This is a genomic window from Psychrobacter sp. ANT_WB68, from assembly GCF_008369115.1.
GTDB lineage: Bacteria > Pseudomonadota > Gammaproteobacteria > Pseudomonadales > Moraxellaceae > Psychrobacter.
On sequence record NZ_VOAZ01000005.1, the window covers coordinates 56,586 to 114,256 of the forward strand.

Sequence of the window (57,671 nt, forward strand, 5' to 3'; positions counted from 1 at the left end):
ATTTAATATTGCGACATTTGAGATATGCAGAAAAGCTTCTTGCTTAAGAATGCCACCTTCAACGCCAGTTGCCTGATTTGGCTTCTGATGTTTAGTAACAATATTAATGCCTTCAACTTTAATACGATCATTTTTTACAGCTTGCACAGTACCTTGCTTGCCTTTGTCTTTCCCAGCAATCACGATAACTGTATCGCCTTTACGTAATTTTGACATGGATTACCTCACAATACTTCTGGTGCTAGTGATACAATTTTCATAAACTGATCACCACGTAGTTCACGAGTTACCGGTCCAAAAATACGAGTTGCAATCGGTGCTTTATTTTGGTTCAACAATACCGCAGCATTGTCGTCAAAACGCAGAACTGAACCATCAGGACGACGAACGCCTTTTTTGGTACGTACAACTACCGCATTCATCACGTCGCCTTTTTTAACACGACCACGAGGAATGGCTTCTTTAACCGTTACTTTAATAATGTCGCCAACTGATGCATAACGACGATGAGAGCCACCCAGTACTTTAATGCACTGAACTCGTCTTGCACCGCTATTATCTGCAACTTCCAGCATCGATTCAACCTGAATCATAGCGTTACTCCACACGTATGAGCAATAAAAACCAGTTGCTGCCGCTAGCACAGAATGAGTAGTCGGCATTTTAATAATAATAACCGCTGCTACTCTTAATGTGAGTGATATACGCTCGGCGCAATCAGCATCCTTAAAAAGGCGGCTATTTTAACAGCTTCTGGCTTTTAATGCAATTTACTTAGATTTTTTCTACTTTTTCAACCACTTCAACCAAAGTCCAAGACTTGGTTTTTGAGATTGGACGCGTTTCTTTGATGCGAACAAGGTCACCTTGTTGGCAAACGTTGTCTTCATCATGGGCTTTAATTTTGGTAGAACGACGAAGCTGTTTGCCATACAAAGGATGACGAACCAGACGCTCAATCAAAACCGTGATGGACTTGTCCATCTTGTCGCTGACAACTCGTCCTGTCAATACGCTAGCATTAGCTGTTTGATTGTTATCGCTCATGAGTCGCCTCGTTGTTTCTCGTTAATCAAAGTCTGAATCTGAGCAATCGTGCGACGATTGCCTCTGACTTCATGGGTATTACCCAACTGACCAGTTGCTTTAGCCATACGAATACGGAAAGCATCAAGTTGCTTTTCATCAAGTAACTGAGTCAGTTCTTCTAATGATTTATCACGTAATTCACTGATCTTCATTACATTATCGTCCGCTTAACAATGGTAGTTTTAAAGGGCAGTTTTGCTGCAGCAAGCGTTAACGCTTCGCGAGCAAGTTCTTCTGAAACCCCTTCGAGTTCATATAGCACTTTACCAGGTTTGATTTCGCATACCCAATATTCTACAGGACCTTTACCTTTACCCATACGTACTTCTAGTGGTTTATTGGTAATTGGTTTGTCTGGGAATACACGAATCCAAATCTTACCGCCACGCTTAATTTTACGAGTGATGGTACGACGTGCTGCTTCAATTTGACGGGCAGTCATACGACCACGAGTCAACGATTTTAGACCAATTTGTCCGAATGCAACGGTGCTTCCACGATGAGCTAGCCCAGTGTTACGACCTTTATGCATTTTACGAAACTTGGTACGTTTTGGCTGTAACATAGTTTAACCTCTGTCTGTGTTTCGACGGTTTCCGTTTCCACGACCACGGCGTTTTGGCGCGCGAGTCTGCTCTTCTTTGACGGGATTATATACGCTGTTCATACCGTCAAGGATTTCGCCACGGAAAATCCAAACTTTTACACCGATAGTGCCGTAAGTGGTTTCTGCACGGACTGACGCGTAGTCAATATCAGCGCGGAGTGTATGCAATGGCACACGACCTTCACGATACCATTCAGTACGAGCAATCTCAGCACCGCCAAGACGGCCAGACAACTCAACTTTAATACCTTTAGCACCAGAGCGCATGCTGTTCTGTACCGCGCGCTTCATCGCACGACGGAACATAACGCGACGCTCAAGCTGGCTGCCGATACCATCAGCGACCAAACGTGCATCAAGATCAGGTGACGTGATTTCTTCAATATTGACCTGAGCAGGTACGCCCATGATTTTGGTCAATTCTTTTTGAAGTCTTTCGATATCTTCGCCTTTCTTACCGATAACAATACCAGGACGCGCAGTGGCGATGGTAATCTTAGCAGCACCAGTAGGACGCTCAATCATGATATTGCTAATCATAGCATTATCTAGTTTTTTGCGTAGATACTCGCGAACTTGAATGTCGTTGATCAGGTATTCTGAGTATTGTTTAGGGTTAGCATACCAGTTTGCGTTATGCTTTTTGACAACACCAAGACGAATTCCGATTGGATGTACTTTTTGACCCATAACTTATTCTCCTACCTTTATAGTGATGTGACAAGTACGCTTACTGATACGATCAGCGCGACCTTTAGCACGTGGTAGGATACGTTTTAGCGTAATGCCTTCATCAACATAGATGGTTGATACTTTAAGGGTATCAATATCTAAACCGTTGTTATGTTCAGCATTGGCGATGGCTGAGTTAAGACATTTCTTAACAAACACAGCGCCTTTTTTATTACTATACGTTAGGATATCCAAAGCACGCTCGATAGATTTGCCACGAACTTCATCGGCAACGAGTCTAACTTTTTGTGCCGAAATGGCGGCACCGCGTAATTTTGCAGTTACTTCCATGGTAAGCACCTTATTTCTTAGCTTTTCTGTCAATGCCATGACCACGATACGTACGAGTCGGGGCAAATTCACCTAGTTTATGACCAACCATCTGTTCGCTCACGATAACCGGTACGTGAGTACGACCGTTGTGAACAGATAAAGTTAGGCCAACCATTTGTGGCAAAATCATCGAGCGGCGCGACCAAGTCTTAATTGGTTTGCGTGAGTTGGTGTCTAATGCATTCTCAACTTTAGCAAACAAGTGCGCGTCTATGAATGGACCTTTTTTCAATGAACGAGGCATGAAGTTCTTCCTTTATTTCTTCTTGGCGCGGCGGCGGATGATCATACTGTCAGTACGCTTATTATGACGCGTTTTAAGTCCTTTAGACTTCTGACCCCAAGGGCTGGTTGGATGGCGACCTTTGTTACGACCTTCACCACCACCATGTGGGTGATCAACCGGGTTCATAGCAACACCACGAACAGAAGGACGAACACCACGCCAACGTGAAGCACCGGCTTTACCAAGTGATTTCAAGTTGTTTTCAGTGTTAGAAACTTCACCAATAACAGCACGGCAGTTCACGTGTACACGGCGTGTTTCGCCAGAACGTAGACGTAGAATAGCATAAATACCGTCGCGACCTAGTAATTGAACGCTGGCACCCGCAGAACGAGCTAGCTGTGCACCTTTACCGATTTTAAGTTCGATATTGTGAATCACAGTACCCAATGGGATGTTTTTCAACGGTAAACAGTTACCTGGACGGATTGGAGAGTTCTCTCCTGACATTACTGTATCACCAACTGCTTGTTTTTTAGCAGCAATGATATAGCGGCGTTCACCATCAGCGTACTTAAGTAAAGCAATGTGCGCAGTACGGTTAGGATCGTATTCAATACGCTCTACCGTGGCTGGAATATTGTCTTTAGTACGTTTGAAATCGATAATACGATAATGTTGCTTATGACCACCACCGATGTGACGAGTCGTGATGCGACCATTATTGTTACGACCACCTGACTTACTTTTTGATTCGAGAAGCGCTGCAAAAGGACGACCTTTGTAAAGGTGTGGATGCACCACTTTTTCAACAAAACGACGGCCTGGTGATGTTGGCTTTGCTTTTACGATAGGCATGAGTGTAATCCTTATTCGTTGTTCGCTGTTTCACTAGTAGAAGCAGTCGTTTTTGCGACTTCTTCACCAGCATCAGCCATTTGTACATCTTGACCAGCTTTTAAGGTAACGTAGGCTTTTTTATAGTCATTACGACGGCCGATGTTCTTACCAAAACGCTTTGTCTTACCTTTAACATTCAAAGTGTTTACTTTTAAAACTTCAACGCCTTCGAACATCATCTCAACTGCTTTTTTGACTTCCAACTTAGTAGCGTTAGAGTCAATTTTAAATACCTGCACACCAAGTGAATCGCCAAGCATTTGAGATTTCTCTGAGAATACAGGTCCTCTTAGGATCTGATAAAGTCTTGCGTTATTCATGCTAGTGCTTCCTCAAATTGTTTCGCAGCTTCAACTGACATGATTACTTTATCAAAAGCAATCAAGCTCACTGGATCCACTTCGTTTGTACCAAGTACATTGACGTGTGGAATGTTGCGAGCAGCTAAGTATAAGTTTTCGTCAACTTCTTTGGTGACGATTAGTGCACGAGGTGCGCCTAAGTCATTTAACTTTGCAATCAGCTCTTTGGTCTTAGGGCCAGAAACGCTTAGCTCTTCAACCAAAATTAGACGATCTTGACGAATCAATTCGGCTAGGATGCACTGCATCGCACCGCGATACATCTTACGGTTAACTTTTTGTGACCAATCTTGTGGTTTTGCAGCGAATGCACGACCACCAGAACGCCAGATTGGGCTACGAATAGAACCTGCACGAGCGCGACCAGTGCCTTTTTGGCGCCATGGCTTAATGCCACCGCCAGAAACTTCGGCACGGGTCTTTTGAGCGCGTGTACCTTGACGAGCACCAGCAAGATATGCGGTGACGACTTGATGCACTAATGCTTCGTTGAATTCACGACCGAAAGCCGTATCAGAAAGCTCAACTGCCGCCCCTGTAACTGTTTTTAAATCCACGTTAATCCCCTTGCTTAGGCTTTGACTGACGGACGTACGATGACATCGCCACCGGTGGCACCTGGGATAGCACCCTTGATGACAAGTAACCCTTTTTCAACATCAACCGATATCACTTCTAGGCCCTGAACGGTAACACGTTTGTTACCCATCTGACCTGGCATTTTTTTGCCTTTGAAGACTTTACCTGGTGACTGGTTTTGACCAGTTGAACCAAGGGCACGGTGAGATACTGAGTTACCATGAGTGGCATCTTGCATGCTGAAGTTGTGACGCTTCACGCCGCCTTGAAAGCCTTTACCTTTACTCTGTCCTGTGACATCAACCATCTGACCTTGTTCGAACAAGTCAGCTAGGATCTCACCACCAATTTCACGACCTTCAAGATCGCTGTCATTGGCACGAAATTCCCAAACACCACGACCAGCGGCAACGCCAGCTTTAGCGAAGTGACCTTTTTGAGCTGCTGTTACGCGGCTGTCACGACGGGTACCTGTGGTAACTTGGATGGCTTGATAGCCATCTACATCAGTATTTTTTACTTGAGTAATGCGGTTAGCACTGATCTCAACCACTGTTACAGGGATAGATGCGCCTGCTTCAGTGAAGACACGGGTCATGCCGCATTTTTTACCGACTAAACCGATCGCCATTTTAGACCTCTTTATATCTTATATTAATGGGTTGGGTGTTTATGTGCATTAACCCAAAGCAATTTGAACGTCAACACCCGCCGCCAAGTCAAGCTTCATTAGCGCATCCACAGTTTTGTCGGTAGGTTGAACGATGTCAACCATACGCTTATGAGTACGGATTTCGTACTGATCACGAGCGTCTTTGTTTACGTGTGGTGAAGTTAGAACGTTGAAGCGCTCAATGCGAGTCGGCAACGGTACAGGACCACAAACTTGCGCACCGGTGCGCTTTGCAGTATCAACAATCTCTTGTGCTGATTGATCAATTAAACGATGATCAAAAGACTTAAGACGGATACGGATTCTCTGGTTAGCCATGCCAGCAAGCTCCTAATATGTGCTTTTGTCATTCTTGCTTTGCAAGGATATGAGCAAAAGCCGTTTGGTTAAATATTCACTTAAAGCGGCCTTCTGTTCTTAACCAGAATGAGTTCTTTATCGGAACTTATAGCGTGCCAAAAGCAAAATAGTTTAAAGCCCCGCCGACCCTTCCATTATAGGATGTCAGCAAAGGCATAATGAAATAGTGCTAGAAACGATGCTCTAGCTGTCATAGCGCCAGCTGTTTGATTGGCTGCGCATATATAATTCAGTGGTGTATATTATACATAGTATTTCTGTCATTGCAAGAGCAATATTGACGGTACTTCAAGATATTACGCTTTATACACAAGCCCTCTCATTGAAGAATAACCTTGTCTAAATCTAAGAACAATAATCATAATGTCAGTCTAAAACAATATCGTATTGCTCTTGTGTATAAAGGTTTTCTACATCAAAAGTAATGACTCTGCCAAGCAGATATTCTAAGTCTGCCACGGTATCTGACTCTGACGTCAATAGTAAATCGATGACCGCAGCATGGGCAACGACTGTAAACTTCTTAGGGGAGTTATAAGTACGTGCACAGCGCATAATCTCGCGGAAGATCTCAAAGCAAACCGTTTCGGCTGTCTTAACAAAACCGCGACCTTGACAGGTTGAGCATGGCTCACAAAGCTGCTGACCGAGCGACTCACGCGTGCGTTTGCGTGTCATCTCCACCAACCCGAGCTCACTGACTTGGGTAATTTTAGTTTTGGCGTAATCTTGTACCAGCTGAGACTGCAAGCTCTCAAGAATATCGTCTTTATGCTGCTGCTCCAGCATGTCGATGAAATCTAGAATGATAATACCGCCTAGATTGCGCAGACGTAGCTGCCGCGCTATCGCGTGGGTAGCTTCCAGATTGGTTTTATAAACCGTATCTTCTAACGAGCGTGCCCCAACGAAAGAGCCAGTATTGACATCAATCGTGGTCATTGCTTCGGTCTGATCAATAATCAAATAACCACCAGACTTTAAGTCCACACGGCGTTTTAGAGCATCGCGTAAATCATCTTCGACACGATGCACATCAAACAGTGATTGCTCAGCGGTATAATGGACAATACGGTCATAGACAAAAGGCACAAACTCTTTGGCGAAGTGTCTGATCTGCTCATAGATTTGCGCATTATCAATCACAACTTTTTCGGTATCGGCATGTACCAAGTCACGAATTGCGCGCAGTGGCAGGGATAACTCTTGATAGATAAGCTCAGAGCTTTGATTGGGCTTCATTTCTTGGCGACGGGCACAAATGGTTCGCCACAGCTGCAATAGATAATAAATATCTTCTTCAAGTTTATCGACAGGCACGCGCTCAGCCGCTGTACGTGCAATGAGTCCACCTTTTAGATTAACCGTCTGCATCAGGCTACTAAGCTCAGTTTTTAGCCGTGTACGCTCTTCTTCGCCATCAATGCGTTGCGAGATACCGATGTGCTCACTTGATGGCAGGTACACTAAATAGCGTGATGGCAGCGATATATTGGTGGTTAAGCGCGCCCCTTTACTGCCTAACTGATCTTTGGTCACTTGTACTAAAATGCGTTGACCTTCGTGCAGACGATGCTGGATAAGGGTTTTTGAAACGGGTACGACTTCCATACTTTGCGCACTGACAACGGGTGGCGTGATAGCTAAGTCATCAGCGGAAGCCTCTATAATAGTGCGTTCATTATTGCTAGCATCAGTTGCTTTATTTTTATTTTCAGCGACTGGACGCGGCTCACGCTGCATATCATTGACATGTAAAAACGCCGTACGCGCTTGTCCAATATCAACAAAGGCTGCTTGCATACCAGGAAGCACACGTACCACTGTACCTAGATAGATATTGCCGACCAAACCCAGTTTATGATGACGCTCAATATAAATCTCGCCTAAGACACCGTTATCTAACACGGCGACCCGAGATTCCATCGGACTAATATTAATCAGCAGCTCTTCGGACATAATATTTTCTCTTATCACTCAGCTTTCTTGTGAAGCGTTCATAGTTTGGTAGCCTCACAGTGTAGCAAATGCGCCTTACGTTTGCCCATCACCCTACCGTGTCATTATGTGCATAAACATTAACCATCTACTTTTAGCGAATTGACAATCTTCTTATCCTCTTGTATCTCTTTTACTTGCATCTCATTGATAAGTGCCAATGTCTGTGCAAGTGGTAAACCAACCACATTGGTATAGCTGCCATTGATACGGCTCACCCATGCTGCGCCCAAACCCTGAATGCCGTAACCACCAGCCTTATCCGCAGGTTCGCCACTTTCCCAATAACGACCCATCATCTCTTCGGTGAGCGGTACAAAGGTCACCTCAGTCCGCTCAGTGATCTGTCGTTGATTAACGACTTGCAATACTGGTTCATTATTTGGGCTGCTAGCATTTTCAGAGAACAATGATATATGGGTTGCTTGTACCGCTGTCCAAACTTCGTGAACATTATCAGACATCTGCTGCCACATGCGATAAGCGTCTTCACGATTAGACGGTTTAACCAATACTGTCTTGCCGTCTGCTAAGACACCGATAGTATCAGCAGTTAAAATAACGATGGATTCAGATAAATCAGCATGATTGTCTTTTAAGTTTATATTTAATGCTTTATTTAATTGTTTTAGCGCCGCATCTGCCTTGGTAGCGACCATGCGTTCAATATAATCTGTGGGTGCTTCATCAATATGAGGCGTCTCATCAATATCGACGCTCATGACAGTGAAGTCCAGTTGCGCCCTTGTGAGCAGCTCATGACGGCGCGGTGAGCCAGACGCTAGAATGAGTTCCATCGTGATTCTCTTATTTTATCGAGTTATGAGTTTTTCTTTTTGCAGGCTTAATGGCAATGACTTGGTTTGCGCTCACTCAATGCTTATCACCCAGTACCCAAGATTTGGCTAGTAAAAATCCGCTTCGATCATGTTCAGGTGGTGTTAAATGCTCGTTTTCTCGATTGGCTTAAAAGTCAGGCTTAGCATATAAAGCTAGCGCGCAAATTTGCGTAAGATAAATAGCACTAATGGCCAGCTTATGATGCTCATCAATAAAGAAAAGGCGGATTGGGCGACAAAGGTGTTTTGGATAAACATCTGTAGTACCCATAAAGTGACTTGGAAGACGACCAATCCTAGGCTTGCTATTAGCCAAGCGCTGATGGTATTTAGTTGTCTGATATAGATACTGGTCACTTTTATCACCAGTGCCACCATCACAGCGGCAAAAGCTTGCTGACCCAAATGTGTATCCATCAATAAATCAGCGATGATGCCAATAGTAAAGGCACTAAAAATTCCGACATAACGCGGCTGAAACAGTAACCAAAAAATCAGCACCATCATCATGACCATCGGGCGCAATGTTGCCATGCTAGGGCTTAACGGATAAACACTGAGCGACGAGGCGACAATAAAGCTCAAGACAATCACGGCAAGCAACAGTCCAGTTGCATTATCAGAATCAGGATATGCCATGAATACTTACCTTTATCGAGCGTTTAGCGGCTGCTATTTAACGATTTATCTAGCATTGAGAGAAATAAAGCGGCGGTTAACAATATCTTTGGATGCTATCCGTGCATGCTATCTATTATTACAAGCTCTGCACGATTACGCATAAAGTATTACTATTCATTGATGCCTGCATTGTTTTTATTGACCAGCTTATCTTGTAGTACCAGCACGTAAGCATTGTCGATAAAGTTTGCCGCTGGCGTGACTTCAATACTCCTAAAGTTATCGGCTTGCGTGTCTTCAACATGCGCAATGCGACCAACTCGATAACCTGCTGGTATACGGCCGCCCAATCCTGACGATACCAGCTCATCACCCACGCGCACATCTGAGGTTTTAAAAACATAATTAAGGCGTAAAGACGTCGGTATGCCTTCGCCCGTAACAATAGCGCGCTGTCCAGTACGCTTGACCGTCACGGCGACCGATTGTTGCTCATCGGTAATCAGTAATAAGCGGCTGGTATTGGGATAGACATTAATAATCTGACCTAAGATACCGTCTTCATCGATGACCGTCTGACCCACTTGTACGCCATCTTGCTCTCCTTTATTGAGCACCACAATTTGCCTGAGCAGATTGGTATCGGTGCCGATCACTTGCGCCAAATTTAAATCAAACTGTTCAGGGCGCGTAGTCGATAGGATGCCTTGCAGGCGGGCGTTTTGTGCCAAGATATAATCTTGCTGCTGGAGCTTGGCTTGGGCATGGATGAGTTGCGATTTGAGCTGCATATTTTCGCGGCGGAGCGCTTCTTTTGATTGCAAACTGCCACTTGACCAGTGTTTTGCATAGCTTGGCAATAATGACAGCTCATAGATAGGCTGCATAGCGGCATGAGTGGTCGTACGTATGGGATTGAACCATTCAGAATTTTTGCTATCAAACCACATCAATATCAGCGCCACTATCAATACAACAGCAGTCTTACGAAGCGCTAACGGTTGGCGAGCAAAAATACTTGGAATCATAGTTGGTCTAATCTAGAGGTTTTAATGTGAGCAATAACTGGCACTGCATAGAGCAGTATCAAATATCAAGATATAAAATATGACCCGATTAAAATTTTGTAGTTAGCATCTCATCAATAACAGTAATATATGCCAAAAACCAATGACCAAAACGACTAAGCAAGTGATATCTTGCTGCTACTGACTTTTTAGCATGGGTTTTGGCATGGGTTAATGTTATTAAAGGCAACCTGATTGGTTACCTTTAATAGAATAGAACGAATAAGAAAAAACGGTTTCTATGATAAAGCGTTCACGCAATGTTATGCTAGCATTAATAAAGCAGAGCCAATATGGCCATGCTTAATTACCAACTATACAAACAGTACTAACTATATGAACAGTGCTGATTTAGACAAAAATCATATTTAGACTTTTGTTATTGATAAAATCAAGCGCAATACCACCGCCGCGACTGACGCAGGTTAATGGGTCTTCAGCAACGGTTACAGGCAAACCCGTTTCTTTAGAGATTAACTTATCTAAATCGCGCAATAACGCGCCACCACCAGTCAAGACAATACCACGTTCAGCGATATCTGATGACAGCTCAGGCGGCGTTTGTTCAAGTGCTGCTTTTACCGCGCTCACAATGCCACTTAGCGGATCGCTCAGCGCTTTTTGTACTTCTTCTGAGTTGACCGTAAAGGTTTTTGGTACGCCTTCTGCCATGCTACGACCGCGAACTTCGACTTCTAATTGGCTGTCTTCGTTTAATGCCGAGCCAACTTCTTGTTTGATACGCTCAGCCGTGGTTTCACCAATCACGCAACCATGGGTACGGCGAACATGAGTGATAATCGCTTCATCAAACATATCACCACCGATACGAATCGATTCCGCATAAACGCAACCTGACAAAGCAATAACGGCAATCTCAGTGGTACCACCACCGATATCAACCACCATCGAACCACTGGCTTCATGGACCGGCATGCCGGCACCAATTGCTGCTGCCATCGGCTCTTCTAGCAACAATACTTTGCTTGCGCCAGCTGACGAGACCGCTTCGCGAATCGCTTTGCGCTCAACGAGTGTGGACTTACATGGTACGCAAACCACCACGTTAGGCTGGGCCATAAAACGCTTGGCTCTAACCTTAGTGATAAAATGCTTGAGCATTTTTTGCGTCACTTCAAAGTCTGCAATCACGCCGTCTTTTAACGGGCGAATCGCCGTAATATTGGCAGGCGTACGACCCAGCATCTGCTTGGCATCAATACCAACAGCGGCGACGGTAGGGTTTTGGGTACGATTACTTCGTAACGCGACCACCGTAGGCTCATCGAGCACCACGCCTTTGCCAGGAATAAAAATAAGGGTGTTCGCAGTACCGAGGTCGATTGCGATATTATTTGATAAAAATCCAAACAGGTTCATGACTAATATATCCAGCGTCTTACGAATGAGGCGAATGAGATTGACTGAGGGGTTACTCGTCAGTGTTGTGCAGGTTGTCGTTAGACATGACCTGTGGCGAGAGTTTATCATCGCAACAAGTCAAACCGAAGCCATAATGATGAAATGAAAAAACTGAGCCAAATTATACCGATTTAGCTCAAAAAAAACACAGATATTTGCATCAGTACGCTAGGATTTTGCTCTTAAGCGCTAAAAATTGTTACAAAGTTTGAAATGGCGGACGATACCACTTCATTATATGAAACACCATTTAATTCAATAACTAACAAGGCGCTACAGCCATGTGACATTTCTGCTGAGTTTTTTACTTGGTAATTTACTGAGCAGTGCGTGCATACTGTAACGTATTTCATAACGGAATAGTGAGCAATTGACAATCAATCCATAACTATCCGGTCAATTTTGCAAATATTACGATTTTATAAAGATAATAAAAAAAGCTCATTGATACTGATGGCCTATTTACAAAGACAGTCGAGCGTTTAGTAAAAGCATTGGTTAATAACACCATTGAGCCAACAATGAAGAATAGTGCAGCAATCAAAGCCCCTGCTCTGTAATCTTGGGTCAGATGCTTTATAATAAGGGCACTCTCTATAAAACATTCAAATACAGCCCTTGTTTTAGTATGTTGTAGTGGTTATCTATCTGAATACTGACCTATTTTAGTCATATCCTACTCTAATAAAAACTGTCCTTAACTGGAGAAATTATGTCACAGCCAACCCCAGCGACTGAAAATACTGTCAGTCGTCAAGAAATCTTAGAAGTTGCCCGCCTTGCTCGCCTTGGTGTTGATGAAGACACCGCCAGCAGTTACGCCGACGATATCAGTAAAGTCTTAAAACTGATGCAAACGCTTGGCAATGTAGACACTACTGACATCAAACCTTTATCAAACATTCATGAAGTTTGCCAAGATTTGCGCGCCGACGTCGCCAAACATGACATCAATCGCGAGCGCAATCAATCGATGGCGCCTGCTGTTGAAGCCGGTCTATATCTGGTGCCACAAGTGATTGAGTAATTATTCTTACCTTTATTTTATCCTATTTACTGCTATTCACATTTTGACGGACGACACCTTATGTCTGAACTTCACCTCTTAAGTACCCAGCAGCTTATTACGGGCTTGCAAGACAAAAAATTTAGCAGCCTTGAGCTGACTGAACACTATATCAAACGCATCGATGCGCTTGATAGTAAGATTAACAGCTTTATCACTCATACCTCTGAAACTGCGCGCGCGCAAGCACAAGCGGCAGACGAGATGCGTGCCCAAGGCGACAAGCGTCCACTGCTTGGTGTACCGATGGCACATAAAGACATTTTTTGTACCCAAGGCGTATTGACGACTTGCGGCTCAAAAATGCTGCATAACTTTATATCACCTTATGATGCCACTATCGTCACCAATATCGATAAAGCGGGCATGATTAGCCTTGGTAAGCTCAATATGGATGAGTTTGCGATGGGCTCAGACAATGAGAGCTCACATTATGGCGCGGTACACAATCCTTGGAATCTAGCGCACGTCCCCGGTGGCTCATCAGGTGGTAGTGCCGCTGCGGTCGCCGCAGGCTTTGTCCCAGTTGCGACCGGTAGTGATACGGGTGGCTCTATTCGTCAGCCTGCCTCATTTTGTGGTTTAACGGGTATCAAACCGACTTATGGTCGCGTCTCACGCTTTGGTATGATTGCCTACGCTTCAAGCCTTGATCAAGCGGGTAGCATGGGTCGTAGTGCCATGGACTGCGCCTACTTGTTACAACCGATGATCGGTCATGACACACGCGATGCCACCTCTATCAAGCATGATATGCCTAATTATGTACAAGACTTAAATGAGGCAGCAGCCAGCGCTGGGGATAAACCTTTTGCCGGCTTACGTATTGGTGTTGCTAAAGAATACTTTAGCAAAGGTCTTGATGCTGAAGTCGAGCAAGCGGCGCGTGCAGCGTTAAAGAAATACGAAGAGCTTGGCGCTACCATTGTAGAGGTGACCATCACTGACCCTGAGATTACCCTTGCCACTTATTATATGCTCGCACCGGCTGAAGCCTCTTCGAACTTGTCACGTTTCGATGGCGTGCGCTTTGGTTATCGCTGTGAAAACCCAACTGATCTGCTCGATTTATACACGCGTTCACGCTCAGAAGGCTTCGGCCCTGAGGTACAACGTCGTATTTTGACTGGTACTTATGCGCTATCGGCTGGTTACTTCGATGCTTATTATACCAAGGCACAAAAAGTGCGTCGTCTAATCGTGAAAGACTTCGAAGACGCTTTTGCTAACTGTGATGTCATCGCCAGTCCAACTGCGCCAACCGCTGCTTATAAGCTTGGTGAAGACCTTGACTCTGCGACGCTGTACTTAGGTGACGTTTATACCATCGGTGTCAACTTAGCCGGTCTACCTGCCCTTAGTCAGCCAGTTGGTTTGACCTCAAACGGCTTACCAATCGGTTTGCAATTGATTGGTCAATATTGGCAAGAGAGCAAGCTGCTCTCTACCGCGCACCTATTCCAGCAGCATACAGACCACCATTTACAACACTCTACCATCGCGAAGGAGACGGTATAATGAACACAGCAACTACTACTGATCATGCCGCTCACCAAGAAATCGTCCGCAAAGAGCTGTTCGTCGATGGCTATGAAGTGGTCATCGGGATTGAGATTCACTGCCAGCTAAATACCGAAAGTAAAATATTCTCAAGCGCACCAACTGACTTCGGTCATGAGCCAAATACCCAAGCCAGTATCGTTGACTTAGGTCTACCAGGCGTATTGCCTGTGTTAAACAGCGGCGTGGTCGATCGTGCCTTAAAATTCGGTATCGGCGTCAATGCTGAGCTAGGGTTATTTAATACGTTTGACCGAAAAAACTACTTCTATCCTGATTTGCCAAAAGGCTATCAAATCACCCAAATGGCCAACCCTATCGTTGGCAAGGGTTATATCGATGTCGTGGTCAATGAAGGCGAGAAAAACGAATACCCTAAACGCATGGGTATCACTCGCGCACATCTAGAAGAAGATGCCGGTAAATCAGTGCATGATGCCGTCGACGGTATGACCGGCGTCGATCTTAACCGCGCTGGTACGCCATTAATCGAAATCGTCTCTGAGCCTGATATGCGTTCAGCTTATGAAGCCCTTGCTTATATCAAAGCCATTCATCAACTGGTCACTTGGCTCGGTATCTCAGATGCCATCATGGCAGAAGGCTCATTCCGCTGCGACTGTAACGTCTCTGTGCGCAAGCCAGGTGCAGAATTGGGCACACGTACTGAGCTTAAAAACCTCAACTCGTTCCGCTTTATCGAGCGTGCCATCAATCGTGAAATCGAGCGTCAAATCGATATCATCGAAGATGGTGGTAAAGTTATCCAAGCAACGATGCTTTATGATCCAGAGCGCGATGAAACTCGCACCATGCGTACCAAAGAAGATGCCAACGATTATCGCTATTTCCCTGACCCCGACTTGCTACCTGTGCGTATCGAGCAGCATACCGTTGATAGCATTCGGGCGGCAATGCCTGAGCTGCCTGTTGCCCGTCGTGCACGTTTTGAAGAGGCGCTTGGTCTCTCAGAATATGACGCTCGTATCCTAACAGGTAGCCGCCCGCTAGCCGATTACTTTGAAGCCGTTGTCGCTGAAGTTGGGCAACAAGATGCAAAAATGGCGGCTAACTGGGTCATGGGCGATCTGCTAGGGGCGTTGAATAAAGATGATAAAGACATCATCGACTCTCCTATCAGCGCCAAGCAATTGGCTGGCATGTTGGCACGTATTAAAGACGATACCCTATCTGGCAAATTGGCTAAGAAAGTATTTAGCGCCTTATATGAGCGCGAAGGCGGCGATGCTGATGACGCAGCAGATAAAATCATCGAAGAAAAAGGTCTTAAACAAGAAACTGATACGGGCGCGATTAAAGCCATCGTTGAAGACGTCATTGCGAAAAACCAAGTGATGGTTGAAGAGTATCGCGGCGGTAAAGAAAAAGCTTTTAACGGTCTGGTTGGTCAAGTGATGAAAGCCAGTCGCGGTAGTGCCAACCCGCAGCAAGTGAACCAAATCTTAAAAGAGCTGTTGAGTTAAGGTTAACTGCTCGTTGGTTATGCTGGCTATTATAGGTAAAATGCGATTGTAGATTTTGGCTAAAACAAATAGCTCTTGCAATATACATAATTTTGCGTAAAATAGTCAGTCATTCGGGGCGTAGCGCAGTCTGGTAGCGCACTACACTGGGGGTGTAGGGGTCGCAGGTTCAAATCCTGCCGTTCCGACCAAACACAATATTAGGGCATACCGTCATTGACCGTATGCCCTTTATTTTGGGCATTTTTCAGGTTTTCACCACCTTATAGGTGTATGGCGTTCCATATAGAATGTTGGTATTATTGTTGGTATTGAGCAGCACCAACATGGACAATACCAACAAAGGATAGACCCATGCCCCTAACCCATACAGGTATCAACAAGCTACAGCCTAGCCCCACCTCTATTGACACAAAACGACCTGATAAACACAGTGATGGTAACGGGCTGCAATTATGGGTGCGTTATACAGGCGTTAAGTCATGGATCAGTGCCTACAGGTGGCAAGGCAAACAGCAAACCCTCACTATTGGCACTTATCCAGTAATGAGCCTCCAAAATGCACGCCAGCGCAATATTGAGATTAAACGCTTGATAGCTGATGGTGTGAACCCTAAAGACGATAAGAAAAAGACACAAGCAGACAATGATGGATCAAGGGCGTTCGATACGATAGCCCAGCGTTGGCATGATGACCGCAAGGCACATATTGCTGCTACTACCTATAGCCGTGATTACTCACAGTACCAACGCGATATTAAGCCCGTCATTGGTCACATGAATATAGAAGACATAACCGCGCCTGATATTTTGGCTATCGGTAAAGCTATCGAAGCGAGGGGCGCGAGTGACATGGCAAGGCGTGCAATGCGTCAAACAGGGCAAATCTTTAAACAAGCCATACGTGAGGGCTTAACAAACATCAACCCAGCCAACGACCTAACCGAAGCTTTAAAACCGCATAAGGTGAAGCACCATAGCCGTATCACCAGCCAGCAATTACCAAAGCTACTACAAGACATTGATGCCTATGAGGGTGATCTACTGGTGAAGCTAGGCTTATGGTTTATGTGCTATACGTTTGTAAGAACGCAAGAATTACGCTTTATGGAATGGAGCGAGATAGACTATAAAGCCAAGATATGGCGCATACCAGCCGACAAAATGAAAATGGATAGACCGCACTTAGTACCGCTTGCCCCTCAAACAATGGCAATCTTAGAACAGATCAAGGCGCTAGGGTTTTCGGATCAATACGTTTTCTTTAATACCTCAACCCGTAAGCCATACAGTACAAACGCTTTTATCACTGCCCTATGGCGCATGGGTTATAAGGGCAGAATGACGGGGCACGGTTTCCGTGGACTTGCCAGCACTACCCTACACGAACAGGAATACATGCACGAAGCGATAGAGCTACAGCTGGCACATGAGAAAGAAAACAAAATCAGTAAAGCCTATAACGGGGCGCAGCATTTACCCTACAGAACTAAGATGATGAATGAGTGGGCAAACTTCATTGATGATGCTTACGCTGGCAAGATAGATAACTTGATCCGTGCAGACTTCAAACAACAAGCACAAAAGCATGGCTAATATCATGCTGTAATGACCATACAAGGCTAGGACTAATTACCCGAAAGCCAGCCGTTCACACACCTTTAGGCTGGCACTGCCTTGCACCTACTTTGATTTAAAGGTGTGTAAAGGTGTGAATTATGCAAGATAGTCCATCATTTACAGAACTTCATAACATCATAGAATATGCCGAAAGTAATGTTGATACCATTTTAAAGATAGATGAAAGGTTAAGTTTCTATTTAAGGGCGCTTGAAGTTAGTACTAAAATCAATATGCTTGGAATGCACCAAATATCTACGGGCTATCCAAATGAGATAAAAAACTTATTAGCAAAGGCGGTACAGGTAGAAGCAGCGATATTTTATACCTGTATAGCGTGTGATTATGGGTTCACATATTCTCAACCACGAGTAATAGATTTTCATGAGGCAAGGTTGTTTGTCACAAGGTTTTTTATAGAGAACTACAAAACAATGGATAGGTTTTCACTATGCGAACAATTATATTTTACCAATCAAGATAAGAATTTTTTAGCCGTGTTAGCTGAAAATAAAAATACTGTTTTTCACCCTGTTATTATATTCAAAGCTTTATATACCTCAATATTAGCCCAGCTTTATGCTTTAGCTGATAGGGAAGATGACGCTCTTAGCAGTTTAATGAATGCATCATTCTTCTATGGTGCAGAAATACAATCCAGTATGCCAATAACAGAACAGCAGGCACAAAACCTAATTGATTTTGATATTAGTAAAAGAACCCAAAAAGCTAATGAAGCAAGATGGCAGGGTCATGTAGAGCGCCTAAGACGTAAATACTTAGAATTAGACGAAAGTCGTCAAGGTAGTGCAGATAAAAAACCAACTATCAAAGCAGTAGCGCAATGGATATATGAGCATCATAATGAACAAGAATTAGAGCTTGAAACTATTAGAGATCATCTTAGCAAAGCCCGTAGGGGAATTTTTACTAACGATTAATAAATAGTATCTGCAATGCAAACACTACTATTTACATCGTAAGCAATACTAGTTGCAGCGTAAGCAATGACGGTTACGCTGCATAACTATTCTACACTCTACTACCACCCCATAAGATAGCCCATGTAAGCCGTAGAACACCTTTACGGCTCAACAAACTACATGGAGCTAGAACATGGCACACCCAACCCAAAACACCCCAGTAATTCCTTTTACTGATGATACCTCGCACGATACCGAACCAACCACCGAAAACTATCAAGCTATGCAAATGCCTACTACTGGTATGGGCAGGGCTAAAGATATTCTGCCGTTCCTACCTTTTAGTAAAACCACCCTTTTTGAATGGTCAAAAGATGGACGTTTCCCAGCTGGCAAAAAGCTAAGCCCTACTATGACCGCATGGAATTATTCAGACATTCACGAATGGCTTAATTCTCACACCTCAACCACTAGCGAGGTGTAACCCATGAACACACGGCAAACAAAGCAAAAATACAAACAAATCATTCTTAATCACATGCTGGCAGGCAAAAGCCTATCCACTTATGAAGCGTACGACCTCTATAACATAACGTGCTTTTTACAGCGTATCAGTGAGCTAAGAGATCAAGGCGTAACTATTCAAGATGAATGGGTAAAGAATAACGACAAACGCTTTAAACGCTACTGGATAGATCAACCAATACCGCAAACCGTAGAGGGGGTGTAATCATGCTTACTATCTCAAACAGCACCATAAATATGAAAGACGGGCTTTATTCACTCAATGACCTACATAAAGTAAGTGGTAGAAGCCAAAAACATAAGCCAGCAAACTTCATGCGATTAGAAAACACAAAAGCCTTGATTGACGAAATAGAGCGTTGCTCAGATATGAGCAACGGAACAAATTCAACAGCTTACAAGGTTATTCAAGGTGGTGACTCAGAACAGCAAGGCACATTTGTATGCCGTGAGCTTGTCTATAGTTATGCAATGTGGATTAGCCCACGTTTTCAACTACTCGTTATACGTGCCTTTGACTCAATAGCTAATCAGCAAAAGCAACTTAGCCAGCGACTCAACGATTTATGCCATGACTTAAAGGTGGTTGATGATGGACTCACTAGCGCAGGGCGTTTCCTTTGCGTTGGTGGTAAGCAGATCAAGCCACAAATACAGAAAGATATTGATAGTACCCTAAAGCAGATGCAGCCAAGTCTTTTCAACGTGGAGGAGATAAGAAATGAGCAAAGATAACAGAACCAATCTAACAGCCAACCACGGGGCATACGGTCGCAAACAGACAGGCAAACGTGGCTTACTACTTAGCTTTATTATATTCATGTCATGGGTAGCAGGTATCGGCTTGCTACTCTCACTAATCGCTTGCCAGTCAGTCAACGCAAAATTAATTGCAACCGATGATAGCAGCGGTTACTATATAGACCTCTCAAAAAAACACGCAAGCGGACAGCCAATCCGTAAACTTTTGGCTTTTTTTGTGCCTGTCATTGGTATGGACTCTCAATCCTCAATCAAACAGACAGACACTGCCTCACAAGCGCACCTGAGCGCGACAAGGGGGCAAACCATCATATCTATAGCAAATCACTTGCTAACCGACTATGACGGGTTGACGCTGCAAAATAAAATAGCCTTTGGGCGAATATGCAGGGCGGTTGCTTGCGTGACCGAGAGTAAGACCCGTCACCCTATACTTTTACCGTATAGCGTGACACATACTCAAAAAACAACGCAAGGAGGGCATTATCATGCCTAATTCAATCCGTAAAACCTCAAACAACCAAACCACTACTAACAGCCCCCAAGCGATTGACGCGCAATCACGCCAGCGCAAAGTAATTGACGTTACATTTGCAGACGATGACGAAGTAATTTTAATGCCGTCTATCATGCTGTCCGATATTGCATGTGACCTGACAGGCGCTATCACTGTATTAAATGATATTGGCGCACTCCTACACCTTATCTACAAGCAAGAAATAACACCCAGCCAAGCTATGTCTATGGCGCGTCTATCACATGATGCAGCCGATACATGGGCTAATCTGCTATGCAGTCAATTAAATATCATCAATGAACCACTAGCCATGACAGGTTACGGCAAGGAGGGCAGCCAATGAAACGCTACCCACCAAAGCAAAGCCGTAAGCATGCCAAGCGCAAAAGCTACTATAAAAAATATAGAGCCACGCGCCAGCCGAACCAGTCGCAAGCAAGGGGGAACAGATGACTACCACACAACAAACAGACAGCCATCAAAAAGCCCATGCATTTAGCACAGGCTTTGAAATGGTAAATCGATTTAATGCAGCCACACGGCAAGGGCTGGCAGATGACAATACGCTACTAAACTTCTACAACCTATGTGAGCAGTTAGGCATACAAGATAAGCTATTGCTCATTGATGATAATATTACCATAACCACAGGCTTTGATACAGGAACGATAGCGCCCACAGCTGGCACGATAGGGCTAGTATTAAGCAGCAATCAAGATCAACCCGTTACCATTGGCAGCATAACGCCTAATGGCAGTCAAAAACCGTTAATCATTGACCGTATGCAGCCGTCTGCCTTAATCATTGGGACGTTAGATAGCACCCGTGAGCTGATAGCCGTTGATAACTTAGACGATGCAGTAATGCTTGCTCAATGCTTAATAAATGACAATGTTACGGTATTAACAAGCCTTGATAGTCTGTTATTTAATGGCATGGTAAAGCATTTTGCCGAAGCCTACCCCGTAACTATTTTTACCACCATAGATAAAAAAGATAAGGCATGTAAGCCGCTGGCAGGTTGCAATGTCAAAGCGGTTATTACTGTTTTTGATGTGCTGCTACAGTTAGATAACCATTCTACCTATGCCGACATACTAGCGGACAGTGATACAACCATACTCGATCTACAGGCTGAAATATGGGGCGAACCTGAACCATTAGCCAATAATCCAAACAAGCCCACGCCCTACCCTATAGATGCGTTCACAGGCTTACTACAGCACGTTGTTAAAGCAGTGGCACACTACACGCAAGCACCGACTGCAATCGCAGGACAATGCGTTTTAGGGGCATTGGCACACATGGGGCAGCGGTTTATTGATGCGCCAATGGGGCACGGTTATATGCCAACCAGTCTAATATTAATCACAGAGGGCGAAAGTGGTAGCGGCAAGTCACAAGCAATGGGCTTAACTCACTTCAAAATACGTGAGTATGAAAAGCAGCTATATGCTGATTATCTTATTGAGCTGTCATCATGGGAAAATGACAGGGTAAGCCTAAAAGGTAAGGAGTTAGCCGACTTCTTAGAGTCCAACCCAAAGCCCCAAAACCCTAAGACCATGTTTAAAGAAGCAACCATTGAGCCGATACTCGATAAGTTTATTGATGGCAGTATTAGTAACGCTTCATGGACAACAGACGAAGCCGCCCAATTCTTTAATGGTCACACCATGAAAGGTGATACCGCAGGCAATGCCCTATCATCATTGACGACCCTTTATAGTGATGGTGAGGTGTCCCGTTTACGCTCGCAAAAGTCTGCCTATGCTACACCACATACAGACGCTTACAACGTGCGTATGACGCTATTACTACAAGGACAGCGCGTTATCTTAGAGCCAGCACTAGCCGACCCCGTGATGAATGGACAAGGCTTTTTAGCCCGTGCCTTGATTGCTTGTCCCGAAGACTTGCGAGGTCAAAGAGTATGGAACGATGAACAGCGCAATAACGAAAGCCCTTATGATAATCCGCACTTAATAGAATACTGGTCACGCTGCCAGAGCTTACTTGATCCATTGCCAGCCAATCTACCCAATGACAGCACAGGCGCACCACAGCGCATTAAAATGCAATGGGCAGACAAGCAGACTAGGCAAGTCTTTAGCGACTTCAAACAGGCAATAGAAGACAGACAGGCACAGGGGCAGCCGTTAGAGTATCTAAAAGCGTATGCCTCACGCATGGCAGAAAATGCGAGCCGTATTGCGTCATTAATGGCGTTCTTTGATGGGCGCAAGGCAATCACTACTGATGATATTAAACGGGCTTTTATGTTGGTTGAGTATTCAACAGCCGAACGCTTACGCTACCTTGATGCAACGCCAACAGGTGAGCAGAACGACAGTGAGAAGTTAAGCAGCTGGCTAGTGGATAAAGCGAGGGGTAAAAATCCACCTATCTTGAATAAGTCGTTTGTATCGCAAAATGCACCTAATGCGATTAGAGGTAAGAAACTTAATAGCTTACTTGATGACTTAGAAAGCATGGGGCACGTTCGGTTAGAAAATGAGGGGCGCAGGCGTTTAGTGTGTATTAATCCAAAGCTAATTAATGAATAGCTAACCTTAGCTACCCTTAAAAAGCTGCTAAACTTGCTAAACTTCATATAGCCCTTGCCAGTCAAGGGCTTAGCTTTAGGTAAGCCACTGCTAAGCATTGCTATACTTGCTAAACACGGCTAACATTTAGCGGAACTATAGCAACTTTAGCAGGACGTTAGCAGCTGCTAACTAAGCTACAAGCTATAATTGGTAAGGCTTAGATGAAATTTAGCAAGTTTAGCGACTTTTTGTATGTATAAAACTATATTGGCAGGCGTTTATCGCCTGCCTTTTTTATAGTGTAAAGAAACTGAACTATAATCGTGTTAATCTATAGCTTATTGAATAAATATTAACAGGCAGACAAATGAAAAAATTAGCTTTTATATTCTTAATATCACTCACAGCTTGCCGACCCTTTGATGATATAGACAGTGATACTGATGATTATATAGGAGTTAGTGAGGTGCATTGGTCATCATATGGCAATGTTAAGCCATACCCATTTACTACTAGCTATGGCAATATTGCTTGCAGTTTGAACGAAGTATCGTTCTATCCTGACGATACTGCAAATGATGAGTTAACAATAGGCTTTCCATTAAATAAGTTAGCTCAGATCAGACAAAAAACCAGCGGTGTGACAGCAAACGTGAAAAATACTATCAAGCGTGATGCCGATTTGTCCGAGGCTATTAGAATGGGGCTAGATAGGTGTAAACAAACAGAGGAACGATTAGAGAAGTTCAAAGCGCAAAATAGTAAATAGTAAAAACTAACTAATGATTTAGATATAAAAAAGGTAGGCATTTATGCAGTACCAGCCCTTTTTATAGTGTAAAGAAACCCTAAGGTTTCCCTAAGGTTATGGATCAACAGACATCGCCGCGCATGTTGTGAAATGTTGTTATTGGCAGCACTCACTACCCCAAGATAACCACAAGGTTAGAACCTTATAAAACCTTACATTCAGCAAGCCGCCGACTTGTTAAAACCTGTTATTCAAACGCGATTTAATCAATGCCAGAACCTGAGAAAACCTGAACCCAAAACATGACAAAACATGACATTTTGCACCGCCGCCAACCTGTCAAAACCCGTCATTTTAAGCCGATACGCTTAACGCAAGAACCTTACAAAACCATACATTCAAAACCAAATTACACACCACGCAATGTTAACAAATGCTAACATTTTGCACGCTCAACAGCGCATGACTGCCATTATCACAAAGCCATATAGCATAAGGGCTTAGATAGTTTCTTAACAAGTATCGCACGCGCACGCGAGGCAGGCAGCAATTAAAGGGGTTCTCATACCGTATAAAAAGGTTTTCGGAGTCCATAAAGGGGCTAATTTTTCGGACTGTTTTAAAAGGACTTGGATAGGTTTTTGGACATCTTAGAGGGGACTTTTTATAGTCCATAAAAAGAGCGACTTTTGCAAATAGTACGCACAAGCGCAAGTGAGGTTTCCCCTAGTTTTGCTAGTCCATAAAAAGGGGTAATTTTCGGACATCGTAAGAGGGGTTAAAAGTGAATTGTTGGACACGTTAGAGCGAGTTTATGGAACAGTACGCGCACGGGGCATATTTTGCCAATGATTTATAGTTTCGCGACAAGTATCGTAGTAACTATTTATAGCTACCTAACCGCCTTAGTGGAATGTTCTATAATAATGACGATGGAAGCAGGCATTGATTCACATTGCATATTATTTTCATTTATTGCTGTCTGTGTAAATTTAAAAAGCCGTAAAATACAGTTAAGTATTTTACGACTAGAAAAGCGTTTCATTCAATTTCGTGTCATTAAATCGAAATCATATAGATTAATATTTAATGACAGTGATAAGTTCCTCTCTTAGTATCGTTATGGCAACCTGCTGAGTTAGTACCACCACCATGAGCGAATGCAGTAGAAACAAATGTCATTGTGACAAGTACAAGCATTAACTTTTTCATAAATTAATTCCACTATAGTTGATTGTTAAAACTTAATTATACAAGCAAAAGTTTATTAGTTATATTTTGTAAAATATTCTAATAACAGAAAATAACTGCATTTTATCAATCAAAGTTATTGTCATAATATAAAAATTTGTTCAATGATTATATAAAAATCAACTATGCCTACTGCCGCCAATACTCATAGCCTTAGCGACTAACTACAGTTAGGCATTACACCCTACCGTAAGCAGCTACAAGGTAAAGAAGCCTACAGCGTAGCAATGAGCTATCAATACAAGGGCAATACATACCGCTATAACATCAAACTGCTAAAGACGCGCTGCAATTATGGCGGCTATCGGTACTGGTGGGCGTGTCCATCATGTAGTAAGCGCATAGGCATGCTGTATTGTTCTGGGCTTTACGTGTGTAGGCATCTCGAAAAGAATGGGCGCAAGCAAAGTTTTTACGTCAAGACTGGATAAAGAATGGTTTATCCAAGTTTTTTTATGATATTTGACCCAGTCATAACACTTTTATTTTGAAACGACTATACAAGACATTTCAGAACTCTTTAGAAATTAAGTATGCTGTGAAGATAGTTAAAATACTGATATATATTACTTCTAAAAATAAAAAATTTCCTAAACTATTACTTATGAAGTTTTGCCAAAATTCTTTTAGAGGTAAATCCCTAAATAGTAAGAATGGAATCGCTAGATAGACAAAAAACAACAATAATCCCATCGGTCTTCTTAAACTTTGAAGTTCCATTGAAGAAACACTAAACTCTCCTGTTTGAGCCCATTTTTTGCCATCTCGTATTTTATTTTTGGTATGATTATTTAGACCTTTAAAGACGGTAAAAGAAGATAATGCTATAATCGTAAATATTATAAAAAATGTGAAACTATCATTAATTACGTAATTTGTCTTAGAAAGATTATTGTTCTTTGATAAAAATGTAATTTTTGTATTTAAGTTAAATATGTTAAAAGCAAAATAATAGAAAATGACAAATAAAAAATTTCCCCACCAGTAAAAGTATGGTAAGGGTGAGAAATCATTTAAAACTTGGAAAAAAAAATAATCTGAGTTGGGATGTGTTTGTGAGTTTTTTTTATTATAAAGTTGTCCAAAAATTCTATTCATAATAAACCACACAAAGTAGAAGCTAAACTCATTATTTAAAATAATATCACGAAAATATAAAAAAGCAAACAAAAATCCGTTAAAAATATAATTTTTCTATACTATAACCAAGCCCATTTAAAAGTGTTATAAACTAATTATCAAACCCAATTGTTATCATAAAGACCATGACTTACTCACTAGATTTTCGCCGCGCTATTATGGACTTCAATCAATTAGATTTAAAAAAGTCCTATCAACACGGCTAAAAGCTATAGCCGTTATAAACTTTCGGATGTTTACTAGCTTAAATAATATTAATTAGCTTGCGGTTTATAAGTTGAAATACATGATATTTGCGCGAATTGTATGCGATATTGCACGACCCCAAATAGCTATTTCAATCGCGCATATTAAGTTCTGATCAAATAACACTCTTATAATCATGTTGAACTGACAGACAGTGCAAACAATTACAAGATAATATTTAGTTGATGGGGTGAACATTGAATAACAGCAAAATCAAAAAACGATTGTTGGTATTATTGTTGGTATCGTCAATATTTAATATTATAAAACCTATATAATACAATGCGTACAGACTCTACTTTACTTCCTGCCGTTCCGACCAAACATAGTAGTAATACAGAAAAGCCAATCATTGTTTTCAATGGTTGGCTTTTTTATATTTAATTATTCTTCATTCAGTATTACAAAGACGCTTTGGTAATCGCACTTAGTGCTTCATTAATGATAAATACTTTAGATTTAATGTCTTTGAAACCAAATGAAGTCAGTCTTTTGGTATGCTTCTCTAAATATCTATTAGCATCCTCTAAATTGTCAAACACATAAATACCGCCCGCTTCTTGCGTCTCTTCGTTTTCTGTCCATAGTTTATAGACCAGACCATTTTCAGTGGCGATGTCTTCAGCAAGCTCTTTCATGGCGTCAAAGAACGCACTGCTAAAAGGTCCGCTATAAGGAAAGTCTATTTGCAAAAGATATTTCATTTTTTAACCCTCATTGTTATTGAATAGTCGGCAAAATACATACTGCCAGATAATTACAATCTTAACATATTACGATTGCCTATAGACTTTCAGCCAGTGAAACGCTAGGGTAAATACTGTATGTTTACTTTGGTTTGACCTATGTCTGAGCTTAAGACTCCACGCACCGAAACTCTCGCAACTCATGCACCTTGGGAAACTTACCGGCGACCTTACGTACGTGATTTGGCCTACGTACTTGCCTGCCCTAACGTCTTGACAGAGTGGTTAGATGTTGCACCGCACCAAAACACCCATACAGTGTCGGTACATAGTGCAAGCTTTTGGCAACAGCAATTTGAGGGATATCAGCAGCGTTTAAAAGAGCTGGATACCACCAATGACTATCAGGCGCTGACCCGCTACTTATTAAAGCGCCCTAGCCCTAATCGCTTAGGTTTTCACTTTGAAGGTTTATTGTCATTTTGGCTAGAGGATGGCTTTGCACGCAAGTTGCATCCGTATGAGATACTGGCTAATAACGTGCAGTTATACAATGGCAAGCAGACGATTGGTGAGCTAGATTTGATTTTATACAATCATAAAGAACACCTAATGGAACATTGGGAATTGGCGATTAAGTTTTTTATGGGTTCCCCACCTTTTGAGCCGATCAATTGGGTTGGTATCAATTCCAATGACAATCTACAGCGCAAAATGACCCACATGCAAACCAAGCAGTTTTGTAGCGTTTGGGTGGATACTAAAAATCATGGAAAGGTGAAAATTGATAAGCGCTATGGCGTGATAAAAGGGCGGTTTTTCTTACCAATGAGCATCACTTGCTTCGTCTCTCCTCATTGGTTAACATCCAGCTTCCCCATGCACGAATGGTGTGATAAGACCGATAGCGCAACGCTTGCGACGATTGATATAGCCGCATTGCGCGCCGCTCACTATATAGAATGGTTTAGCAAGCGCGACTTCTATGATGGTCGCCAGTTACCACTTGTAACGTCTGAAAATGGTATCTTAAAAACAGGACTATACTTTGAAGGTAATAGACCAATCGTCATTTATCCTAAAAAACCCGACCAAGCAGAAGATTAACTTTAAGCTTTTATTATAATCTTAATAACTCTCAATCACCTGCATCAGCTCATATCGCAGCATATCGGCACTCGGCATACGCTCGGCGTGAAAGCGAACGATGGCAATGCCCGCACTGGCAAGCGCTTTATCTTTTTTATCATCGGCCTTTTGACGCGCTTTACTACTATGTGTCCAATCATCAAGCTCGATGGCAATCAAGGTTGTCTGTGCATCGACATCAACGATGACATAGTCGACGCTTTGGCGACAAATGCGATTAAACCAAAAACTGCGTTCGGAGGTTTCATTGCTATTGGCTTCGATGATGCGTGACAGCTGAACTTGGACAAAAACATGATATTCTGGCAAGGCATTTTTCAATTTTTTGAAAAATATTACTTCAGTGTCCGTCATGATAGGCATGGGTGCGAATGGCCAAATAGCCAGCTCATCACCGCGCACAGGTGGCGGCTCAGGTTCAGTGACTTGTTTGTCAGAAAACAGTTTTGGCAGGGTAATCAGCCCTACAAACCCAACCGCCAGTATTAAAAATATAACGCCAAATGACATGGTTTTACCTTATACATAATGAAAGCAGTCAGCTATGTGTCATGGTATCATTAACTTAAATGACGACACATATCCGACCGCGACAGGGCAGCCTTTATAGGCTGACAGGTTATACAAAGAGAAGCAGGAAAGAGCGGCGCTCATCGTAACTAAGTATGAGCAAATGGACAAACATTAAAACAAAAAACACGACAATAGATGTCGTGTTTGAATAAAGTCAGCTAGAACCAGAAAATACAAAGAATCCTAATTAAGCTTGTGCTGTTTATTTAGCCATAATAGTAATTTGGTTGTCGCAATATAGGTACTATTTTAACGCCAGTATAAGACCCAAGCACTCGTGGTATTAACTTTGGGATCGCTATTAATCTTATCTTTTAACGCCAATGCCGCCACTTTACCACGTTCAGGACCAACGATGACGCGCACACCGCGACTGGTCGGACTGGTCTTGACTTGATAGCCTGCAGATTGTAACTTCTTTGCTAATTCATCCGCTTTAGCTTGGTCATTTGCCAAGGCCACTTGCACGCCAAAGCTACCTTTAGCATCCGTTTCTTTTACTTCCTTACGGGCTTCGCTGAGTTTCTGCTGCGCTTCACGCTTCGCATCCGCTGACTTCTTAGCTAAAGCTTCTTCTTTTTGACGCTTGTCTTCGCGCGCCTGCTCAGCGGCGGCTGCTTCACGTGCCAAACGCTCCACCTGCTTACGCGATGGAATGGTAATACTTTGACCCAGTTGTAGCGCTGTCGACGGTGAAAGGTTATTCGCTTGTGCCAAGACTTCCACTGGCATATTGTATTGCCGCGCCAGTTTAATCAGCCCATCTCCTCTTTTGACTTGATAATCAGAGGGCGACTTAGGCGGCTCACTTTTAGCCGCTTCTGCTGCCTCTCGTTTTTTCTCAGCCGCAGCTTGCTCTTGTTTCTTAGCATCAACCTGCTTTTTTGCCTCAGCTTCCTTTTTACTGTCTGCTAACTTCTTAGCGGCAGCCTGCTCTTTAATCGCCGCTTGCCTTTGAGCCTCTTTTTGCGCTTGGGCAGCTTTTTGCTGGTCGCCAGTGTTTGTCTCGCTTTCAGCTGACGCAGCAGCGCTAGTCTTTTTTATTGGCGTTGTAGCCTCATTTTTTTCCGCGTCGAATTTATCACTCTCTTCAGTAGCTGGTGCGCTACTGGCCATATACTGCTGGCTTTCCGCACGGGCTTTTGCCAATGCTTGGGCCTCAGCAGCTTCTTGTTCGGTTAAGAACTGCTGGGCGCGCTTTTCTTGTTCGGCAACACGAGCAGCGCGCTCTTTTTGTTTTTGTGCCAAGATCCGCTTTTCAGTCTCGATATCCGTCGTTAATGGCTGAGGAGATTCTTGTGCGGGGCTTGGCTTATCTATCATCGCTGACGCTGGTTGTGGTTTATTGCTATCACCAATTTGTTGCACCATGGCGTATAGCATCACGCTACCGCCAATAATCATCCCAATGCCCAATAAGGCTTGTCTCGAAAAGTTCATCCGTTTACGTCTCTTAGTTGGTAATAAGGTTGATTGAGCGGCACAACTGTCGCCTCAAAACTATACTTAGCTAGCTTTAATAAATAGTCTTGATAGTTGCCATTGCCGCCGGTTACGTCCATACATTTTTAAATATTATGCCGAGCTGTTCATAGCATTGTGTAGCAATGTGCTAAATCACTTTGATTATAAAGTATATTCTTCATACTGTCTGCCATCATGCCACTACTAAGATTAACATTAAATAAGTAGGATTTTAACTTAAATTATCAGTATCAAGTGCCGCTAGTGCCTCACCGATCGTATGAAAAGAGCCACATACCACGATTAAATCCTCTGGCTGGCTGGCGTTTATCACAGCATCAGTCGCTTCTGATAAACGTTCAAACTCGTGTATTTGCGCACTATCAACATAGCTTGATAAGATACTTTTCAAATGCTCAGTGCTCGCCGCCCGTGGATAATCAATCTCAGCGATATACCAATCACTAATGGGCAAGCCCGCTTCGGTCAAACGCTGCACGACTTTATTGATATCTTTATCGCCCAACATGGAAAATAGCATTTTAATACTGGCAGGTTTACTAGTTACTTGTTCGGAACTATTTTGCTTCACTAAATGCTGCTGCCAAAGCGGTAATAATTGCGCCAATAAAAACTCGACACCTTGTTCATTGTGGGCTACATCGAACAACCAATGGCGATTATGCGTCTCACGATAATCAAAACGACCGGCGAGCTTGACCGTCTGTAATGCCTGCCTAATAGCATTGCTGTCGACATTTAATGAACTTGCCAGTACCGCAGATAAGGCATTAGCAGTATTGGTCAATGACAGCGCTGGGCGTGGTAGCTCCATGGTGACAGCCGCATTACTATATTGCCAAACGTCCGTATCCACTTCACAATAGTCAAAGTCTTTTCCAGCTTGATAACAGGTTGCCCGATGCATATCGATAACTTGCTGCACACTAGCTGGCATCGCTTTAGCGCCATAAATTAAGCTGATACCTTCTCGTAAGATACCTGCTTTCTCACGCCCAATATCTTCGACATTATCCCCCAGCCAATCGACATGATCGATGGCAATATTGGTAATCACCGCCATATCAGGATCGATGATATTGACCACATCCAAGCGCCCGCCTAGCCCAACTTCTAATACCCAGACATCACAATCCGCTTCGGCAAATATCAACAATGCGGCAAGTGTCGTCATCTCAAAAAAAGATAAGGTTAGACCACACTGTAATCGCGCTACTTCTACTTTGCTAAACGCATTGATTAAAGTCTCATCGCTGACCATCTCGCCATTGATGCGCACCCGCTCGTTAAATACACTCAGATGCGGTGATTGATACAAGGCGGTCTTATAACCTGCCGCTTGACACATCTGCGCAATGACAGCGGTTGTCGAACCTTTACCATTAGTACCTGCCACAGTAAAGACATAAGCATCATCTTTAGCTGACTGTACCACACCTAACGCCTCAGCAACCGGCAATACTCGTGACAATCCCATATCTATCGCCGAGACATGAATCTGCTGCATATAATCGAGCCATTCGCTCAAACTAGAATGTGTAGTGGGAGTATTAGGCTTAGAAACTAAAGAGTCAGACATGGAAAGAACCTATATTAAAATAGTCAATTAGAAAATATTCATTTAAAAAATAAGGACAGTATATAACTACCTGACCAAAAAGCAAAAATAGCATTTACCGTCATTGACGATAAATGCTATTCGTTAGCTTTATATAATTGGCAGAATTTAGCATGCTACTAAATAGTACGCAGTGATAAATTCAATCACCTATTTGTCGAGTAGCTCAGTATATTAAGCATCAACATTAGGTACGCGGCATAGCTTTGCTAGCAAGCGATAGATGGTATCAATCAACTGATGACGATGGACTACCTCATCAACCACGCCGTGCTCTAACAAGAATTCAGCGCGCTGGAATGGCTCTTCTAGTGTTTCACGGACGGTTTGTTCAATCACGCGCTTGCCAGCAAAGCCAATCATGGCTTTTGGTTCTGCTAAATGGATATCACCTAGCATAGCAAGCGATGCCGTCACTCCGCCATAGACAGGATTGGTCAATACCACAATATACGGTATGCCAGCAATTCTCAAACGTTCAATCGCTGCGGCAGTTCGTGCCATTTGCATCAATGATAGCAGACCCTCTTGCATACGCGCACCGCCTGAGGCAGCAAAACAAACCAAGGGTACTTTATCTTCAAGGGCTTTTTCGGCCGCTTGCACAAAACGGTCACCAACCACTGACCCCATAGAGCCACCCATAAAGCGGAAGTCAAACGCACAGGTTACGATGTCGAGATTGCGCAGTTTGCCGTACATCACAATCAGCGCCTCAGACTCACCTGTCTTTTCTTGTGCTTCCGTCATGCGCTGCGGATACGGCTTACTATCGACAAAGCTCAATGGATCTTTGGCAATAAACTCTTGTCCTAGCTCACCATCTACTTGATCGAGCAACCATTTTAAGCGCTCACGAGCACTCATCGGTAAATGATGATCACAATGCGGGCAGACGTAACAATTAAAAATCAGCGCCGTATTGGTAATCATAGAGTGACAGCTACTACACTTGGTTGACGGTTCGGTCTCTACCGCTGTCAAAGGCGCAGTCAGTTGTTGCTTAATGCCCGGTATCGGACGATTAAACCATGATTGCCCAGCAGTATTAGCATTGTTAGGAGTAGTCATATCAGGTTTTATTATCGTATCAGTCATAGTATTCGCCATTATCAAAGGCTTATCGACAAGTTGGCTCGTTTACTTGTCCCTAAGAGTCGTTTTATAAGAATCAGTCTAAAAGTTACATACCTTCATAACATGAGCAGCTATAAAGCACGCTTACGCGCAACTGTAACAATTTATATGTGATGTTAGTTTACACACGTAAACTAACTTTAGCAAAGTCATTTGACGGTGTCTTTATAAACATTGTTATAAAAGTTGTGATAAACCTTACTATAAAACCGCTATCGACCCTCTTACGAATAATAAGACAATGACGTTGCTAAGCCATTCACACTTTGATGCCAATACCTTCGATATAATATTAGACCGTCAAACTATCGAGTGCGCCGCGTAGCTCGTCCATTTTCGCCATGATTTTTTGCTGAGCACCCGCCACCGCAGAGGCGTCGCTTGCATCTATATCAGCGAAGTTCTGCACCAGCGCACTACCAACAATAATACCATCGGCATGCTTACCAATCGCTTTGGCGGACGCTGCATCACGAATACCAAAACCCACACATACTGGCAAATCTGTCTCCGCTTTAATTGCCTGCACTTGGGTGGCAACATCATCAGTATCTAGCGTTGCTGAGCCAGTGACACCTTTTAAAGACACATAATAAATATAGCCACCACAATGAGTCAGCACTTGCTCACGGCGCTCAGGCAAAGTAGTTGGCGATAATAAGAAAATCTCATTCATCGCATGCTCAGTTAAATGCTGAGTAAAGCTACCCGCTTCTGCTGGCGGCAAATCAACCATCAAAATGCCATCAACGCCTGATTGCTCACATAAGGCGACAAAGCTATCATAACCAATGATTTCAACGGGATTAAGATAACCCATGAGGATAATCGGCGTCTGCGTGTCTTGCTGACGGAACTCTGCGACCATTTTTAATGCATCACGCGTACTGGTACCTGCTGCTAATGCTCGCTCTCCAGCCAATGCGACCGTTGGACCATCTGCCATTGGGTCAGAAAACGGCAAGCCAACCTCAATCATATCCGCGCCATGTTTGACTAAGTCGTGTAACAAACCAACAAAGCTATTAGGTGTTGGATCGCCTGCCATCACATAAGGAATCAGGGCTTTTTTATTTTGGGCTTTCAAAGTCTCAAAAGTGCTTTCAATTCGGGTCATAGTGGTCTCTTAATTATTATTAGCTGAACTTTCGACTCTTTATTTGATAAATAACATTCATTAGAAAATTCTTACAAAATAAAGAGTACTAAGTCATTTTTCTTATAAGGAGTCATTCAATTACTACTAAAACAATAGCAGCTACAACTCAATCCCTTCCGCCTTCATCACTGAATGCAAATCCTTATCACCACGACCTGACATATTGACGATAATGGTCTGATCAGGGGTCATGGTTTTAGCCAGTTTAAGCGCATAGGCGACTGCATGAGCAGACTCGAGCGCAGGGATAATACCTTCTTTACGGGTGGCTTCATGGAAAGCTTCTAATGACTCTTTATCGGTACAACCCACATATTCAACGCGCTTCATATCTTTTAAGAAGCTATGCTCAGGACCAACACCAGGATAATCAAGACCTGCCGAGATAGAATGCGTCTCTTGAATTTGACCTTCATCATCCGCCATCAAATACGTACGGTTACCATGTAGCACGCCGATACGACCAGCAGCTAATGGTGCGGAATGACGACCGGTTTCAATACCGTCGCCTGTCGCTTCAACACCATACATTTTGACTTCAGTGTCGTTTAAGAAATCAAAGAACAGACCAATAGCGTTTGAGCCACCACCGACACAAGCGACTAGGGCATCTGGTAATTTGCCAGTCATTTGCAAATGCTGAATGCGCGCTTCTTTACCAATAATCGCTTGGAAATCACGTACCAATAGCGGATAAGGATGCGGGCCTGCAACAGTGCCGATGATGTAATAAGTACTATCCACATTGGTGACCCAGTCGCGCATGGCTTCATTCATCGCGTCTTTAAGCGTACGCGAACCCGAGGTAACAGGCACGACAGTTGCACCTAGCAAACGCATACGGTAGACGTTCATCTTTTGGCGCTCGACATCATCAGCGCCCATATAAACGATACATTCTAACCCTAAGCGCGCAGCAATCGTCGCCGTCGCAACACCATGTTGCCCTGCTCCAGTTTCCGCAATAATACGTTTTTTACCACTCATTTTGGCAAGTAGCGCCTGCCCGATGGTGTTATTCACCTTATGGGCGCCCGTATGGTTTAGATCTTCACGTTTAAAATAAATCTGCGCACCGCCTATCTCATCACTCAAACGCTTGGCATGATAAAGCGGTGTTGGACGACCGACATAATTAACCAAATCGTTATGATACTCTTCCCAAAACGCCGGATCGGCTTTTACCTTGGTATACAGCGCCTCTAGCTCCTCTAATGCTGCCATCAGCGTTTCAGAAACAAAACGACCGCCATGAACGCCGAAATGTCCACGCGCATCAGGATATTGGTTAAAGTCTTGTACGTTTTCTGGGTTGGTAAAGGTATTGATGGCTTTAGCAGCGGTAGATACATCTTTGCTCGCGACATGACTCATGATAATTCCTACTATAATAAGTGGTATTTTTTAGAATAAATATGGGGGATAATTTTTCAAGTAATGAGCTAGTTGATCGATATCAAACTAGCTACTGATATTCGAAGGTTCGCCAAGCGTCTCATTTTGCCATCGGTCACGTTTTACCGCTTTCATAAAGGCGCGCATTTTGGCAGCGTCTTTTTTGCCTTTGTCAGACTCAATCCCGCCGCTAACGTCAACGGCATAAATAGGCAGCTCTAAAGTAGCAGCGACATTATCGGCGTCAAGCCCACCCGCTAAGATAATAGGTAACGAGCTGTCTTGCGGTAATAGATTCCAATCAAATCGTGCCCCAGTACCGCCATACTTATTCGGATGGTAAGCATCTAACAATATACTGTTCGCTCCAGCTGCGGCAAACTCATTAATTTCGGCGCTTACGCTAGCAGCGGTGTGCTGTTCCGTATTGATACGCAACGCTTTTATCCAGCGCTTATTGACCGCACTTGCCAGCTGCTGACACTGCTCGGGCGTTTCATCACCGTGGAATTGAATGATATCAAAAGAGACACGGTTTGCCAGTTCAATCAGTTCTGCTCGCGGCATATTTACCACCAATGCCACGACACTTATAAAAGCTGGCAAAGAAGCACTTAGCAATTGCGCCTGCTCGATAGTAACAGCGCGCGGACTCGGTGGATAAAACACCAAGCCAACGGCATCGACACCCAACTGAGCAGCAATTTTAATATCACTAGGCTGGGTAAAACCACAAAACTTAACCTGCATAATGTGACCTTATATATAACACTAAATATGACGTTGATAAATTGGCTTGACTAACATAGCGGACAATAAATACTCATTACCAACGCTAAAAAGCAAATATGATGATTTGTTAATTGAATGGCAAATCCATTGCATCCAAAAACTTATCCTAGCATACTTTTATTCACAGTTTTGTTTATGATTGCGATTGATTAATATAGGAATAGTAGAATGTCTAAAACGGTCGCGGAAACGCCTCATCACACTGCTAGCAATAATACGACGAGCATAAACCCAGCTCATTATTTAATGTGGTTCCGTCGTGACCTGCGAGTTCATGATAATACGGCATTGGCAGCGCTTTGCGAGCGTGCAAATGAGAATAACGCATTAGTAAGTGCTATTTTCTTTATGACGCCTGAGCAATGGCACGCACATGATATGTCGCTCACACAGCTTGATCATATCGCCCGCACCTTACCTATCCTCGCAAAAAATCTGCACCAACAATTAAACATCACCTTAAACGTGCAGGTCTGCGCAAGATTTTCTGACTGCGTAGAGTCGTTAGACGCGCTATGTGCCGCAAATAATATCAGCACCATCATGGCCAATCACGAGTATGAAGGCAATGAGATTGACCGCGATAAGCAGCTAACCAAGCAACTGGCGAAAAATAATATTGCGTTTGTGCGCTGGCATGACCAATGTATCTTACCGCCGCAAAGCATTACCACCAACGATGGCGATAGCATGTATCAAGTATTTACGCCATTTTACAAGAAATGGCGGCATACCTTAGATGTTAGTAGCATGCAAATGCATGAGGCAGCAGCCATCCATCACAATAATGCCAATATAGAAAGCTCAAAACAGACGGTCAATACGATAGAAGCATTAAGCCAAAAAGTGGTTAAGGATTATCAGCAGTTATTAGCAAACAACGCCCAACTCAGTCATATTGATAGTAAGGCACAGCTTGACCATGCTCGGACTGCTTACCCTGCTGGTGAAGATGCTGCTTGCCAGCGTTTAAAGGAATTTATTGCTGATGATATCGATAACTACGATATAAGCCGCGATGTGCCAAGTTTACAAGCCACCAGTCAGCTATCAGCCTATCTTACCATTGGAGCGATTAGTCCGAGACTTTGTTATCTACAAGCGAGCGAAGCAGCAGAAAAACGACACGGTAATGATAGAGACACTCTTAATAACTCTGACAATAACGATATCAATCATTGGATAAGCGAGTTGGCTTGGCGAGATTTTTATCGTCATGTGCTAGTAGATAAGCCCGCACTTATCCGTCACAAAGCTTATAAAGAAGAGACTGATAGCAAGATTAATTGGTCGTATGATAATGATGATTTTCATGCATGGTGTACTGGTATGACTGGCGTGCCATTAGTGGATGCGGCAATGCGATGTCTGAATACGACCGGCTTTATGCACAATCGCTTGCGGATGGTCACAGCGATGTTTTTAAGCAAGGACTTACTGCTTGATTGGCGCTTAGGCGAGCGCTACTTTATACAGCAGTTGATAGATGGAGATTTTGCTTCCAATAACGGTGGTTGGCAATGGAGCGCATCTACAGGCACGGATTCTGCTCCCTACTTCCGTATTATGAATCCCTTTAGCCAAGCAAAGACCCATGATAGCGATGGCGAATTTATCAAGGCATGGCTGCCTGAGCTGAAGGAAGTACCTGCCAGCATCTTGCACAGCGAGGATAAGATGCGACAGGCATTAACAAAAGGTGGAAAGTTTGCTGACATTGATTACCCAGTACCGATGGTCGAACATAAAGCAGCACGCCAGTTAGTGATTGCTGAATTTAAAAGATAGCGTTGAGTTTAAAAACTGTAGTAAATTTAAAAAACAGTGCTGCTCAAACAGGGCCGCTGATAGTTTTGATAAAAAATACTAGCTGTCTATTTTCAACAAACGGATTTCCAACTCATTTTGCGTCACATTGCCAGTTTGCATTAAGCTACTTTGTGGCACCCTAGCCGCTCTATCCATATCTGAATTCGATATTCGCGTTTTAATCGTGTAGATGGCATAGATTAATAAGCTAAAGCTGATGATCAACAATACCCAAGTCGCAAACGACAGTGACTCTTTTGCTTTGGGTCGTTTGGTTAATTTGTGCTTCTCATGAGCAGAGGGCTGATTATTAGGAGTTGTCATATACGCCACCTCTTATATTATATGAGCTTATTTTATCGACAGTATTCATAAGGCTGTCGATAATCATAAATAAGTCCTGCTATATAATATAATAACCTTAATACCCGTCATTTCAAGCAACATTTATTAACTGACCAGCTATGCTTTAGGCTGCTTTCAGTAATGCTCTTAATTTCTCTCCTAATATTAAGCTTTAACCATTAGTCGTTGGCATCTGACACGCCCCTGCGCCTTGCGTAGTCACCGTAACCACGGCGCCAGTCAAAGCAAATAACTGCTGCAATTGTGTTTGTGCATTTTGGAGCGCCATATTCATCACATCACCGCGGCAAGCACGCTCAAGGACTTCTTTTTTCGCCATACTTTGCGCTTGTTGCAAAATCTTTGGATCGACTTGCATCATACCAAAAGCGCCCGTTTGCCAATCATAGATTTCAATATCATCTAGATAAACCGAAAATATCTCTGATGGTGGCAAAGTGATATGAATCTGAGGCATGATAGAAATGGGATTGTTGGCATCCGCGCTTTCAGCATTTTTTATAGCAGTCTCTATGGGCTCTATCACTTGCACCATCTCAGGCGTCAATGCACTCAAGTCAATCCCCGCTTCTACGCGCCCACGGGCGATGAACAAGCCTTTTTGCTCGTCTTGCCATAGCTTCATCCAACTACCAGCGCGCTGGCTAGTAATAACCGTATCGACACTAAATGCCACCGTCTCCAAACGATTCAATTTCTGAATTTGCATCACCACGCCTTCACGGGTGATGGTTTCTATCGGTTTCTCCTTAGTACTGTTTTGCAAACTATAAATCGCAAAAACAAGCGCGGCGAGACCGATAAGTAAAACTATCCATGACATCATCGCGATAGGTTTTCTCGCTTGCGGATGACTGCCATTGTTATTGCCCACGGGTGAGCGGTTATCAGAGTTGGTCATGTACACTACCTCAAGGTTTTATTATTTATTTTGATAAGTATATAATCGGTAAATATTACGCCCTTAATGCTATTTCTTTATAATGATTTCAAGAAGTTACTACCAATCCTCTACATAACTGACTTTTATTTATGACAAGACTATTTATATATTGAGTGATACCTAAAGATTTACAAATAACGCCATTGCATTAAATAACGTCGTGGTATGAAGTAAGCATTACTTTAGCGGTAATATTGTAAAGAGCAGCTTAATTTAGCAGCTTTATAGACGGCCTATTTTTCATGATATTGACGGGTTTATAGAGTGTTTGAGAGGAAAAAACAAAAAATCATTGCGTCTTAGGCGAACTTTACCTAACATAGCCAGATTGTATAAGCAAAATGTTGGCGCACCCCTATTTTTCTGGCTTATATGTCCAAAATATGACGTTGCCAACACGGACGTTTACGACAAAATGAAAAGTTTCAACCTTTTTACAAGGCGTTTTATGAACGCACTTTCTACTAACGTACTGTTTGTCGCAGTACTTTTTAGCTAGGTCTGTCCTAGACTATTACCAAGTGATAAAAGGTAAGCTGGCGTCGGCCATCAAAGCACACGCTTAATATCCTACTATTTCTTATTTATTTTATCGTTGATAAGGTTATGCTTTATTTATGAAAGCCAGTCAATTTTTGTTTGCCACGCTAAAAGAAACTCCCAGCGATGCTGATATCGCCTCAAGCCAATTAATGGTAAGAGCAGGTCTGATTCGTAAAATCGCCTCTGGATTATATATCTGGTTGCCGATGGGTTTGCGCGTGTTGCAAAAAGTCGAACGCATCGTTCGCGAAGAGATGCAAAATATCGGCGCTCAAGAAGTGCTTATGCCAATGACGCAGCCAGCTGAGCTGTGGCAGACGACCGGTCGTTTTGACGATTATGGTCCTGAGCTATTACGCTTTAAAGACCGTCATGATCGTGATTTCGTACTTGGTCCAACGCACGAAGAAGTGATCACCAATCTTGCCCAAGGTGAGCTGCGCAGTTATAAGCAATTGCCGATTACCTTTTTCCAAATCCAAGGTAAGTTCCGTGATGAGATTCGTCCACGTTTTGGCGTGATGCGTGCGCGTGAATTCACCATGAAAGACGCCTACTCATTCCACGTTGATCAAGCGTCATTGGCAAAGACTTACGATGATATGTATGACGCTTATACGCGCATCTTCACCCGTTTGGGTTTAGATTTCCGTGCGGTACAAGCGGATACCGGTTCTATTGGCGGTTTTGCTTCGCATGAGTTCCATGTATTGGCAGACAGCGGTGAAGATGATATTGCTTTCTCTGATTCTTCTGAGTATGCCGCCAACGTTGAGCTGGCGGAAGCGGTGAGCACTGCAGAACGTCAGCCTGCGACGATGCCTCGCGAGAATGTCGATACCATCGATATGCCAACCTGTGAGGCAGTCGCTGAATATTTAAATGTTCCGCTTGCCACAACGGTAAAAACTTTGATTGTGCAAGGTCATACTGCAGAAGGCGAGCCGCAGCTTATCGCTGTGGTATTGCGCGGCGACCATACGCTAAACACCATCAAAGCTGAAAAAATCGAAGAAGCCAATGTCCCTTTAACCATGGCAACGGAAGAAGAGCTAAAAGCAGCGGGTCTACATAAAGGTTATATTGGCGTTGAGCTTGATATTCCCGTCTTTGTTGATCGTGCAGCAGCGGCGCTATCGGACTTTGTCTCTGGGGCTAACGAAGTTAACAAGCATACCATTGGTATGAATTGGGAACGCGACGCTCATATCACCCGTATTGTTGATATTCGCAATGTTCATGAAGGTGATCCTTCTCCTGATGGTAAAGGCACGCTACAAATCAAACGTGGTATCGAAGTCGGTCATATCTTCCAGCTGGGTGATAAATACTCACAAGCGATGAATGCTACCGTATCTGGTGAAGATGGCAAGCCTGTCACCCTTATGATGGGTTGCTACGGTATTGGCGTAAGCCGTATCATCGCTGCTGCTATCGAGCAGAACAACGATGAAAATGGCATCATGTGGCCATCAACGCCAAATGTTAGTGATTCTTTAGCACCGTTTGAAGTCGCTATCGTGCCAATGAAGTCGAAAGAAGAAACGGTCATGCAAACCGCTACGGCATTGTACGAAGAGCTAAAAGCCCTTGGTGTCAATGTATTGCTTGATGATCGTAACGAGCGTCCAGGCGTTAAATTCGCTGACCTTGAGCTGATTGGTATTCCGCATCGTATCGTAGTATCTGATCGCAACTTGGCAGAAGACAAGTACGAATACGTCAATCGCCGTGATAGCGAAAAGCAATTACTCAGCCGTGATGAAGTACTAGCAAAAGTAAGCGGTAAATAGTTTTTCAATAAAAACTATGCCATAAAAAGCGCCTATCTTAGTGAATAAGATAGGCGCTTTTTTTTGGCTATAATTCGCTAAATATGATTAATCATTATTCACGCTTATATCTACTGACGAATCAAGCGACTAGGCACAGGCAATAATGCAATATCACTCACACGGCATGGATTGATATCAATACCACCTCGTCTTGTATACCAAGCACGAACCATGAGCGCACTTGGCTCATAATATTGGCTCAAATCAGCAAATATTTGCTCAACACATTGCTCATGAAAGCCATTATGCTGACGAAAACTTAAAATATAACGTAGCATTCCAGCCTCATCGACTGTTTTATTACTGCTAATAGAAACCGCCAATGTACCCCAGTCTGGCTGATTGGTCACCGGACAATTACTACGCAGCAGGTTAGAATAAAAGCTAAAAATTTTACCAGCTTCTTTTTCAGAACCTACTGAATCAGTTGCTAATAACGACGCATCAGGATGCAGCGTTAACGCGACTTTCTCGCTGCTATTCGCCAGTGCAGCATCAATACAAATGCCTTCAGGTTTTGCAATTAACAGACTTGACGTGTCATTCTCTAAACCAAACAACTCAACCTGCACCTCTGCCTGTACGCATGCTGATAAGTCTGTGGCAATCAGTGCTTGTACATCTTCCCAGCTAGAAAATTCAGTAAAATTAATACTGTTTAAATATAACTTTAGTGATTTTGACTCAACGATAAATGGCGAGCTGGCCGGCACACCGAAACGTGCAATGGCGACTTGCGAGAGTCCTTGCGGATTCAGCCAAGACATCTCAAAAGCCTGCCACCAGTCCACGCCCACTGCCAACTTGTCATCATGCCAGCCGATCGCATCGCGCCCCATGCTTCTTGCAATAGGATAAAGCGTCTCTGGACTATATTCAGTCGGATAGTCAGTGGTTTGCTCACCCAAGATACCATGAATACTCATTTGTCTTCCTAATATTAAACCATTAAAATTTTACCAAAATATTAAACTACCAATCGGGTACAGCAGGTCGTAAAAGCACTATCTTGTTAAATAGCAAGTACTACAAACGCACGCGTGAGCCATTGCTCAGTAGGCGATAGGCAATAGTATAGAATATCGCACAGAATACAAAAATAGCAGCCATCGAATACCAAACATTCACATCAGAATACCCTAGGATACCGTAACGGAACGAGTTTACCATGTAGACAATAGGATTCAACAACGAGATGTTTTGCCAAAATGGTGATAGATTTTCCATCGAGTAAAACACCCCACCAAGATAAGTAAGTGGCGTTAATACAAAGCTTGGAATAATAGAGATATCATCAAATGAGCGGGCAAATACAGCGTTAATAAAACCGCCGAGTGAAAATAAGATAGACGTACCCAGCACCGTAAATATCGTCACAAATAAATGCTCAATACCAAGCTCGGTAAAGAATAGCGCCACTATCGAGACAATAATACCAATCGCCAGTCCACGAAAGATACCACCACTAATATAACCCATCAAAATAGCATGCTTGGAGACTGGCGAAACCAACAGCTCCTCGATACTGGCGGTAAATTTGGCACTAAAGAAGCTTGAGACGACGTTAGAGTAGCTGTTGGTAATAATCGCCATCATAATCAAACCGGGCACGATAAACTGCATGTATGGCACGCCACCCATCTCACCGACACGTGAGCCAATCATCTTCCCGAAGATGACAAAATATAAGCTCATGGTAATGACTGGCGGCAATAAGGTCTGTGGCCAAATACGTAGAATCCGGCGAACCTCTTTTAGCAAGATAGTACGAAAAGAGATCCACTTCTTATTCCATGACATTGTTTTATTATGATCAATCATTTCCTGACTCATAATCCCGCCTCCTTCATACTGTCTGCACTCTGAATATTTTTGTCTACCAAGCGCATAAAAAGCTCTTCTAATCGATTGGCCTTATTACGCATACTTGCCACCGTGATACCTTGCTCTGATAACTGGTCAAAAACACCATTTAACGACTCGCCTTCTGTCAATGTCACTTCAAGCGTCTGGTCATCTGGTTGCGACAGTTCCGTCACTCCTGTCAGATCCAGTTGACGCGTAAGCGGCGTATTTAAATCAAAGACGAAGGTCTCAACCGATAGCTGCGCCAATAAGTCTTTCATTTCAGTATTAATACGAATCTCACCATGATCCAAAATTGCAATGCGCTTACACAGCTGCTCCGCTTCCTCTAAATAGTGAGTGGTCAAAATAATCGTGGTATTTTCTTCGATATTAATCTGCTGCATAAATTCCCACATAGAGCGGCGCAGCTCGATATCGACCCCAGCCGTTGGCTCATCAAGGATTAGCAATTTTGGTTTATGAATCAAGGCGCGGGCAATCATCAGACGACGTTTCATACCGCCTGATAGCTCGCGTGATTTACTGTCGCGTTTATCCCATAAACCAAGTGCCATCAGCAGCCTTTTTGCCCTTGGGCGTGCTTCTTTGGCAGGAATACCAAAGTAACCCGCTTGGGTAATCAAGATATCTTCAACTTTTTCAAACTGATTAAAATTAAATTCTTGCGGCACTACCCCAAGGTATTGCTTGGCAATCGAAGGATTTTCTAACAAATCTGTGCCAAAAATCTTGACGCTACCGGTCGTAGGCTTAAATAACGAGCTAATAATGCCAATCATCGTTGATTTACCAGCACCATTTGGCCCAAGTAGCGCAAAAAAACCACCCTGTGGGACGGTTAAACTGACATCTTTAAGTGCCGAAAACCCATTAGCGTAGGTTTTGGATAAATTCTGGATAGCAAGTGCTGGTACCTCAGACATGAATACCTCTTTATTGGTTATAAATTTATATGAACAGCGATTTTTAAAGTATGTTTTTTAGAATACTAGTATCTAGAAGAGACAATGTAATGTCATCAAATGAGGCTGCTAATGATAAATTTCAACTGCACCACACTAGAAGCATCATATTGATAATACTCATCATTAAAAAAGCGCCTACCTCATTAAATGAAATAGGCGCTTTATCCATGCGTGCGGTAAAGTGCTAGATAAAATCTTTATCAAAAATCATGCGGGAACATTTAAACTGGGCGGCTATCAAACCATTTACCTAACCTAAACCAGCAGCAATGCCAATGAATCCAAAAACAGACGATTATCTAACGACCAATAAAAGCTAGCTCGCTTGCTCAACCATATAGTCAACCGCGTTTTGCACTTCTTCATCAGGAATATCTGCACCACCTTTAGCAGGCATGGCGTTGAAGCCATTGATGGCATGCGTATATAAGGTATCTTTGCCTTTTGAGATACGTGGTCCCCAAGCACCAGCATCACCTAACATAGGCGAGCCAAGTAAGCCTGAAGCATGACAAGTTTGACATACAGCACTATAAACTGCTTTACCATCACGAGGGCCATCGCCCGCTGCTGGACCAGCAGAACGCGCCGTCACGTCACACACTTCGTCATCTTCAAAGCATACTTTGGCAACAGGCTGAATACGAGCAATCAAGTTAGGATACAAAGCAATCAGCTTTTGTACTTGCGGCGTATCTTGTGGAATGGGCTCTTCAACTGCGGCAGGTGCTGCTGCCGTTGCTTCAGCAGGCGCATCGGCGTTGGCTGCGTCTGCAGTGGCATCAGTAGCTGCCGCATCGGTAGTATCTGCAGCGGCTTGGGTATCGTCACCCAACTTTTGAGGCGCGTTTTCGACAACGGCTTGCCCTTCTGCGACATCAGATACGGTTACGGGAGTGTCTACAACACTTTCAGCTTGGCTCACAGCGATACTAGCGATTCCTAGAATGGCAGCTGCCGATAACATAACTACTTTTCTCATTCGTCACGTTCTCTTATTGCGTATACAAGGGCCGACATGGCTTAGACATTCTGTCTGTCCTCCTTTGACAACCAAACAGCTATCAATAGCAAACAGCCATCCCGCATGCAGGCGCGCTTGTAATCGGTGATTATAAATATGAATTCTCCCTGACATTATAAGGGAAAAGACAGGTAGATTGCCATGCCTGTTTGCTGACTATGGTGTTTTTTCTTAAAAAACCTCGATAGCCACCTTCATTCGTTGGCTTTATGGCTTTTATTTGTTAGACTAAGCGGTCTTAATTTTTAGACGCCACGTAGTTCTAACTGTGGCTAATTACCCTTGTTCATACACGGTGTTAGTTAGTACAGTTTTAGTCAGTAAATTATGCGCTCGTAGCTCAGTTGGATAGAGTATCGGTCTCCGAAGCCGAGGGTCGTGGGTTCGATTCCCGCCGAGCGCACCAATCATCATGAATGATATTTTACCTTTGCCTAGTGTTCATTCTATAACTTAAATTTTCATATTATTCACTATATACCTATATAAATAAATACCCTACATTAGGAGATAGTCTTGAATATTTTGTACATAGTTGCATTATTTTTTGCATCTGTGTTTTGGGTAGCAGTGATCTTCTGGCTTTTATTAAAACGATAAGCAATCAAATCAATGTTATAAAGCCTCGCTTAACCTATCCTACTCTGCATCTTGTAAATTAGCGGTAAGCTGAGCACGGCTGGGTACACGGTGATAATTAATCACGGGTACGTCGCCCAAACGGCGCTGACCGACAGCAACTTTTTTATCTATCGTAATCATGGCAAGTTTTTTATGGTGCTTGCTGATTAGCAAATGATTGCTCTTACGGCTTACACGATAGTCAGGAAAATACTGCTGTACCAGCTCTGAGGTTTTGTGCAGCGCATCATTCATCGATGTTTTTTCGCCTTGTGACTTTACACTGTCGTTATCAGCGCCTTTAGGGGTGCGCGATTTTGCTAGTAACCATAGTCCAACCACGACTGCTAGTAATATGACAAGCCACCACATTCCATCTATCATAGAAGTCTCTATCCATTCTTCATAAGGGTTAGGTCATGTTAGCAGAATTATCATCAGCGTTAATAGCAGAAGTCGAACGTGCTGCCAAACTACTGGGCGCAAAACAGCATATTTGTATTTTAACAGGCGCAGGAATTTCCGCCGAAAGCGGTATCCCCACTTTTCGAGATAAGCAGACAGGCCTATGGGAAAACTATGGTGCTGAAGACTTGGCGACACCAGAGGCTTTTACGCGCGACCCAAAGCTGGTTTGGTCATGGTATCAGTGGCGCAGACGAGTGGTTGCGGATAAAAAACCGAACCCTGCCCATGATGCCTTAGCACAGTGGCAGTACCATACTCAATCATCTGGTCAGAAAGTAACGCTTATTACCCAAAATGTCGATGATTTACATGAGCAGGCTGGCAGTACCGTTACCCATCTACATGGACACTTATGGCGCAATCGCTGTAGCCAATGCGAGATACCCTATCAGAACAAGTCTAAGGGATCATATAGCAGCGCAGACAGCATGGATTATAGCGAGGCACTGATTAGTTGCCCGCATTGCGATGGCTATATCAGACCAGATATTGTTTGGTTTGGCGAAGCGTTGCCTGTAGAGGCATGGGAGACGGCAGAAGAAGCGGCTGCTAACTGCGAAGTCTTTATCAGTATTGGTACATCCAGTCTCGTCTACCCTGCTGCTGGACTGGCACAGCTAGCAAAAGAAAATGGTGCCGAAATTATCGAGATAAACACAAATCCGACACCCAATACTATCGTGGATATCACCTTAGCGGAAAAAGCGGGGATGGTAATGCCGTTATTAATCCAAAGAATCACTGCGCTGTAGTCGATTGACCCTAAAAGAATGGCAGTTGAAAAAAGAAAAGGCTTGACGATTTATACCAACCGTTAAGCCTTTACGATTAAGTTTTTATGCCATCAGTGCTTATCGCAGAGCGAGATCAACTTTCGCTAAGTATTCCTGTTTTAACGCATCGCTGATAAATGATGAGTGAAAAGAGTTCCTAACCAAAGTAATGATATCGTTTTCCGTTAGCGGCAGGTTTTCACATAGATTGATAAAGTTTTGATTGATATAGCCCTTAAAATAGGCAGGATCATCGGAATTGACACTAACATTGAGACCATAATCTAACAGCGCTTTGATATTATGCGCTTGATAGCTGTCAAAAACTTTGAGTTCGATATTGGAGTTTGGGCAAACCGTCAGCGGCATTTGCTCTTCTTTTAGGCGTTGCATCAACGCTGCACTTTTTATCGATTGCACCCCATGGTCAATTCTGTTGATATCTAATAAGTCTAATGCCTCATAAATATACGAAAAGTCCGCTTCTTCGCCAGCATGAGCAACCAACTTAAAGCCCGCTTCTTTGGCTTTTTTAAAGACCTCTTTAAACTTAGCAGGTGGATTACCCAATTCCGAAGAATCAAGACCGACACCGATAATATCATCCTTAAACGCCAGCGCTTCTTCTAATGTTTCAAACGCGTCTTCTTGCGATAAATGCCTTAAAAAACACATGATAATGCAAGAGGTAATGCCATATTGTGCTTTAGCATCAGCGAGTGCCTCTTTGATACCCGTAATAACGGCTTCAAAAGGTACGCCTCTTGTGGTGTGCGTTTGCGGGTCAAAAAATATCTCAGTATGAATGACATTGTCTTCTACACACTTAAGGATATATTCCCACGTCAAATCATAAAAATCGTCTTTGGTCATCAGGACATTGGCGCCCGCATAATAAATGTCTAAAAAGGTTTGTAGATTGGTAAAGTTATAGGCGCGGCGTACATCTTCGATGTCATTATAAGGGATGTCTATATTATTCTTTTTCGCCAATCTGAACATGAGCTCCGGTTCTAATGAGCCTTCAATATGCAAATGCAGTTCTGCTTTTGGTAATTTCTTTATTAATTCAATCATAGTGTTCCAGTAATGGCTTTTACAAGCGCTGCTTTTGTCAGCGTTGTTTATCTTTAGAAGCTGTATTATATTTCAATTAGCCATAAAACCCTATAGACAAACACCGAACCATTGCATTCAGCTGTGAATACCACTTTATAAAGGTTACTTGATAAAAGCCAATTCAAAAACACTGTGTTAAAAACACTATTCCAAAAACGTTACTTTAAAAATACCACGGTATCAGACAGCTCATTACCAGCGGGATCATTCCCAAGATGATAATACTGACGCAATAACTGACCTACCTCATCTAACAGCTGTGCTAAGCTTTCTTCGGTTTTTTGATTGGCAATACTTGAGACCGCTTTTTCGCACATAGCACTCCACACGGTCGGACTCACGTGCGTGCTGATACCGCGATCAGCGACGATTTCTAGCTTATGCTCGCAGATATTGACGTAGATTAAAACGCCGGTATTTTCTTCCGTATCCCAAACGCGATATTCGCTAAACAAATCAATCGCACGGTCACGACAATCCATATGATAAGCATCTTGGATAGGTAAGTGATTTTCAATAATTAAAAACACCTCCCCGCGATGGCCACGCTCAGCCAGCCGCACCTGCTCTGTTAGCCGAGCTTTAGCGGCTGGGGTCAGCCATTTGCTATGCAGCATAGGGACAAACAGTACTTGACGCCACCAACGAGCAAAACTTGCCTGCGACGAATTGCTTTTTACCATTATATTATTTCCTCAAGTACGCCATTACTGGCAGTCATCTAATGTCTGAACCCAACAAGCTGTTACCAAGAGCCGCCTGCACCACCGCCGCCAAAGCCACCACCACCGCCGCCGAAGCCGCCACCGCCAAAACCACCGCCGCCGAAGCCGCCACTACCGCCACCCATACCCGGTAAGAACACCATGCCACCGCCACCGCGTCCTCCACGACCGCCGCGCCCGCCACCTGAACCGCGAGAAATTAAAAACAGCCATAGAAATATCGCCATAATTAATGTCATAAAGAAACCGCCGCCCAATGCCAGTGAGCCTGCAAAGAAACCGCCCGCGGTCAGAATAGAGCCAAATATGCGCCCAAAGATACTGGTAATAAAGCTTCCAAATATCATTGCCATCACGAATAAAAATACTGGCGATGGGTTTTCACCAATATCACTTTGGCTTTGGCTGCGTTCAGCCGCTTGCGCATCAGCGCGCGCTAACACTTCAGGGTCAGCAGTCAGACGCGTTTGCAGAGCACCAACGCCGGCCAATATCCCAGCGCCATAGTCATTTTGCTTAAATAGCGGTGTGATATCTTCACGGATAATACGGTTGACCGCAGAATCGGGCAACACCCCCTCTAATCCATAACCAGTTAAAATATACATATCGCGGTCATTGACGGCAACGACCATCAGCAAACCATCATCAATGTCTTTATTACCAAGCTGCCATTTTTCTGCAACCTGTAACGCATAATCAAATATTGGTATGCCATTGGTCGTCGGGACGATGACAACCGCTGCTTGCGCCAAACCTTGCTGATAAATGCTTCTAAGCTGCGCCTCTAAGCGTTGTTTTTCTTGCGGGTTTAAGATATTGGCTTGATCAACAACGGGTGAATTCAGTATCAGCTTATTGGCATCGACACCTTTAGCGCTTGACTGTACAGGCGGCTTAGCGGATGTTCCCGCTCGTGTCCCTGCTGCATTTTCGCTACTGCCCTTAGTAGCGTTTGCCGCATTGGGGTTAATAGCATCATTACCAAGAATGGCCTCATTAATCGCTTCGTTACCTAAGACCGCATCATTGATGGCTTCATTAGACTCTGCAGCTTTTGCAATAGCCACCAATTCCTCGACACTACGATTTTGCATATCCGAGGCACTATCGGTAGCGACAGCAATATTATTATTAACATCGGCATTGGAAGCAGCATGCAACACAGAGCCACTAGCAATGCCTAATGTGAATAATAATGCGGATAAGAGTGCTTTTGAATTATTCATCTAATCTATACCACCTCAAATAACATCTGTACTAAATCAATGGCTGCGAAACCAAACTAACTACTGCAAAGCAGCGGATAAAGATTCGTTTGATAGATAAAATCAAAGAAAACTCCTCTTTATCCACCCTAACTTTACCTTACTGAGCCGTCTTCGCATTGTCATTACCGAAGTTAACACTTGGCGCAGTCGATATTTCTGTCTCATTAGCCACGCTAAAGTTTGGCTTTGGACCCATACCGAATACTTTGGCGGTAATGTTGGTTGGGAACTGGCGCACAGTGGTGTTATAGCCCTGAACTTCTTGGATATAACGGTTGCGAGCAACGGCAATACGATTTTCCGTACCTTCAAGCTGAGCCTGTAAATCTTGGAACAAGGCATCTGACTTTAGCTCAGGATAACGCTCAGAAACTGCCATTAGGCGTGATAGCGCCCCAGTCATCTGGTCTTGGGCGGCGGCATAACGTTCCATCGCTGCAGGGTCATTGAGCAGCTCTGGCGTAATAGTAATACCACCAGCTTGTGAGCGCGCAGCAGCAACCTGAGTAAATACTTCTTGTTCTTGCTTAGCATATTGCTGCACAACTTTGACTAAGTTTGGCACCAAGTCCGAACGGCGCTGATATTGGTTGACGACTTCCGACCATGAAGCGGTGACTTGCTCGTCTTGCGCTTGCAGATTGTTATAACCACAACCTGTCAAACCAATGGTAGAGGTGGCTAATACAGCTGATAGCAACATAGGTTTTACAATAGATTTACGTGTCATCGTTGACTCTCCTAAGAATGATAAATAACAAACAAGACGTTTTTTAAGCGCTTTTTTAATCATACACATTTCTATAGACTTATATGTCGTCCTCTACAAATGTGTCGCCTATAATATATTGTGCTAATAATGGCGCTATCATGTTACTTTTACAATTCATCGTTACCAAAACACAACCGCAAAAGCACAGCGCCTAGCAAGAGCCTTTGCGCATTTTCAAGGATTTCTTGTTCCATTAATCCTTACTATATTTTTAGCAATATTCAAAAAATGGTTAAAAAACCATGACAAACAAAGGATTCTATCAAGCTCTATCATGAACTAAGGATGAATAAACGCTATATATGAACGTTCTTATAAAGAAAATTCTAGTAATTAACTGAAAAATATGGCAAATTGCAGTTACGTAGCCGTACGGTTTGAATACATTTGGTAGTGGACTTATTATCTTTTTGATACTAGCAAGTTGCTAATACCTTCTTAAAAAGGATTAGTAGGTAGACAGAAGCCTGCTATTTCATACTACTATACAGATGTGGCCTACCAATATGGCTCATAGCAAGTTGATTGCCATCACCTCGATGATGGATATTTAATATTATAACCGCCTGTCTTATCCGCTGCTCTACTTATAACGGCTCCAATATCTATGATGTGATGACAGACTATCGTCATCAGTCAGCAACAAGATAGAGAAAAAATAGCAACCGTTAATCATTTATTACCATATATAAGCAAATCGCTTTGGTGAATAGTTAACACTGATAAACGTTTGCCTATGGTTAATAGTAATAATAATCCAAGCGGATAAAGACAGACAACTACAGTCCATTCTTGGTGGCTATGCACATATGAAGCTTAAAAGATAATTTTAAGTCTATGCAAACAATTTAAGTGGTTAGCATTAATAAGGATATTAAATCGCTAGCTCACTCTTTGTATCTTCATATCTAGTCATTTTGAGACAGTTGAAGGAATAGATATATGGAAGGTTTAGTCAATTTAGTAAACGGAATTATCTGGAGCCCCGCATTAATTTACTTATGCTTGGGCGCCGGTCTATTTTATTCCATCATGACGCGCTTTGTACAAGTACGTTTATTCGGTGAAATGATCAAATTGCTATTTACTGGTAAATCTAGTGAACAAGGCATTTCATCGTTTCAGGCACTTGCCGTCTCGCTTGCTGGTCGTGTGGGTATGGGTAACATCGCAGGGGTAGCAGCTGCTATCGGCTTCGGTGGTCCTGGTGCTGTATTTTGGATGTGGGTTGTAGCCTTCTTAGGCGCTTCTACTGCCTATGTTGAATCTACACTGGCACAGATTTATAAAGAAAAAGATGTGATTACTGGCGAATATCGTGGTGGCCCTGCCTATTACTTTGAACGTGCGCTTGGCCAAAAATGGTACGGTATCCTTTTCGCAATCGCTTCTATTTTATCATGTGGTATGTTCTTACCTGGTGTACAGGCGAATGGCGTTATTAGTGCTTTTGCCCAAGTCATGGGTGAAGGAACTATCATGAATGTGGCAGGATTAGAAGTCGGCTCTATGCGTCTGGTCGGTCTCGCTATCATTTTGGTAATCCTAGGTATCATCATCTTCGGTGGTATTAAACGCATTGCAACCTTTACTGAGTACGCCGTTCCGTTTATGGCAATCGGTTATATTTTGTTAGCCTTAATTATCATGTTCAGTAATTTCAGTTTGATACCAGATGTATTTGGTTTGATTATCGGTGATGCATTTACTGCACAAGCGGGTTTTGGTGCGGCAATTGGTTGGGGTGTAAAACGTGGTATTTACTCTAATGAAGCCGGTCAAGGTACAGGTCCTCACGCTGCTGCTGCTGCTGAAGTCCAGCATCCATCACAGCAAGGTTTAGTACAAGCATTCTCAGTTTACGTTGATACGTTACTGGTTTGTTCTGCTACCGCATTTATGATTCTGTCTACTGGCATGTATAACATTCAAGGTACGTTACCAGATGGTCAGTTCATTCTACAAAATGTAGCTGCTGCTACTGAAATTAATTCACCAGCCTTCACACAAATGGCAATGCAATCAGTATACGGTACTTTTGGTAATGTGTTTATCGCAATCGCTGTATTTTTCTTTGCCTTTACAACCATCTTGGCTTACTACTATATTGCGGAAGTTAACGTTACTTATTTAACACGCTTTATCGGTCGCGGTGCTCATAAAACAGGTCTTTTCTTAGCTAAAGTCTTAATCATGGTGATGGTTGCCTACGGTGGTCTTAACTCAGCAGGCTATGTTTGGGCTATTGGTGATATCGGTGTTGGTCTTATGGCTTGGCTGAATATCGTTGGTATCTTGATTATCTTCTTTGTGGCTCGCCCAACGCTTACTATGCTTAGAGACTATGAGTCGCAACTTAAAGCTGGCGTGACAGAATATACTTTTGATCCAGCAAAATTTGGTATCAAAAACGCCCCTTATTGGGAAGAGCGTCATTTGAAACAGCAACAAAAAATGGCAGCACAAGACCCACTACATAAAGAGCATCGTTAATCCTCTTTAAAGTGTGTGCTTACTCGCCAATGTATGAAAAAGCCCGAGACCATCGTCTCGGGCTTCTTTGTTCGCATGATTTTGACATGAAGATATTTAAATATAAAGTATTGAAGTATTTTGCGATAAGTCAGTAGATACAAAGAAGCCTAGCTCTGCGGCTAGGCTTCTTAGAGACTATCTAATATTAGTTACATGGATAAAATAAGCTTATTTAGGCAATAATACAGTATCGATTACATGTACTACACCGTTGGTTGCCATCATGTCAGTTCCAGTGATGTTTGCTGTATTACCGCTTGCATCAGTAATAACATTGGCATCGCTAATCATGATGGTTTGACCATTGACCGTTTCAATAGCGGTGTTATAAGGAATGTCAGCGGCTTTTACGACCATAGGAACAACATGGTACGGTAGTACACTTTTTAGCAAATCAGTATTAGCCAATAACTCTTCTTTAGTCACATTCAACTTGGTCAATACCGCAGCAAATGCTTCGTCAGTAGGTGCAAAGACAGTATATGTGCCTGCGTCCATCATCATCGTATCAAGACCAGCAGCTTTCAATGCAGCAGTTAGTATTGATAAATCTGGGTTGGCGGCAGCAATTTCAGCAATACTTTGTGTCGCTGCTGCTTCAGGCATAGACGCTGCATCAGCTTCTGCGACTGCTTCAGGAGCGACTTCTGGTTCTACGGCCACATCAGTGGTTGCTTCTGGCTCAACCGGCTCCGTTACTGCTTTTTTATCATCACAGGCTGCTAGTGACAGTGCAGCAGTAACAACGGCAATAGATAGTAGGCTTTTCTTTAACATAGTACATTCCTTTGAGGTAGATAACTATTAAATACGGGATAACTTAAAATATAAACGATGAAAAGATGGCTTATAAACGATATTCTCAAGATAATTTAAGGCTCTTCTAACTCAGCTACGCTTATAGTTAGCTAACATCTTAACTGATTTATTTTTAATTCATATATTCTTAGGTAGTAACACTGTGGCAATAACGTATATAACACGCGTATTTCGTATTTTGTTTTATAACTAAATATAAAGCTGCTTACGACAGCTTCATATCTAGTTGTTCGACAATCAAACCATGCTTTATTCAAAACGGTAATAACATAGCTTTAAAATTTTCTTCTACTATATTATTTAGGCAACAATACTCTATCAATTACATGTACGACGCCATTACTAGCAGCGATGTCTGTTTTTAGGATATTGGTTGTGCGCCCATTCTCATCCATCAATTTACCTTGCGCAGTCACCATCAGCGTATCTTTGCTTAGCATCATCACATTGCCTGGCTTAACATCTTTTGCGTACACTGGAGCAGCACCGTTAATCACGTGATAGCCTAAAATTTTGGTCAATAAGGGCTTATTGGCAAAAAGTTGTGCTTTGGTCATGCCAGTTTCTTGTAGCACTTGCAAGAATGCAGCATTAGTTGGAGCAAAAATTGTATAGTGAGCATTAGGGTTAGACAGCGCGCCCGCTAAATCAGCGGCGACAACGGCTTCTACCAGTAGAGAAAAATCAGGATTACTTTGAGCGATTTGTACCACATTCACTTTTGCCATTGGCTGACTGTGCATTGGCGCTTTCATGGCAGAGGTTTTAGTGGGCATCATATTATTACAGGCGCTAAGACCCGCGATAGAGAGTGCCAGTGTGCCAAGGGTAGCGATTTTGAGAATTTTCATAATATTATCCTTAATGATTGAATATCTATAACTTATTGAATTTTACGACGGTCTTACGGGTTAGATTGTCTTTCCTTAGAACCACTGTGTATAGCTCTCGCTAACTTTTAGCCTTTAGACACTCGTATTTAATAACCTGTTGTTAATGACGACTCCTTACAATCTGTTGTCATTAACTATTCTCAATAACGCTCAAGTTGTCAATCACGCGCGTATAAAAACCATTAGCATTAACTAATAAGTATTGCTTACGAAACATCAATCCTTCTGAAATTAAATTAACATATAGCCAAGCGTTATGAATTTATGTTTAGTCTATTTTTTGTGCTATGAATGTAAGTTTTGTCAGTGTTTTAGGTGAACAATTAGAGCTTTACGATAGAAAGCAAAGCTTTATGTAATCATCGAGTAAAAGGATATTCATTTGTGCCAAGTAACGTTGTGCAATAGAATTTAAAACTATCACGATACATTAAATAATAAAGCCAGTAATGATAAAATCAGCAACGACAAAACCAGCAATGAAATGCCAAACTCCTCATATTTTCAAATACTATAACTGCAATGGTTTTGCCAAAGTGGAATAAAGACAATTCCGCGAGCCATAGGTATTTCATGCTAGAATAATCCAGATTTGCTTATTGGTTTTTAAGCCATTATTTTATTAAACGTAGTATTTTAGACGCTCTACCCTATTACAAAGCCAAAATTGAAAAACTCTGAACGACTTCTCTTTCTTCCTTTTATTATATTGACTCTATAAGCAGCGCTCCTATGACTCAACAGACCACAACATCATCGACTTCCTCTTCCTCTTCCGCTGATAGCAATGCCGATTTATCGAATATGGCTGATGACTTTATCCTCACGCCACCTGCTATGTTTCCTTATAAGGCGCAGCAGCAAAACGCACGCGCTCGTATTACCGAGCAAATAGCGTCACGGATTATGATGTTAGATGGCGCGATGGGCACGCACATTCAGAATTATAAGTTGGAAGAGGCGGATTATCGCGGCGAGCGTTTTGCTGACATTGAACAAGATGTACGCGGTAATAATGATTTGCTGGTACTCACGCAGCCGCATATGATCAAAGAGATTCATATCGCCCATCTTGAGGCAGGTGCGGATATTATTGAGACCAACAGCTTCAATGGTACGCGCCTATCGATGGCCGATTATAATATGCAACATCTGGTGCCAGAGCTGAATAAAACGGCTGCCAAGATTGCTCGCGAAGCTGCTGATGAATTTACCGCCAAGACCCCAGAGAAGCCACGCTTCGTGGCTGGGGTCATAGGACCGACATCGCGTACTTGTTCGCTGTCACCTGATGTCAATGATCCGGCCTTTCGTAATATTACCTTTGATGAATTGGTGCTTAATTATCGTGAAGCGACGCTGGCATTAATAGAAGGCGGCGTTGATATTCTGTTAATCGAGACCATCTTTGATACGCTAAATGCCAAGGCAGCAATCTTTGCGGTAACGGGCGTTTTTGAGGATATTGGTTTTGAATTACCGATTATGATTTCGGGTACGATTACCGATGCGTCAGGTCGAACTTTATCAGGTCAAACGGCTGAAGCCTTTTATAACTCGATTCGCCATGCCAAACCGCTATCGGTTGGCTTTAACTGTGCATTAGGTGCTGATGCGCTACGTCCGCATATCCAAACATTATCTAATATTGCCAATACTTATGTGTCAGCGCATCCAAATGCTGGTCTGCCCAATGAGTTTGGTGAGTACGATGAAGGTGCTAGAGAAACCACAGCATTGCTTGAAGGCTTTGCCAAAGCCGGTATCTTAAACATCGTCGGCGGCTGCTGTGGTACGACGCCTGAGCACATTCGCCAAATCGCTAATATGGTGGCCAATTATCCACCACGCGTGATTCCTGAGATCCCACCTGCCTGCCGCTTATCAGGACTTGAACCTTTTACCATCAATAAAGACAGTCTATTCGTCAACGTCGGTGAACGTACCAACGTGACGGGTTCAAAGAAATTCTTACGTTTAATCAAAACAGAAGCCTATACCGAAGCACTCGATGTCGCCCGTGACCAAGTCGAAGGGGGCGCGCAAATCGTCGATATCAATATGGATGAAGGCATGCTTGACTCCAAGCAAGCGATGATTCACTTCGTTAATCTGGTCTCGGGCG

Annotated in this window: 58 protein-coding genes, 2 tRNA genes and 1 pseudogene (2 of these 61 cut by a window edge); 20 read left to right on the forward strand and 41 right to left on the reverse strand. The window is 43.1% G+C overall.

The annotated features are described in order from the left end of the window. The 18 genes and pseudogenes from rplX to FQ084_RS12415 form a co-directional block, all read right to left on the reverse strand. Positions 1 to 216, reverse strand: partial view of a 50S ribosomal protein L24 gene (rplX, locus tag FQ084_RS12330; RefSeq protein ID WP_011279796.1) — the 5' portion only. 102 nt of this gene lie to the left of the window's left edge; 216 of the gene's 318 nt are visible here — the first part of the coding sequence; it begins with the start codon at positions 214 to 216; its stop codon lies off the left edge, out of view. Positions 217 to 224: 8 nt separating this feature from the next. Next, positions 225 to 593 carry a 50S ribosomal protein L14 gene (gene rplN / locus FQ084_RS12335; RefSeq protein WP_010196702.1) on the reverse strand — a complete coding sequence of 123 codons (369 nt, stop codon included), beginning with the start codon at positions 591 to 593 and terminating at the stop codon, positions 225 to 227. A 181-nt stretch (positions 594 to 774) separates the two neighbouring features. After that, on the reverse strand, positions 775 to 1,047 hold the full coding sequence (gene rpsQ / locus FQ084_RS12340; protein WP_068408467.1) for a 30S ribosomal protein S17: 273 nt from the start codon (positions 1,045 to 1,047) through the stop codon (positions 775 to 777). After that, positions 1,044 to 1,241 carry a 50S ribosomal protein L29 gene (rpmC, locus tag FQ084_RS12345; protein ID WP_010196696.1) on the reverse strand — a complete coding sequence of 66 codons (198 nt, stop codon included), beginning with the start codon at positions 1,239 to 1,241 and terminating at the stop codon, positions 1,044 to 1,046. The genes rpsQ and rpmC overlap by 4 nt, the downstream gene beginning before the upstream one ends. Then, positions 1,241 to 1,654, reverse strand: coding sequence for a 50S ribosomal protein L16 (gene rplP, locus FQ084_RS12350; protein WP_068034608.1), 414 nt, complete (start codon positions 1,652 to 1,654; stop codon positions 1,241 to 1,243). The genes rpmC and rplP overlap by 1 nt, the downstream gene beginning before the upstream one ends. Next, positions 1,594 to 2,386, reverse strand: a pseudogene (gene rpsC / locus FQ084_RS12355) (30S ribosomal protein S3). Before rpsC ends, rplP begins: the two are co-directional and overlap by 61 nt. Positions 2,387 to 2,389: 3 nt before the next feature. Continuing rightward, positions 2,390 to 2,719: a 50S ribosomal protein L22 gene (gene rplV, locus FQ084_RS12360; RefSeq protein WP_045446615.1), complete on the reverse strand. Its 330-nt coding sequence runs from the start codon at positions 2,717 to 2,719 to the stop codon at positions 2,390 to 2,392. 10 nt (positions 2,720 to 2,729) lie between these two features. Next, on the reverse strand, positions 2,730 to 3,005 hold the full coding sequence (gene rpsS / locus FQ084_RS12365; protein WP_021813372.1) for a 30S ribosomal protein S19: 276 nt from the start codon (positions 3,003 to 3,005) through the stop codon (positions 2,730 to 2,732). Between the two features lie 12 nt (positions 3,006 to 3,017). Next, positions 3,018 to 3,845: a 50S ribosomal protein L2 gene (rplB, locus tag FQ084_RS12370; RefSeq protein ID WP_149490928.1), complete on the reverse strand. Its 828-nt coding sequence runs from the start codon at positions 3,843 to 3,845 to the stop codon at positions 3,018 to 3,020. An 11-nt stretch (positions 3,846 to 3,856) separates the two neighbouring features. Continuing rightward, positions 3,857 to 4,207 (reverse strand): 50S ribosomal protein L23, encoded by a 351-nt coding sequence (gene rplW / locus FQ084_RS12375; RefSeq protein WP_149490929.1) that lies wholly within the window; start codon positions 4,205 to 4,207, stop codon positions 3,857 to 3,859. After that, positions 4,204 to 4,806 (reverse strand): 50S ribosomal protein L4, encoded by a 603-nt coding sequence (gene rplD / locus FQ084_RS12380; protein WP_149490930.1) that lies wholly within the window; start codon positions 4,804 to 4,806, stop codon positions 4,204 to 4,206. The genes rplW and rplD overlap by 4 nt, the downstream gene beginning before the upstream one ends. A gap of 14 nt (positions 4,807 to 4,820) precedes the next feature. Then, a complete protein-coding gene (gene rplC, locus FQ084_RS12385) occupies positions 4,821 to 5,459 on the reverse strand; it encodes a 50S ribosomal protein L3 (RefSeq protein WP_149490931.1) in 639 nt (212 codons plus the stop codon). Positions 5,460 to 5,507: 48 nt separating this feature from the next. Next, positions 5,508 to 5,819: a 30S ribosomal protein S10 gene (rpsJ, locus tag FQ084_RS12390; protein ID WP_010196670.1), complete on the reverse strand. Its 312-nt coding sequence runs from the start codon at positions 5,817 to 5,819 to the stop codon at positions 5,508 to 5,510. Between the two features lie 408 nt (positions 5,820 to 6,227). Further along, positions 6,228 to 7,820, reverse strand: coding sequence for a ribonuclease E/G (locus FQ084_RS12395; RefSeq protein WP_149490932.1), 1,593 nt, complete (start codon positions 7,818 to 7,820; stop codon positions 6,228 to 6,230). A 119-nt stretch (positions 7,821 to 7,939) separates the two neighbouring features. Further along, positions 7,940 to 8,656, reverse strand: coding sequence for a Maf family protein (locus FQ084_RS12400; RefSeq protein ID WP_149490933.1), 717 nt, complete (start codon positions 8,654 to 8,656; stop codon positions 7,940 to 7,942). A gap of 195 nt (positions 8,657 to 8,851) precedes the next feature. Next, complete coding sequence (gene mreD, locus FQ084_RS12405; protein WP_149490934.1) at positions 8,852 to 9,337, reverse strand: rod shape-determining protein MreD; 486 nt, start codon at positions 9,335 to 9,337, stop codon at positions 8,852 to 8,854. Between the two features lie 152 nt (positions 9,338 to 9,489). Next, positions 9,490 to 10,347: a rod shape-determining protein MreC gene (gene mreC / locus FQ084_RS12410; RefSeq protein WP_149490935.1), complete on the reverse strand. Its 858-nt coding sequence runs from the start codon at positions 10,345 to 10,347 to the stop codon at positions 9,490 to 9,492. Positions 10,348 to 10,737: 390 nt separating this feature from the next. Next, complete coding sequence (locus FQ084_RS12415) at positions 10,738 to 11,766, reverse strand: rod shape-determining protein (RefSeq protein ID WP_149490936.1); 1,029 nt, start codon at positions 11,764 to 11,766, stop codon at positions 10,738 to 10,740. Positions 11,767 to 12,520: 754 nt separating this feature from the next. Here FQ084_RS12415 and gatC point away from each other — a divergent pair. From gatC to FQ084_RS12480, 13 genes are all read left to right on the forward strand, one after another. Further along, positions 12,521 to 12,835, forward strand: a complete 315-nt coding sequence (gene gatC / locus FQ084_RS12420; protein WP_149490937.1) for an Asp-tRNA(Asn)/Glu-tRNA(Gln) amidotransferase subunit GatC — start codon at positions 12,521 to 12,523, stop codon at positions 12,833 to 12,835. A 60-nt stretch (positions 12,836 to 12,895) separates the two neighbouring features. Further along, on the forward strand, positions 12,896 to 14,392 hold the full coding sequence (gatA, locus tag FQ084_RS12425) for an Asp-tRNA(Asn)/Glu-tRNA(Gln) amidotransferase subunit GatA (protein ID WP_149490938.1): 1,497 nt from the start codon (positions 12,896 to 12,898) through the stop codon (positions 14,390 to 14,392). Continuing rightward, positions 14,392 to 15,918 (forward strand): Asp-tRNA(Asn)/Glu-tRNA(Gln) amidotransferase subunit GatB, encoded by a 1,527-nt coding sequence (gene gatB / locus FQ084_RS12430; RefSeq protein WP_149490939.1) that lies wholly within the window; start codon positions 14,392 to 14,394, stop codon positions 15,916 to 15,918. Before gatA ends, gatB begins: the two co-directional genes overlap by 1 nt. Positions 15,919 to 16,032: 114 nt before the next feature. Continuing rightward, positions 16,033 to 16,109: transfer RNA gene (locus FQ084_RS12435), tRNA-Pro, on the forward strand. A 163-nt stretch (positions 16,110 to 16,272) separates the two neighbouring features. After that, entirely contained in the window at positions 16,273 to 17,514 is a 1,242-nt protein-coding gene (locus FQ084_RS12440) for a tyrosine-type recombinase/integrase (protein ID WP_149490940.1), read from the forward strand. 122 nt (positions 17,515 to 17,636) lie between these two features. Further along, on the forward strand, positions 17,637 to 18,479 hold the full coding sequence (locus FQ084_RS12445) for a hypothetical protein (RefSeq protein WP_149490941.1): 843 nt from the start codon (positions 17,637 to 17,639) through the stop codon (positions 18,477 to 18,479). 175 nt (positions 18,480 to 18,654) lie between these two features. Next, the gene (locus tag FQ084_RS12450) at positions 18,655 to 18,945 is read left to right on the forward strand and encodes a helix-turn-helix transcriptional regulator (RefSeq protein WP_262880783.1); all 291 of its coding nucleotides are present in this window, start codon (positions 18,655 to 18,657) and stop codon (positions 18,943 to 18,945) included. Between the two features lie 3 nt (positions 18,946 to 18,948). Further along, positions 18,949 to 19,191 carry a helix-turn-helix domain-containing protein gene (locus FQ084_RS12455; protein ID WP_149490942.1) on the forward strand — a complete coding sequence of 81 codons (243 nt, stop codon included), beginning with the start codon at positions 18,949 to 18,951 and terminating at the stop codon, positions 19,189 to 19,191. 2 nt (positions 19,192 to 19,193) lie between these two features. Continuing rightward, on the forward strand, positions 19,194 to 19,721 hold the full coding sequence (locus FQ084_RS12460) for a KilA-N domain-containing protein (RefSeq protein ID WP_149490943.1): 528 nt from the start codon (positions 19,194 to 19,196) through the stop codon (positions 19,719 to 19,721). Continuing rightward, a complete protein-coding gene (locus FQ084_RS12465; RefSeq protein ID WP_149490944.1) occupies positions 19,708 to 20,244 on the forward strand; it encodes a hypothetical protein in 537 nt (178 codons plus the stop codon). Before FQ084_RS12460 ends, FQ084_RS12465 begins: the two co-directional genes overlap by 14 nt. Beyond that, positions 20,237 to 20,608, forward strand: a complete 372-nt coding sequence (locus tag FQ084_RS12470; protein WP_149490945.1) for a hypothetical protein — start codon at positions 20,237 to 20,239, stop codon at positions 20,606 to 20,608. Before FQ084_RS12465 ends, FQ084_RS12470 begins: the two co-directional genes overlap by 8 nt. A 106-nt stretch (positions 20,609 to 20,714) precedes the next feature. Beyond that, positions 20,715 to 22,832, forward strand: a complete 2,118-nt coding sequence (locus tag FQ084_RS12475; protein WP_149490946.1) for a DUF3987 domain-containing protein — start codon at positions 20,715 to 20,717, stop codon at positions 22,830 to 22,832. A 349-nt stretch (positions 22,833 to 23,181) separates the two neighbouring features. Continuing rightward, positions 23,182 to 23,583, forward strand: coding sequence for a hypothetical protein (locus tag FQ084_RS12480; protein ID WP_149490947.1), 402 nt, complete (start codon positions 23,182 to 23,184; stop codon positions 23,581 to 23,583). A 1,068-nt stretch (positions 23,584 to 24,651) separates the two neighbouring features. Here the strand turns inward: FQ084_RS12480 and FQ084_RS13465 are convergent. From FQ084_RS13465 to FQ084_RS12495, 3 genes are all read right to left on the reverse strand, one after another. Next, positions 24,652 to 24,777 carry a YHYH domain-containing protein gene (locus tag FQ084_RS13465; protein ID WP_149490948.1) on the reverse strand — a complete coding sequence of 42 codons (126 nt, stop codon included), beginning with the start codon at positions 24,775 to 24,777 and terminating at the stop codon, positions 24,652 to 24,654. A 549-nt stretch (positions 24,778 to 25,326) separates the two neighbouring features. Beyond that, positions 25,327 to 25,914, reverse strand: coding sequence for a hypothetical protein (locus FQ084_RS12490; RefSeq protein ID WP_149490949.1), 588 nt, complete (start codon positions 25,912 to 25,914; stop codon positions 25,327 to 25,329). A 689-nt stretch (positions 25,915 to 26,603) separates the two neighbouring features. Continuing rightward, positions 26,604 to 26,906: a monooxygenase gene (locus tag FQ084_RS12495; RefSeq protein WP_149490950.1), complete on the reverse strand. Its 303-nt coding sequence runs from the start codon at positions 26,904 to 26,906 to the stop codon at positions 26,604 to 26,606. Positions 26,907 to 27,047: 141 nt separating this feature from the next. Between FQ084_RS12495 and FQ084_RS12500 the strand changes: the two genes are divergently transcribed. Next, positions 27,048 to 27,995, forward strand: coding sequence for a DUF1853 family protein (locus FQ084_RS12500; RefSeq protein WP_149490951.1), 948 nt, complete (start codon positions 27,048 to 27,050; stop codon positions 27,993 to 27,995). A 21-nt stretch (positions 27,996 to 28,016) separates the two neighbouring features. Here FQ084_RS12500 and FQ084_RS12505 read toward each other — a convergent pair whose 3' ends face one another. The 7 genes from FQ084_RS12505 to FQ084_RS12535 form a co-directional block, all read right to left on the reverse strand. Continuing rightward, a complete protein-coding gene (locus FQ084_RS12505; protein WP_149490952.1) occupies positions 28,017 to 28,547 on the reverse strand; it encodes a DUF2726 domain-containing protein in 531 nt (176 codons plus the stop codon). Positions 28,548 to 28,859: 312 nt separating this feature from the next. After that, complete coding sequence (locus tag FQ084_RS12510) at positions 28,860 to 30,050, reverse strand: LysM peptidoglycan-binding domain-containing protein (RefSeq protein WP_149490953.1); 1,191 nt, start codon at positions 30,048 to 30,050, stop codon at positions 28,860 to 28,862. 256 nt (positions 30,051 to 30,306) lie between these two features. Then, complete coding sequence (gene folC / locus FQ084_RS12515) at positions 30,307 to 31,674, reverse strand: bifunctional tetrahydrofolate synthase/dihydrofolate synthase (protein ID WP_149490954.1); 1,368 nt, start codon at positions 31,672 to 31,674, stop codon at positions 30,307 to 30,309. Between the two features lie 213 nt (positions 31,675 to 31,887). Further along, a complete protein-coding gene (gene accD, locus FQ084_RS12520) occupies positions 31,888 to 32,784 on the reverse strand; it encodes an acetyl-CoA carboxylase, carboxyltransferase subunit beta (RefSeq protein WP_149491003.1) in 897 nt (298 codons plus the stop codon). Positions 32,785 to 33,142: 358 nt separating this feature from the next. Then, positions 33,143 to 33,967, reverse strand: coding sequence for a tryptophan synthase subunit alpha (trpA, locus tag FQ084_RS12525; protein WP_149490955.1), 825 nt, complete (start codon positions 33,965 to 33,967; stop codon positions 33,143 to 33,145). Positions 33,968 to 34,108: 141 nt separating this feature from the next. After that, positions 34,109 to 35,383 (reverse strand): tryptophan synthase subunit beta, encoded by a 1,275-nt coding sequence (gene trpB, locus FQ084_RS12530; RefSeq protein WP_262880786.1) that lies wholly within the window; start codon positions 35,381 to 35,383, stop codon positions 34,109 to 34,111. A gap of 87 nt (positions 35,384 to 35,470) precedes the next feature. Next, complete coding sequence (locus tag FQ084_RS12535; RefSeq protein ID WP_188032968.1) at positions 35,471 to 36,154, reverse strand: phosphoribosylanthranilate isomerase; 684 nt, start codon at positions 36,152 to 36,154, stop codon at positions 35,471 to 35,473. A gap of 210 nt (positions 36,155 to 36,364) precedes the next feature. Here FQ084_RS12535 and FQ084_RS12540 point away from each other — a divergent pair, with 210 nt between their 5' ends. Beyond that, entirely contained in the window at positions 36,365 to 37,984 is a 1,620-nt protein-coding gene (locus tag FQ084_RS12540) for a cryptochrome/photolyase family protein (protein ID WP_149490957.1), read from the forward strand. A gap of 78 nt (positions 37,985 to 38,062) precedes the next feature. Here FQ084_RS12540 and FQ084_RS12545 read toward each other — a convergent pair whose 3' ends face one another. Together FQ084_RS12545 and FQ084_RS12550 are read right to left on the reverse strand one after the other, a co-directional pair. After that, positions 38,063 to 38,329: a hypothetical protein gene (locus FQ084_RS12545; protein WP_149490958.1), complete on the reverse strand. Its 267-nt coding sequence runs from the start codon at positions 38,327 to 38,329 to the stop codon at positions 38,063 to 38,065. A gap of 193 nt (positions 38,330 to 38,522) precedes the next feature. Then, entirely contained in the window at positions 38,523 to 39,272 is a 750-nt protein-coding gene (locus FQ084_RS12550; protein ID WP_149490959.1) for a DUF4230 domain-containing protein, read from the reverse strand. A gap of 659 nt (positions 39,273 to 39,931) precedes the next feature. On the opposite strand from FQ084_RS12550, the gene FQ084_RS12555 reads away from it, so the two are divergent. Further along, positions 39,932 to 41,650: a proline--tRNA ligase gene (locus FQ084_RS12555; protein ID WP_149490960.1), complete on the forward strand. Its 1,719-nt coding sequence runs from the start codon at positions 39,932 to 39,934 to the stop codon at positions 41,648 to 41,650. 110 nt (positions 41,651 to 41,760) lie between these two features. On the opposite strand, the gene queF is transcribed toward FQ084_RS12555, so the two are convergent. From queF to FQ084_RS12575, 4 genes are all read right to left on the reverse strand, one after another. After that, on the reverse strand, positions 41,761 to 42,618 hold the full coding sequence (gene queF / locus FQ084_RS12560; RefSeq protein WP_149490961.1) for an NADPH-dependent 7-cyano-7-deazaguanine reductase QueF: 858 nt from the start codon (positions 42,616 to 42,618) through the stop codon (positions 41,761 to 41,763). A 100-nt stretch (positions 42,619 to 42,718) separates the two neighbouring features. Next, positions 42,719 to 43,492, reverse strand: coding sequence for an ABC transporter permease (locus FQ084_RS12565; RefSeq protein WP_149491005.1), 774 nt, complete (start codon positions 43,490 to 43,492; stop codon positions 42,719 to 42,721). Between the two features lie 29 nt (positions 43,493 to 43,521). Further along, positions 43,522 to 44,484, reverse strand: a complete 963-nt coding sequence (locus FQ084_RS12570; protein ID WP_149490962.1) for an ABC transporter ATP-binding protein — start codon at positions 44,482 to 44,484, stop codon at positions 43,522 to 43,524. A 358-nt stretch (positions 44,485 to 44,842) separates the two neighbouring features. After that, complete coding sequence (locus FQ084_RS12575; protein WP_149490963.1) at positions 44,843 to 45,508, reverse strand: c-type cytochrome; 666 nt, start codon at positions 45,506 to 45,508, stop codon at positions 44,843 to 44,845. A gap of 371 nt (positions 45,509 to 45,879) precedes the next feature. On the opposite strand from FQ084_RS12575, the gene FQ084_RS12580 reads away from it, so the two are divergent. Continuing rightward, positions 45,880 to 45,956 (forward strand) — tRNA-Arg (locus FQ084_RS12580). A gap of 233 nt (positions 45,957 to 46,189) precedes the next feature. On the opposite strand, the gene FQ084_RS12585 is transcribed toward FQ084_RS12580, so the two are convergent. Next, positions 46,190 to 46,555, reverse strand: coding sequence for a hypothetical protein (locus tag FQ084_RS12585; RefSeq protein WP_149490964.1), 366 nt, complete (start codon positions 46,553 to 46,555; stop codon positions 46,190 to 46,192). Between the two features lie 35 nt (positions 46,556 to 46,590). Here FQ084_RS12585 and FQ084_RS12590 point away from each other — a divergent pair, with 35 nt between their 5' ends. After that, a complete protein-coding gene (locus FQ084_RS12590) occupies positions 46,591 to 47,391 on the forward strand; it encodes an SIR2 family NAD-dependent protein deacylase (RefSeq protein WP_149490965.1) in 801 nt (266 codons plus the stop codon). Between the two features lie 99 nt (positions 47,392 to 47,490). Here FQ084_RS12590 and FQ084_RS12595 read toward each other — a convergent pair whose 3' ends face one another. From FQ084_RS12595 to FQ084_RS12610, 4 genes are all read right to left on the reverse strand, one after another. Further along, a complete protein-coding gene (locus FQ084_RS12595; RefSeq protein ID WP_149490966.1) occupies positions 47,491 to 48,489 on the reverse strand; it encodes an adenosine deaminase in 999 nt (332 codons plus the stop codon). 200 nt (positions 48,490 to 48,689) lie between these two features. Continuing rightward, on the reverse strand, positions 48,690 to 49,214 hold the full coding sequence (locus FQ084_RS12600; protein ID WP_149490967.1) for a TPM domain-containing protein: 525 nt from the start codon (positions 49,212 to 49,214) through the stop codon (positions 48,690 to 48,692). A 62-nt stretch (positions 49,215 to 49,276) separates the two neighbouring features. Continuing rightward, positions 49,277 to 50,485, reverse strand: coding sequence for a TPM domain-containing protein (locus FQ084_RS12605; protein WP_149490968.1), 1,209 nt, complete (start codon positions 50,483 to 50,485; stop codon positions 49,277 to 49,279). Positions 50,486 to 50,624: 139 nt separating this feature from the next. Beyond that, positions 50,625 to 51,257, reverse strand: a complete 633-nt coding sequence (locus FQ084_RS12610) for a LemA family protein (protein WP_149490969.1) — start codon at positions 51,255 to 51,257, stop codon at positions 50,625 to 50,627. Between the two features lie 984 nt (positions 51,258 to 52,241). Between FQ084_RS12610 and FQ084_RS12615 the strand changes: the two genes are divergently transcribed. Beyond that, the gene (locus FQ084_RS12615; protein ID WP_149490970.1) at positions 52,242 to 53,792 is read left to right on the forward strand and encodes an alanine/glycine:cation symporter family protein; all 1,551 of its coding nucleotides are present in this window, start codon (positions 52,242 to 52,244) and stop codon (positions 53,790 to 53,792) included. Positions 53,793 to 54,002: 210 nt separating this feature from the next. On the opposite strand, the gene FQ084_RS12620 is transcribed toward FQ084_RS12615, so the two are convergent. Continuing rightward, positions 54,003 to 54,611 carry a fasciclin domain-containing protein gene (locus FQ084_RS12620; RefSeq protein WP_149490971.1) on the reverse strand — a complete coding sequence of 203 codons (609 nt, stop codon included), beginning with the start codon at positions 54,609 to 54,611 and terminating at the stop codon, positions 54,003 to 54,005. A gap of 338 nt (positions 54,612 to 54,949) precedes the next feature. Beyond that, a complete protein-coding gene (locus tag FQ084_RS12625; protein WP_149490972.1) occupies positions 54,950 to 55,504 on the reverse strand; it encodes a fasciclin domain-containing protein in 555 nt (184 codons plus the stop codon). A gap of 774 nt (positions 55,505 to 56,278) precedes the next feature. Between FQ084_RS12625 and metH the strand changes: the two genes are divergently transcribed. Then, positions 56,279 to 57,671: the 5' portion of a methionine synthase gene (gene metH / locus FQ084_RS12630; RefSeq protein ID WP_149490973.1), read on the forward strand. It continues 2,423 nt past the right edge of the window; the window shows 1,393 of its 3,816 coding nt (coding positions 1-1,393); the start codon lies at positions 56,279 to 56,281; the stop codon falls past the right edge of the window.

What these genes read in the sequence shown, in the direction of transcription:
- FQ084_RS12505 (WP_149490952.1), bottom strand. Translation starts at nt 28,547, where the DNA reads ATGTCATTTGGCGTTATATTTTTAATACTGGCGGTTGGGTTTGTAGGG.
- FQ084_RS13465 (WP_149490948.1), bottom strand. Translation starts at nt 24,777, where the DNA reads ATGAAAAAGTTAATGCTTGTACTTGTCACAATGACATTTGTTTCTACT.
- FQ084_RS12440 (WP_149490940.1), top strand. Translation starts at nt 16,273, where the DNA reads ATGCCCCTAACCCATACAGGTATCAACAAGCTACAGCCTAGCCCCACC.
- FQ084_RS12480 (WP_149490947.1), top strand. Translation starts at nt 23,182, where the DNA reads ATGAAAAAATTAGCTTTTATATTCTTAATATCACTCACAGCTTGCCGA.
- gatC (WP_149490937.1), top strand. Translation starts at nt 12,521, where the DNA reads ATGTCACAGCCAACCCCAGCGACTGAAAATACTGTCAGTCGTCAAGAA.
- trpB (WP_262880786.1), bottom strand. Translation starts at nt 35,383, where the DNA reads ATGAGTCATGTCGCGAGCAAAGATGTATCTACCGCTGCTAAAGCCATC.
- rpsJ (WP_010196670.1), bottom strand. Translation starts at nt 5,819, where the DNA reads ATGGCTAACCAGAGAATCCGTATCCGTCTTAAGTCTTTTGATCATCGT.
- FQ084_RS12615 (WP_149490970.1), top strand. Translation starts at nt 52,242, where the DNA reads ATGGAAGGTTTAGTCAATTTAGTAAACGGAATTATCTGGAGCCCCGCA.
- FQ084_RS12400 (WP_149490933.1), bottom strand. Translation starts at nt 8,656, where the DNA reads ATGGAACTCATTCTAGCGTCTGGCTCACCGCGCCGTCATGAGCTGCTC.
- mreC (WP_149490935.1), bottom strand. Translation starts at nt 10,347, where the DNA reads ATGATTCCAAGTATTTTTGCTCGCCAACCGTTAGCGCTTCGTAAGACT.
- FQ084_RS12510 (WP_149490953.1), bottom strand. Translation starts at nt 30,050, where the DNA reads ATGAACTTTTCGAGACAAGCCTTATTGGGCATTGGGATGATTATTGGC.
- rpsQ (WP_068408467.1), bottom strand. Translation starts at nt 1,047, where the DNA reads ATGAGCGATAACAATCAAACAGCTAATGCTAGCGTATTGACAGGACGA.
- folC (WP_149490954.1), bottom strand. Translation starts at nt 31,674, where the DNA reads ATGTCTGACTCTTTAGTTTCTAAGCCTAATACTCCCACTACACATTCT.
- FQ084_RS12590 (WP_149490965.1), top strand. Translation starts at nt 46,591, where the DNA reads ATGTTAGCAGAATTATCATCAGCGTTAATAGCAGAAGTCGAACGTGCT.
- rpsS (WP_021813372.1), bottom strand. Translation starts at nt 3,005, where the DNA reads ATGCCTCGTTCATTGAAAAAAGGTCCATTCATAGACGCGCACTTGTTT.
- rplB (WP_149490928.1), bottom strand. Translation starts at nt 3,845, where the DNA reads ATGCCTATCGTAAAAGCAAAGCCAACATCACCAGGCCGTCGTTTTGTT.
- trpA (WP_149490955.1), bottom strand. Translation starts at nt 33,967, where the DNA reads ATGACCCGAATTGAAAGCACTTTTGAGACTTTGAAAGCCCAAAATAAA.
- FQ084_RS12455 (WP_149490942.1), top strand. Translation starts at nt 18,949, where the DNA reads ATGAACACACGGCAAACAAAGCAAAAATACAAACAAATCATTCTTAAT.
- rplP (WP_068034608.1), bottom strand. Translation starts at nt 1,654, where the DNA reads ATGTTACAGCCAAAACGTACCAAGTTTCGTAAAATGCATAAAGGTCGT.
- accD (WP_149491003.1), bottom strand. Translation starts at nt 32,784, where the DNA reads ATGACTACTCCTAACAATGCTAATACTGCTGGGCAATCATGGTTTAAT.
- mreD (WP_149490934.1), bottom strand. Translation starts at nt 9,337, where the DNA reads ATGGCATATCCTGATTCTGATAATGCAACTGGACTGTTGCTTGCCGTG.
- FQ084_RS12470 (WP_149490945.1), top strand. Translation starts at nt 20,237, where the DNA reads ATGCCTAATTCAATCCGTAAAACCTCAAACAACCAAACCACTACTAAC.
- rplW (WP_149490929.1), bottom strand. Translation starts at nt 4,207, where the DNA reads ATGAATAACGCAAGACTTTATCAGATCCTAAGAGGACCTGTATTCTCA.
- rpmC (WP_010196696.1), bottom strand. Translation starts at nt 1,241, where the DNA reads ATGAAGATCAGTGAATTACGTGATAAATCATTAGAAGAACTGACTCAG.
- FQ084_RS12395 (WP_149490932.1), bottom strand. Translation starts at nt 7,820, where the DNA reads ATGTCCGAAGAGCTGCTGATTAATATTAGTCCGATGGAATCTCGGGTC.
- FQ084_RS12495 (WP_149490950.1), bottom strand. Translation starts at nt 26,906, where the DNA reads ATGAAATATCTTTTGCAAATAGACTTTCCTTATAGCGGACCTTTTAGC.
- FQ084_RS12570 (WP_149490962.1), bottom strand. Translation starts at nt 44,484, where the DNA reads ATGTCTGAGGTACCAGCACTTGCTATCCAGAATTTATCCAAAACCTAC.
- queF (WP_149490961.1), bottom strand. Translation starts at nt 42,618, where the DNA reads ATGAGTATTCATGGTATCTTGGGTGAGCAAACCACTGACTATCCGACT.
- FQ084_RS12555 (WP_149490960.1), top strand. Translation starts at nt 39,932, where the DNA reads ATGAAAGCCAGTCAATTTTTGTTTGCCACGCTAAAAGAAACTCCCAGC.
- FQ084_RS12585 (WP_149490964.1), bottom strand. Translation starts at nt 46,555, where the DNA reads ATGATAGATGGAATGTGGTGGCTTGTCATATTACTAGCAGTCGTGGTT.
- gatB (WP_149490939.1), top strand. Translation starts at nt 14,392, where the DNA reads ATGAACACAGCAACTACTACTGATCATGCCGCTCACCAAGAAATCGTC.
- FQ084_RS12605 (WP_149490968.1), bottom strand. Translation starts at nt 50,485, where the DNA reads ATGAATAATTCAAAAGCACTCTTATCCGCATTATTATTCACATTAGGC.
- FQ084_RS12490 (WP_149490949.1), bottom strand. Translation starts at nt 25,914, where the DNA reads ATGAATAGAATTTTTGGACAACTTTATAATAAAAAAAACTCACAAACA.
- FQ084_RS12595 (WP_149490966.1), bottom strand. Translation starts at nt 48,489, where the DNA reads ATGATTGAATTAATAAAGAAATTACCAAAAGCAGAACTGCATTTGCAT.
- FQ084_RS12575 (WP_149490963.1), bottom strand. Translation starts at nt 45,508, where the DNA reads ATGAGAAAAGTAGTTATGTTATCGGCAGCTGCCATTCTAGGAATCGCT.
- FQ084_RS12535 (WP_188032968.1), bottom strand. Translation starts at nt 36,154, where the DNA reads ATGCAGGTTAAGTTTTGTGGTTTTACCCAGCCTAGTGATATTAAAATT.
- FQ084_RS12450 (WP_262880783.1), top strand. Translation starts at nt 18,655, where the DNA reads ATGGCACACCCAACCCAAAACACCCCAGTAATTCCTTTTACTGATGAT.
- rplV (WP_045446615.1), bottom strand. Translation starts at nt 2,719, where the DNA reads ATGGAAGTAACTGCAAAATTACGCGGTGCCGCCATTTCGGCACAAAAA.
- rplC (WP_149490931.1), bottom strand. Translation starts at nt 5,459, where the DNA reads ATGGCGATCGGTTTAGTCGGTAAAAAATGCGGCATGACCCGTGTCTTC.
- FQ084_RS12415 (WP_149490936.1), bottom strand. Translation starts at nt 11,766, where the DNA reads ATGAACCTGTTTGGATTTTTATCAAATAATATCGCAATCGACCTCGGT.
- FQ084_RS12600 (WP_149490967.1), bottom strand. Translation starts at nt 49,214, where the DNA reads ATGGTAAAAAGCAATTCGTCGCAGGCAAGTTTTGCTCGTTGGTGGCGT.
- FQ084_RS12465 (WP_149490944.1), top strand. Translation starts at nt 19,708, where the DNA reads ATGAGCAAAGATAACAGAACCAATCTAACAGCCAACCACGGGGCATAC.
- FQ084_RS12475 (WP_149490946.1), top strand. Translation starts at nt 20,715, where the DNA reads ATGACTACCACACAACAAACAGACAGCCATCAAAAAGCCCATGCATTT.
- rplN (WP_010196702.1), bottom strand. Translation starts at nt 593, where the DNA reads ATGATTCAGGTTGAATCGATGCTGGAAGTTGCAGATAATAGCGGTGCA.
- FQ084_RS12550 (WP_149490959.1), bottom strand. Translation starts at nt 39,272, where the DNA reads ATGACCAACTCTGATAACCGCTCACCCGTGGGCAATAACAATGGCAGT.
- FQ084_RS12610 (WP_149490969.1), bottom strand. Translation starts at nt 51,257, where the DNA reads ATGACACGTAAATCTATTGTAAAACCTATGTTGCTATCAGCTGTATTA.
- FQ084_RS12565 (WP_149491005.1), bottom strand. Translation starts at nt 43,492, where the DNA reads ATGTCATGGAATAAGAAGTGGATCTCTTTTCGTACTATCTTGCTAAAA.
- FQ084_RS12620 (WP_149490971.1), bottom strand. Translation starts at nt 54,611, where the DNA reads ATGTTAAAGAAAAGCCTACTATCTATTGCCGTTGTTACTGCTGCACTG.
- gatA (WP_149490938.1), top strand. Translation starts at nt 12,896, where the DNA reads ATGTCTGAACTTCACCTCTTAAGTACCCAGCAGCTTATTACGGGCTTG.
- FQ084_RS12500 (WP_149490951.1), top strand. Translation starts at nt 27,048, where the DNA reads ATGTCTGAGCTTAAGACTCCACGCACCGAAACTCTCGCAACTCATGCA.
- FQ084_RS12625 (WP_149490972.1), bottom strand. Translation starts at nt 55,504, where the DNA reads ATGAAAATTCTCAAAATCGCTACCCTTGGCACACTGGCACTCTCTATC.
- FQ084_RS12445 (WP_149490941.1), top strand. Translation starts at nt 17,637, where the DNA reads ATGCAAGATAGTCCATCATTTACAGAACTTCATAACATCATAGAATAT.
- FQ084_RS12540 (WP_149490957.1), top strand. Translation starts at nt 36,365, where the DNA reads ATGTCTAAAACGGTCGCGGAAACGCCTCATCACACTGCTAGCAATAAT.
- FQ084_RS12545 (WP_149490958.1), bottom strand. Translation starts at nt 38,329, where the DNA reads ATGACAACTCCTAATAATCAGCCCTCTGCTCATGAGAAGCACAAATTA.
- FQ084_RS12460 (WP_149490943.1), top strand. Translation starts at nt 19,194, where the DNA reads ATGCTTACTATCTCAAACAGCACCATAAATATGAAAGACGGGCTTTAT.